The organism is Bacteroides caecigallinarum (assembly GCF_016902295.1).
In the GTDB taxonomy this organism is placed as follows: domain Bacteria; phylum Bacteroidota; class Bacteroidia; order Bacteroidales; family Bacteroidaceae; genus Phocaeicola; species Phocaeicola caecigallinarum_A.
This window is the reverse complement of the sequence record NZ_JACJLQ010000004.1, coordinates 1-57671: the sequence shown is the minus strand read 5'-3', so window position 1 is coordinate 57671 and position 57671 is coordinate 1. Positions and strand designations below refer to the sequence as shown.

Genomic DNA, 57671 nt, shown 5'->3' with positions numbered 1-57671 from the left:
TTCCGTCATGACATTAATAACGGAACTACAATACTAATACCGTATTTTACCGGAAATTCAATAAAATCTCTGAGTTACGATTCCGAAAAGAACCTGCTGATAGGTACCGACAACGGACTGTACGTATATTCTTCCGATGGACAGACACAAAAGCACTATATCCACGACTCAAGGAACAGCCAGTCTATATCAAACAACATTATATGGTGCATAACTACAGACAAAGCACAAAATATCTGGCTCGGTACAGATAACGGTATATCATATACAGACAATAGCAATAAATATACATTCATTCCGGTTTGGGAATTAAGCAATACCAATGACGGTAATATGTTTTATACCATTCTTAAGGATAGTAAGGGAAGATACTGGTTTGGAGGTACTGACGGATTATTACAGACGGAAGGAACAAACAATATAGAGAAAAGCAGATGGTTTAAAGTTGGAGAGAAAAACTCGGAACTGTCGCACAACAGAATACGGCATATATTCGAGGATAAATCAAATGACCTGTGGATTGCTACTGACGGCAGTATAGAACGGTATGACGACAAATTCGGCAAGTTTATACACTATTCCATAATGGATTCCACATACACACACAACTCAAACTGGGCTTATTACATTTCAGAAGACAACGACAACAATCTATGGATTAGCAGTTGTCTTGGAGGTATATTTGTAGTGAATAAAAACAAATTGCGTAAATGCAGTTCCGGAATATGTATAGCTGACAAGAACTATACAACAGCCAACGGCCTGAAAAGTATGTTCGTGAAACAAACCGTAACAGACAAGAAAGGTAATGCATGGGTGGTAATGTATAACACAAAAGAAGTACAGAAAATAGACTCCGAAAACGGAAAAATTTATAATTATTCTGTATGTACAGAGAATGACGAATACCCGGAATTCCTTATATGCGACTCGAAAGGGATGATATGGATTAGCACAAACAAAAGTATTTCCAGAATTGACCCTAATTCCGGAATCATATCAAAAACAGGAACAGAGTGGAAGGAAAACAATGTACTTCATCTTGCAGAAATAGACGGTAACATATGGATTTCATCCGCTAAAGGGCTGTTTTATGTAAACAAGGAAACGCTTGATGTGAAAAAGATAAATATCAACGGAAAAATATTCAGCAGCTTGTATTATGATAAAGATAACAGAAAAGTCTATATGGGCAGTTATGACGGTATAGGATACTGCGAGCCAGAAATAATAAACGACACAGGAAATGCCGGCAGGATATACCTCACAGCATTGTCGGTAAACAATGACCATATATCAAAAGGCATTACAGCCAGTCAACATTTTACTTTCAACTATAAGGAGAATAACCTTAAATTTGAGTTCTCGGACTTTCAGTACAACACTTCACAAAGAAACGGTTTCATGTACATGATGTCTGGAATTGACTCGGAATGGCATTACGTAAACAACAATTCAAACATAATTGTATATAACAATATGCCTTACGGAAATTTTGAATTGTATGTAAAGCATATGGAAAACAGCGATATCAAATACAAAATAGCCAATATAAAAATATTGCCTCCTATATATCTGTCAATAGAGGCTAAAGTATTGTATATATTGCTTGCAATAGGACTGGTATGCTGGATAATAAATTTCTTCGTGGTAAAAAACAGGCTTCACATTGAAAAACTTGAGAAAAAGAAAATTCTGGAACAGACACGACAAAAGATAAGATTTATGTCGAACCTTTCGCATGACCTGAAAAATCCGGTAGGAATGATTGTTACACCTGTCAGCAAACTGCTGCTGGAAACAAAAGATCCGAAACAGAAAGAAATGCTGAACTTAGTTTATAAGAATGCAGTAAACCTAAACGCCAAAATCCACAAACTGATAGAAATGAACAGGGTGGAAGATAATGAGCATATACTTATAACCTCAAGAATAGAGCTTATATCTTCAATACATGAGATATATGAAAAACAGAAAGACGCAGAAACGGAAGGAAATCATATATGGAATTTTTCCGCGAATGTGGATAAACTGTTTGTTGACATGGATGTAATAAAACTAGAATCGATAATAGGGAACTTGTTGTCGAATGCCATGAAATATACTCCAACAGGAGGAGAAATATCTGTAGGAATAATCTATAATGACGAAAAAGGAGAAGTTAATATAAAGGTTTCAGACAACGGAATAGGTATTCCTGAAAGCGAACAGGCATACATTTTCCAGAGATTCTTCCAGTCGTCGGCTACAAAGAAACACTATGAAGGAACAGGCATAGGACTATATCTCGTAAAAACATATACGGAACTGCACAATGGAACGGTAAATGTATTCTCCAACAAAGAGAAAACGGTTTTCTCGCTGACATTCCCGATTGACAAGGCATTAAATACGGACAATGAAACAATATGCGAAGAAAACGATGCAACAGACAAACAAGATTTGCCAACAATCCTGATAGTGGATGACAACAAAGATGTTTACAATCTGATTAAAAATATATTATCCGACAAATATAAATGTATATATGCACAAAACGGAAAGCAGGCATTGGAAATACTGAACACAAACAAACCAGACCTTATTATAACCGATTATATGATGCCGGTAATGAACGGGCTGGAGATGTGTAAAATATTGAAGAAAAACATGCCAACAGCCACCATACCTATAATCATGCTCTCAGCAAAAGACGACTCGGAGACTATAAGAAACAGTATAAAGCTACAAATAGACGCATTCATACAAAAGCCTTTCGACGCTGAAATACTGACCGGAAAAGTTGAGTTGCTAATACATAAGAAAGAGACATTTGAGGCACAGGCCAGAATAGAAAAAATAGGCTCACCAAAACAGGTAGAAAACAGTGCCTCGGCCGATGAAAAGTTCCTTATCAACATAACAAAAATAATAGAAGACCACATAGCCGACAGCGATCTTAACGTAAACGCCCTCTCCGAACTGTCAGGAACAGGAAGCAAACAAATATACAGGAAAATAAAGCAACTGACAGGCTTTTCACCAGTGGAATATATAAAATCCATAAGGATGAAAAAAGCGGCAATGCTATTACAGCAAAAGAAGTTCTCTGTGGCCGAAGTTATGTACATGGTAGGATATTCAAATCCTTCGTACTTCTCGAAAAGTTTCCAAAGTATATTCGGCAAAACGCCAAAACAATACTCAGCCGGTAACGGACAGACAGAATAAACAACATAAGCAATAAAAAGGACAAGAAATAGGACATTTGTGCTTTTTGTCCTATTTCTGTCTTCATATGTCCAATATTTTTCCCTTAACTAATAACATGTTCCTTACTTTTGCGATAACAAAAAATTAATACGTAATATGAAAGGCAACATTAAAATTCTTCTGAAAGTATTGTTACTCTCGGTAATATGGACCGGAAATACTTTCGCAGTCCTCGCGCAACAAGCAGGAAACGTAATTATCACAGGTACAGTTTTAGACGAAAACAACGAACCGCTTATAGGGGCAAGTGTCCTTGCGGTAGGCACAACAATCGGTACAATTACAGACTTCGACGGAAAATTCACACTTGAAGTTCCCAAAGGAAGCAATATCCAGTTTTCATATATTGGATATAATACACAGGTTATGGACTCCAACCAGAATACCATAAACATAAAACTTGTACCGGACACACAAATGCTTAGCGATGTAGTTGTTATCGGATATGGAACTCAAAGGAAGAGCGACCTTACAGGTTCGGTAACAAACGTTTCAAGCGAAGACTTCAACACAGGTCTGGTAAGTTCTCCAGAACAGCTTATCAACGGTAAGATTTCCGGTGTACAGATTATGTCAAACAGTGGTTCGCCAACTGCAGGTAGCACAATACGTGTACGTGGAGGTGCTTCACTTAATGCCAGCAACGACCCGCTTATCGTACTCGATGGTGTACCTTTGGAACAGGGAGGTATCAGCGGTAACGACGGTAATTTCCTAAGCCTCATCAATCCAAACGACATCGAGAGCATGACAATCCTTAAGGATGCTTCTTCTACGGCAATCTACGGTTCTCGTGCATCAAACGGTGTTATCATTATAACGACCAAGAAAGGTGCTTCGGACAAATTGAAAGTAACATTCAGTACAACTAACTCAATACAGACACGCACGCGCATGGCTGATATGCTTAGCTACGATGAATTTGTGAATGTAGTAAAGACCCAGGGCTCGGCAGCACAACAGGCATTGTTAGGTACTGAAAGAACTGACTGGAACGACTATATTTATCACAATGCCTTTGGCACTGATAATAACCTTAGCCTATCAGGTAAGGTGCTTCCTAATCTTCCAATACGTGTTTCTGTAGGATATTACAATCAGGACGGTCTGCTCAAGACCGACAACGCAAACAGGGTAACAGGCAGCTTGTCATTGTCACCGTCATTCTTTGACGACCATCTGAAATTCAACATCAACGCAAAGGCTTCAATGAATAAAAACCAGTTTGCAAATACAAGTGCAATATGGGGAGCCTCTACAATGAATCCTACCATACCGGTTTATTCAGGAAATGACGCATTCGGAGGATATACCGAAGGACTTGCAAGCGATGGAAAACCTGTAACAGGTGGCGTATTGAATCCTCTAGGCTTATTGGAACAGCGCGATGCGCACAGTAAGGTTATACGTTTCATCGGTAACTTCGATGTTGACTATCGTATGCATTTCCTTCCGGAATTGAAACTCCATGCTACATTAGGTTACGACTATGCACAAGGCGAAGGTTCAGACTATGTAAATCCTGAAGCTGCCCAATATTATACTACAGGCGGTTACTACTATCCATACGGCCCTCAAAAAAATGAGAACAGACTTCTTACAATCTATGCCAACTACAACAAGATGGTAGAGTCACTGAACAGCAGTTTCGATGCGACAATAGGTTATGACTATCAGTACTGGAAATCCGTAAATCCGGCTTCGGCAAGCATGAACGCGGCAGGTGAAATACAGACATCATATAAAGCTACAGACGAGAGACACGTACTTCTGTCATACTATGGACGTTTGAATTATTCATTCGGCTCAAAATACATGCTCACAGCTACTGTGCGCCGTGATGCCACTTCACGTTTTGCCAAAGAACAGAGATGGGGTACATTCCCTTCTGTAGCTTTGGGATGGAGAATTTCTGAAGAAGAATTCATGAAAAACCAGAATGTACTCAGTACATTGAAACTGCGTGCCAGCTATGGTGTAACAGGACAGCAGGACGGTATAGGAAACTACAATTATCTGCCTATATATACACAGAGCCAGGATGGTGCTCAAGCCATCATGGGTAATGAATACATCTATACCTATCGTCCTGAAGCATATGTGTCAGACTTGAAATGGGAAACTACAACTTCATGGAACTATGGTTTCGATTTCGGATTCCTTGAAGACCGTATCACAGGTAGTTTCGATTATTATACCCGTCAGACAAAAGACCTTATTGCCACTGTTCCGGCAGCTGCTGGTTCTACATTCGACAAGACTATCACTACAAACGTAGGTAATGTTGACAGCCAGGGTATTGAATTCTCACTGAATGCCACTCCTATAAAGACAAAGGATCTCAGCTGGGATATCAGTTTCAATATGACATGGCAGAAAATGAAGGTTAAAAATCTTTCTATCGTAGAAGGAGGAGAAGTGACAAATACTCCTGTAGGTCCTTCAATAGACGGTTACCAGTTCCAGACACTTACTGAAGGATATGAACCTTACATGTTCTACGTCTACAAGCAGCTTTACGATGAAAAGACCGGAAAGCCTATCGAAGGTGCATATGCCGACCTTAACAAGGACGGTGTGATAAACTCAGACGACTTATACCGTTATCACTCTCCTGCCCCTGACTATATTATGGGATTAAGTACATCGCTCAATTGGAAAAACTGGAGCCTAGGTATGAGTTTTAGAGCAAACATAGGCAACTATGTATATAACGGAATGGCAATGAACACAGGAGCTATGGAAACTATGAGCTACAACGCAGCACAGCTCAACAACCTGTCGGCAAGTTATCTTGAAACAGGTTTCCAGACACGCCAGCATTTGTCAGATTATTATGTAGAGAATGCATCATTCCTGAAAATGGACAACCTTACTTTGGGATACAATTTCGGAAAGATATTCAATACATGCAATCTGAATGTAAGCGCAATGATACAGAACGTATTCTGCATAACAAAATACAGCGGAGTAGATCCGGAAGTTCCAAACGGAATGGACAATACGTTCTATCCTCGTCCAAGAACATTCTCTTTAAACATCGGTCTTAATTTCTAATTATAAAAATACAGAATCATGAAAAAATATATCTACATATTGTCAGTGTGTACAGCCGCAATGTTTGCGACATCTTGTATAGGCGACCTTGACCAGTATCCACATGAAGATATTACATCGGAAAGTGTATATACCAACCTGCAAAACTATAAAAGCGTATTGGGAAAAATATATGTATCAATGGTAACAACCGGACAAGGTAAAGATGGAAATCTGGACCTCTCCAGCAATTACGGACAAGACTACATACGTTGCTATTTCAATCTTCAGGAAGTAGGAACAGATGAAGTGGCATATACTTGGCTCAGTGGTGATAATCTGACTGATATAAGCAACCTTTCATGGGACGCCAACAATCCTTGGGTCGCCGACATGTATTACCGTATATATTATAATATCGCGTTATGTAACGAATTTCTGCGTAATGCGACAGACGAGAAAATAAGTGGTTTTTCAGAAAGCGAACGCAGCGAAATAGTTCATTATCGTGCAGAAGCACGTTTTATGCGTGCCCTTTTCTATTATCACGCAATGGATTTGTTCAGAAATATTCCTTTCGTAACAGAAAACGATCCTGTCGGAAGCTATATTCCTCCACGCTATATGGCAAAGGATATGTTCGGATACATCGAGTCTGAACTTAAAGCGATAGAAAATGACCTTCTGAGCAAAGACGAATGTCCTTACGGACGTGCTTCAAAAGGTGCTGCATATACACTGCTTGCGAAGCTATATCTAAATGCTCAAACTTATATTGGAGATACAAGATACGACGAATGTGTAGCTGCATGCCAAAGCGCAATAGGACAGGGATATTCACTTGAATCTGACTACAAAAAACTTTTCAATGCAGACAACCATCTGCGTACAAACGAAATAATTTTTACTCTTCCTGTTGATGCAAATACCACCATTTCTTGGGGTTCATCAACATATATGGTATGCGGGGCTATAAGCCAAACATCAGCTACACAGAAACCTGCTGATTATGGAGTGACTAAAGGATGGGGGTCAATGAGAATATGTCAGGCTGTTTCAGACCTATTTGAAGAGGGTGACAGCAGAGGATGTTTCTACACAGACGGACAGACACAAGAAGTAACCTCTCTGGAAGATGCTTCAACCGGATGGCTTGTTGAAAAATGGACAAATCTGAACGACAATGGAGAAGCAGCCTCAAATACAGATATAGGAGGGGTAAATACAGACTATCCATTATTCAGATTAGCAGATGTGTATCTGATGTATGCTGAAGCAACTGCACGTGGAGGAAATGGAAATATAGCTATTGCAGTGGGATATGTAAACGAATTGAGAGGACGCGCTTTCGGCAATAACAGTCAGGACGTAACAGAAACAGACCTTAAAGAAAATAATTTCCAGTTCTTCCTTGATGAACGTGCCCGTGAGCTTTACTGGGAATGCAGCAGACGTACAGACCTTATACGTTTCAACCGCTTTACTACTGCAGAATATATGTGGGAGTTCAAAGGAGGATCAAGTAACGGCACTTCTGTTGACAGTAAATACAATTACTATCCTATTCCATCGGCAGAACTGACAGCCAATCCAAATCTGAAAAATGAAGAGTATTAGTATTAGTTTATAAGTAGGTAAGTTTATCAGTTTATAGATACTTAACCCAATAAACTTAAAAACTCAAAAACTTAAAAACTCAATTACATGAAAACTTTAAATAAAATATTTATAACCCTCGCATCAATCTTTGCATTAATATCTTGCGAGAAGGATGGAGACAAAATTTATCTCCAAAGTTTAGGTTCAGGTGAACTCATAGCTACTACAGACAATGTCGTTCTAACATCTGAAATGTCACAAAAAATTGTTCTATCGTTTGCGTGGAAAGGACAGGATGTACAGATAAGCGACACAACTGTAGGAACAGCTGCAAAAGCAAAAAACTATATGGAGATTTCACTGTCAGAGGATTTCTCCGGACAGGTTTACAAAAATGAAACTACATCTAACTCTATAGCTTACAATGGTGGTGAACTTAACTCTATTGTAAACGAACTTGGAGCAAAGGTCGGTGAAGCGAATAATGTATTCTTCCGCCTCGGAAGCACAACAGGCGAAAACATACCTTATGCCTATAGTAATGTGGTAAGAGTTGCTATTACACCGTATGTTATAGATATGAACACGGGAATAGTTGTTGAGTCTAACAATGACAATGCTAACCTGGGAGAAACAGGTGTAATCTTATATTCTCCAGAGGCTAATGGAATATACAGTGGTTTCATGTTTACTCCATACGGATGGTATCATTACTTCCTTAAGGAAGGAAACGGATTGATGTGGGGAACAGCTGGTGATGAAGGAGCTTTCCACATAACAAGTGACGCAGGAAACAACAGACAAAATATGTGGTTCCCGGGAAGTACTGGTTGCTACTACGTAAATGTCAATACAAAGGAAGCTACTTGGGATGCACTTTATATATCTTCTCTAGCTATATCAGGACTAGGTGAAAACCCTATCAACCTGACTTTGGACAAGGAAAACAATTTATGGATAGCATCATTCACCGCTACTGAGGCAGGAGAAAAGACCATTACAATCTCCGGAAACGGTGATCAATGGAATGTAGAGACCGGAACAAACGACGGCGCAGGCATTCCTGTAAACGTTGCATTTGCAAATGAAAACAATAATCTTGTACTTGCTGACAACGCAGGAAATATTTCTGTAACAATACCAGAGGCTGGAGAATGTACTATAAAACTGGATTTAATAAATCCAAACGACAGAAAAGTATATGTTGAAGCTGGAGGAACAGACATACCGTCATCGTATTCTCAGACTCTTGATGTAGTACATTACAATGATGATGGCAGTGAAGTAGCTCTAACGACATTAAATCTGGTAAATAAAGACAAAGGTATCTATACTGGTACATATTCAGGTGATAAACTTGATTTCCAGATTATTGATAGAACAAACTCCGTATGGTATGGTTGTGCCCCCAACGACAACACTAAACTCTCATCATCTGAAGATAAATGGGATATGTGGTTTAATGGCGGTAATACGGTAAACGTAACCATTACAGTAAATTTAAGTGAAGGAACATGGAGCTATACAGATAATCAAGAAGATTTTCCAGAAGAAATAACCATGTACAAGTATGATAAGACAAACTCTACCATCACTGAAAAAATAATAACATTATCCAAAGAGTCAGTAGGAGTTTATAAAGGTATATTCAATGGATTATATAATTTCGATTTCATATTCGTAGATGAAAGCACATATTCCTTATACGGAAGTACATGGAGTGAAAGCAACCCTAACGGACAAGAATTATCTATAGGTGCCGGTGCCCTTTGGATTTATGGTTATGATTGGAATGTTACACTGAATATTTCAATAACAGTAGATTTAAATACAATGACATGGAGTTATAAAGAAATAACCGAATAAACTGAATAAAATCATGAAAAAACTTAAATACTTATTCATGGCGTTTGCAATAGTATGCGGAGCCATGACAACATCATGTAACAATGATGAAAAACCTACATTCCCTGAAACAGAAGGAACAGATGATCCTACAGATGGGTATGACATGACCGGATTTGCAAGAGGAGCAGACGTAAGCTGGCTTACAGAAATGGAGGCATCAGGCAGAAAATTCTACGATTCAAAAGGTAGAGAACGTGAATGTATGGAACTGCTTCGTGAACTCGGAATGAATGCCATAAGACTGCGTGTCTGGGTTGACCCTGAAGAAGGATGGTGCTCAAAAGAAGATGTAATCATCAAAGCATGGAGAGCTCATAATCTAGGATACAGACTGATGATTGACTTCCACTATAGTGATACGTGGGCTGATCCGGGAAATCAGACAAAGCCGGCAGCATGGCAAAATTATAGTTTTGACGAACTTAAAAATGCGGTATCAGAACATACAAAAGACGTATTATCTGCACTTAAAGATAAAGGAATTGATGTAGAATGGGTACAAGTTGGAAATGAAACACGTACTGGTATGCTTTGGAACGATGGAAAAGCATCAAACGGAAATACAGCAAACTTTGCAGAACTTGTAAAAAGCGGATATAATGCTGTAAAAGAAATATATCCAGACGCACAAGTTATTATACATATTGATGAAGGTAATAATCCCAACAGATATAACTGGATTTTCGATGGATTAAAAGAAAATGGCGCTAAGTGGGATATTATTGGAATGTCACTTTATCCGGAACCGGATGGAGATAATGAGGCTAAAAAAGATTGGAAAAAGATGAATGATGACTGCATAGCCAATATGCAAGCACTAATAAGCAAATACAACACTAAAGTAATGATGTGTGAAATAGGTATTCCATGGAACTACGAAGAAGCAGAAGCATTCTATACAGATTTTATCACGAAAGCTAAAGCAGTTGAAGGATGCATGGGAGTGTTCGCATGGGAACCACAATGCTATGCCGGATGGGAAGGATACCAAAAAGGTATGTTCAATGATGAAGGCTATCCTACGAACTCACTCAACGCTTTCAAGAGATAATGCAATAGGTATCAGATTCAAATACAAATTTAAACAGCGTTTAAACAGTGTTTAAGCGCTGTTTAAATCTTCATTACTAACGGAAAAGAAACTTATTCCGCACGCACATATTCTATAAATACAGACTGTATATATATAAACACAACTTATGTTTTTATAAATACAAGTTATATATATAAAAACACAGCTTATATTTATAGAAAACGACAAGGCATTTATCATCTATTTCTTTTTTATTTACACCTTATTGAATATAATAAACTTTTTACTTAATGAAACTGACTAAATTAATAACAGCATTACTTTTTCTTGTACCTGTATTCTCAGGCAACGCAAATGCCCAAAGAAACATTCAAACCCTTGAAAAGGGATGGAAATTCTTTAAAGGTGAGGCTTCCGGAGCTGAGGAATCTGACTATAATGACAGCAAATGGGAAAATGTAACAGTTCCTCATGACTGGGCTATATTCGGTCCGTTCGACAGAAACAATGACTTGCAGAATGTGGCTATCACTCAGAACTTTGAGACACAGGCTTCTGTAAAAACCGGACGTACAGGAGGACTGCCATATGTAGGTGTGGGATGGTATAGGACCACATTCAATGTTGACAATGACAAACAGACTACACTCGTATTCGATGGAGCAATGAGTGAGGCTCGTGTATATGTCAACGGACAGGAAGCATGTTTCTGGCCTTTGGGATATAACTCATTCCACTGCGACGTTACAAGCCTTATTAACAAGGATGGTAAAAACAACATCCTTGCCGTACGCCTTGAAAACAGGCCTCAGTCTTCAAGATGGTATCCGGGTGCCGGACTTTACAGAAATGTGCATGTAATAACTACAGAAAAGATACATGTTCCGGTATGGGGTACACAGATTACTACCCCTCATGTAGGAAAGGATTACGCTTCTGTAAATCTTCGCACAGAGATTAAAAATGCTGATAAAAAGAAACTGACAGTAATCACCAGAATATATTCCCCTGAAGGCAAGGTTGTTGCCATCAAGAACAACCAGGGATTTATAAATCACGGACAGCCGTTCACACAGAATTTTGTTGTGAACAATCCATTGTTATGGTCACCTGAAGAACCTAATCTTTACAAAGCTGTTTCAGAGATTTACGCAGACGGAACTCTGCAGGACACATACTCCACAACATTTGGAATACGAACAATAGAGTATATAGCCGACAAGGGTTTCTTCCTTAACGGAAAACACCGTAAGTTTCAGGGAGTATGCAATCACCATGACTTAGGTCCGCTTGGAGCAGCTGTAAATGTATCTGCTCTACGTCATCAGTTGAAGTTGCTGAAAGACATGGGATGCGATGCTATCAGAACTGCGCACAATATGCCTGCTCCGGAACTTGTAAAGCTATGCGATGAAATGGGCTTTATGATGATGATTGAGCCTTTTGATGAATGGGATATAGCAAAATGCGACAACGGCTATCATCGTTTCTTCAACGAATGGGCTGAAAAAGATATGGTAAACATGCTCAGACAGTATCGTAACAATGCATGTGTCGTGATGTGGAGTATCGGTAATGAAGTGCCTACACAGTGTAGTCCTGAGGGTTATAAAGTAGCAAAATTCCTGCAGGATATTTGTCATAGGGAAGACCCTACACGCCCTGTTACATGCGGTATGGACCAGGTGAGCTGTGTACTGAACAATGGATTTGCAGCTATGCTTGATATCCCGGGATTCAACTATCGTGCACACCGCTACGAAGAAGCTTATGAAAGACTGCCTCAAAACATAGTTTTAGGCTCTGAGACATCTTCAACCGTAAGCTCACGTGGAGTGTATAAGTTCCCAGTTGAAAGTAAAGCAGACGCCAAATACGATGACCACCAGTCTTCTTCATACGACCTGGAATACTGTTCATGGTCAAACATTCCTGATATAGATTTCGCACTTGCAGAAGACCATGAATGGACTATAGGACAGTTCGTATGGACCGGATTCGACTATCTTGGCGAACCAAGCCCATATGACACCGATGCATGGCCTAACCATAGCTCAATGTTCGGTATAATAGACCTTGCATCTATACCTAAAGACAGATACTATCTTTACAGAAGTGTATGGAACAAAGACGTTGAAACTCTCCATATATTGCCACATTGGAACTGGGAAGGATATGAAGGAAAGGATATACCTGTGTTTGTATATACCAACTATCCTTCGGCTGAACTGTTCGTAAACGGAGTAAGCCAGGGAATAAGAACAAAGAACGACTCTACAGTAGTGAACCGTTATCGTCTGATGTGGCATAATGTGAAATATCAGCCGGGAGAACTAAAAGTAATAGCTTACAACAGCGACGGTAGTAAAGCCGCTGAAAAATCCATACATACCGCAGGAAAACCTTACCGTATAAAACTTGTTTCAGACTACACAAGTCTTAAAGCCGATGGTAAAGATTTGGCTTATGTAACTCTTCGCATTGAAGACAAGGGCGGCAATCTCTGTCCTACAGACGGACGTCTGGTTAACTTACGTGTTGATGGTGCCGGAAAGTACAGAGCCTCAGCCAATGGTGACCCTACATGCCTTGACTTGTTCCACAAACCGGAGATGCATGCATTCAACGGAATGCTGACAGTGATACTACAAGCAGGAGAGAAACCTGGAAAGATTCGTCTTCGCGCGTCGGCCAAGGGATTGAAGACAGGAGAGTTTGAAATACCTGTAACGGAATATTCGACAGAAAAAGAAGATTATGAGCCTTTCTATAAGGGTGCAGACATCAGCTGGGTCACAGAAATGGAATCGCAAGGACACAAGTTCTATAATAAAAAAGGAGAAAAAAAGGAATGTACCTCACTGATGAAAGAACTTGGTCTTAATGCTATCCGTCTTCGTGTATGGGTTAATCCTAAAGAAGGTTGGAGCAGCAAGGAAGATATGCTTAAACTGGCACGCCGTGCCAAAGCAAACGGAATGGAACTGATGGTAGATTTCCATTACAGTGATTGGTGGGCAGACCCGGGACAACAGCATAAGCCTGCAGCATGGAAAAATCTCAGCTTTAACAAACTGAAGACAGCAATGGCAGACCATACTAAAGAAGTTCTTGAAGCATTGAAAGCAGAAGGAATCACTCCTAAATGGATACAGGTTGGCAATGAGATACGTCCGGGTATGCTTTGGGATGAGAATCCGAAAACAAGCGGTGCTTCATATGATATCCGCGAATGTGATGTAAAAGAGTCTGGAAGCAAATCAACTGCTGTAAAATTCAGAATGAACTGGAAAAACCTGGCAGAGCTTATTAACTCTGGATATGACGCAGTAAAATCAGTTTTTCCGGGTTCTACAGTTATTGTGCATCTTGACAATGGATACGACAAAGAACTGTATCGCTGGTTCTTCGATGAACTGAAGGCAAACGGTGGCAAATGGGATATGATAGGAATGTCTATCTATCCTTACTGGACAATGATGGAAAAACCGGAATATACTCCGGAAAAGACCATAAACGATTGTATTGAGAATATAAGACTCGTAAACGAGAGATATAATTGTGATGTGATGATAGTAGAAACCGGAATGGAATGTGCGGACGATAATGGCAACTTAGCCAACAAGGAAACACTGAATAAAGGTTACAAACTGCTGAGACTGTTAATCACAAAATGTATTGAAAGCACTGATGGCATTTGCAAAGGTGTATTCTATTGGGAACCTGAATGCAAACCTAACAAATACCGTCTCGGCGCATTTACAGAGGATGGCAAACCAACAGAAATAATGGATGCATTTATGCCATAACATATACAGAACAGAAAATAATGAAACGGACAGGATTGCGTAAAAACAATTCTGTCCGTTATTTTTAACTCTTCATATAAGCCTTTGGAGACATACCTGTTTTCCTCTTAAAATACTTTCCAAAGAAAGACTGATTGGCAAAATTAAGCATATCACACACCTCCTGTACCGTATATTTATTACTTTTCAGCAATGCTTTTGCTTCAAGTATTACATAATCGGAAATCCACTCACCGGCAAGTCTTCCCGTAACATTCTTTATTACCTGCGAAAGATATTTTGGCGAAATACATAACAAATCCGCATAATACGTTATACTTCGTTCTTGGACGTAATTCTTCTGAACAGCCTGAATAAAACGGGAATAGATTCCCTGGTTCCTGTTATATTCAGAAGAGCTATTCACATTATTCTTCATTTTGGTAAAATAATTGTAGGCATTGAACATCAAAACCTGAGTATAACCCTGAAGAGCTCCTTCGCGAAATATATTATCAACTTCGGACAATTTTGATTTCATTTTTTTATATATGTCAAGCGAATCTTCAAAGAATCCCTTTTCAATGTGCGACACCGGGTTTGTATAAATCTGCTGCTGTATGGAAATGGCAGTACCAATATGCTTCATCACATTGAAAAATTCATCAGAAAAGGCAATAACTGCAATACGAGTATTTGGCAACAGGCTGCAGAATTCACCTATATTCCCTTTGAATACGGTAATGGCATCACCCGCACCCGCCTCAAAATCTTCCAGATTAATCTTGACTTTTATTCCTCCTGAAACAATAAGTATAACTATTGTAAAAGATAATTTCATAGGATAATTGGCAAACGACAATCCTTTAGTGTTCTCATCATTTTCCGTATCATCAAAATTATCAATAAGTATGAACTTATTGTCAATGTGAATGGCATCAGGCAATGCAGACAAATCACTGAGATTCAAGTTCAAAAAAATATTATCGTTTTTCATAACAAATCATATTATACCTTTTGAAGAACAAATATATACAAATTAAATGATTATGCACCATTTATCAATCCTTTTGACCAATTTGCCATCCTTTTTGATAACATGAGGGAATAAATAAATCGGCAATTTTGCACAATAAAAAGAGTATATTATAAACATAAAAACATATTAAGTATGAAAAAAAAGAATTTAGTATGTACATCTACATTATTAATATGTATATTATGCTCATGCGGCAAAACGCAAAAGAGCTCTTTACCTGTTCATAGTGTTGAAGTAACATGTCCCTCACCATCGTGTAAAACTGTTACAAAAAGTTATTCAGGAATAGTCCGTGAAGCACACGAAATCAGCTTAGGATTTAAAACTGCCGGACAGATAAAATACATACACGTAAAGGAAGGGGATCATGTAAGGAAAGGTGAGCTTCTTGCAGAGCTTGACGATGCAGATTATAAATTAGGCGTTGATGCTCTACAAATCCAATACGACCAGTTGAAAGATGAAGTGGCAAGAACAAGAAAGCTGTTTGAACAGAAAAGCGTATCGGCAAATGATTACGAAAAAGCTAATGCCGGGCTGAAACAACTTGGAATTCAACTTCAAGTAAACAAAAACAAGCTTGAATATACAAAGCTATACTCACCAACCGACGGATACATACAGTCAGTAAACTTCTCACCGGCAGAAATGGTTGATGCTGGAACGCCATTGTTTACATTCCTTGACGTCTCGCACCTGGAAGTCAATACCGATTTACCTTCAAGCACATTAAAAGTCATCAATAACGTGATAAGTTATGACTGCAGAGTTTCGTCAGAAAAAGAATCACAAACATATCCTATGGATTTCATAAGCATATCACCAAAAGCAGACGGGAACCAGTTATACCAACTATGTCTGAAATTTAAAGAAGACCCGAAAAAACGAATTACACCGGGCATGAACATAGAGGTATGTTTGACTGTAAATGAGAATACTGATAGTACCGGAAACTTTAATATACCGCTATGTTCAGTATTCAAGAGCGATGGCAACTCTTGCGTATGGGTCCTGAAAGAAGATTCAACGATAGAAAAAAGAATCATAACCATTGACAGCAACTTCTCAGGAGAGAAAGTAACTGTCAGCAACGGTCTGGACGGCTCAGAAAGGATTGTACGTGCAGGAGTGAACTCATTGCTGGAGGGAGAAAAGGTAACAGTAATAGAAGAACCGGAAAAGAGTAATGTCGGAGGACTGATATGACAAGAATTACAGAATACTTTATGAAACGACCAATGCTATTCTGGTCGTTCGTAACAGCTATAATAATTGCCGGAATACTGTCATTCATACAGATGCCAAAACTTGAGGACCCTGCGGTCTCTGCCAAGCAGGCAATGGTGATAGTGCCATATCCGGGAGCAAGTGCACACGAGGTTGAACTCAAAGTGGCACTCATGATGGAAGAAGAATTACGAGCTCTTCCAAACGTAAACAAGATAAAGACAGAATGCCGGAACGGAATGGCTATGTTTACCGTAGAATTCCAGATGACAGTCCTTACAAAAGACCTTGAACAGCACTTCGACCTGATGCGCCGCAAGGTAAACGATGCTTCTTCCAGACTCCCTCAAGGATGTTATGACCCGATAGTTATAGACGACATGATGGACGTCTATGGCATTTTTTACGCATTTACTGCCGACGGATATGATTATCCTGAAATGTACAAATACGCCAAACTGATAAAACGTGAGCTGTCAAGTGTAAAAGGAGTAAAAAGAATAAACATTGCAGGTAACCGTGATGAGGTTATAAACATAACTTTGTCAAAAGAACAGATTTCCAGGAACGGGGTAATACCTACACAGATAATGTCCACTCTGCAAGGTGCTTTCAAGACAGTAAATGCCGGGAAATATAAAGGCGGAAACGAACTTATTCCTATTTATGTGGACTCCGAAAGCAAGGATGAAAACGACATAAAGAATCTTCTGATACAGACTATAGACGGCAAGACGATAAGATTGGGAGACATAGCAAAAATTGAAAAGACATACTCTGAGCCTCAAAGGAACGGTTTCTTCGTCAACGGCAAGCCAGCGCTTGCAATCTGTATCGCGATGGAATCGTCAGCCATAGTGCCCGATGTAGGTAAGGCAGTGGATAAACGTCTCAGTGAAATTATGAGAAGCATTCCTGCCGGAATGAATACAGAGAAGATATTTTTCCAGCCTGACAAGGTAGAAGATGCCATATCATCATTCATGTGGAATCTTGTAGAATCAGTAGCCATAGTAATATTGGTACTGATATTCACCATGGGATTCCGTAGCGGTCTGATTATAGGTTTTGGTCTTATACTTACTGTTGCAGTATCTTTCCCTATATTATTAGTATGCGGAACCACACTACAACGAATATCATTGGGAGCATTCATAGTAGCTATGGGTATGCTTGTGGACAATGCTGTAGTGATAATGGACGGTATCCTTATAGACAAGAAGCGCGGACTGTCACCAAAGAACTACCTGTACAGGATAGGGAACAACACAGCCATGCCGCTACTTGGAGCTACTGTCATAGCTGCTTCCACATTCTTGTGTGTTTACCTTTCGCCGGACTCTGCGGGAGAATATGCAGGCGACTTGTTCCTTGTATTATGTGTCAGCCTTCTGGCAAGTTGGATTTTGGCCCTCGTACAGGTTCCGGTATGTGCCAAGACGTGGCTTCCCGTCAGGGAACATACAGTTGGTGATACCACAAATACTGTAATGAATTCACCGATACATAAGTTTGTACGTAACGCCATATCACAACTGATAGGACATAAGAAAACAACTATAGGTATAGCAGTCACAATACTGGTTGTATGTGTTTTAGGAATGGGGAAAGTAAAAAACATGTTCTTCCCTGATTTCGATTATAAACAATATGTAGTAGAATGCTTTTTCCCTTCTGCCACCAGTCCGAATGTTGTACGCGACAAACTTCTGGACATGAGTAATCTGTTATCAGAACGTCCAGACATAGAAAGAATAGCTGTCAGCCAGGGAAGCGCACCGGCACATTACTGCCTTGTAAGACCTATGACGTCCGGCGGTGATTGTTACGGTGAACTGATTATAGACTGCAAGGACTATAATACCGTAATGAAACAAATACCGGAAGTAAGACGTATTTTGAGGGAGAAATATCCTGACGCATACATACGCTGCAGGAAATATAATTTCTCTATATCTACATCGCATACGGTTGAGGTGGAATTCGCCGGTCCGGATCCGGCTGTCTTGAAAAAATTGAGCAGCAAGGCGGAAGATATAATGAGGAAATGCGAATATGTTGATCCTTATTCAGTACAAAACAACTGGAAACCTTACGGAAAATCTTACGTCACGAAATATTTACAACAGGACGCACTGCGTTCAGGTGTGGGAAGGAGCGACATAGCCAACGCCCTTATGGCTGCTACAGACGGAATGCCTGTAGGAGTAATAAACGAACAGGACAGGACTATAATTGTAAACATGCTGGTCAGAAACGAAGACGGAAGCCGCATAAGCGACCTGAACGATATTCCTGTATGGAGCATGATGAACCTGCATCTTTCAAATGATGAACTCAACTCAGCCATTGCCGGAGGAAAAGGCATGAGCGAACTTCAAGACAAGATTTTCCGTTCAACACCTCTTAGCAGGGTAGCGGAAAGCATCACTATGGAATGGGACGAAGATGTGGTTATGCGTCTGAACGGTCAAAGAGTCATTGAAGCGGAATGTGATCCGAATACAGAAATTAATGAAGCGACTCCGGCAAAAGTGGTGGAATCGATAAAAAAAGACATAGAAGCGATCGAATTGCCGGCAGGATATACCATGAGATGGGTAGGCGAAGGAGAGTTGCAAGGCGATGCCATAGCAAACCTTTTGAAGTATGTACCTCTTACCATTTTTATAATTCTTGCAATACTTCTGTTGCTATTCAACAACTGGAAAAAGGTTATACTCATTCTGATATGCTTCCCGTTCGTATTCTGCGGCATAGTGCCATCGCTGTTGGCAACAAACCAGCCAATGACATTTATGGCAATCATAGGAATGTTGGGATTGATAGGTATGATGGTGAAAAACGCAATCGTACTGGTGGACGAGATAAACAGACTGCAGACGGAAGAAAAGAAGCTTCCATATACGGCTGTAGTTGAAGCTACCGTTTCCAGGGTACGACCTGTACTTATGGCATCGCTCACCACTATTGTGGGTATGATACCTCTCGTCACGGACCCGATGTACAGTTCAATGGCTATAACCATAATGGGAGGACTGGCTGTTGGAACTATTATCACATTGATATTATTGCCTGTCTTATATACGGTACTTTTCAATATCAAGAAAGCTTAATTACATACATCAATCTTTATAAAAATGAGATACAGATTTTTTCAAATATTATTTACAACAACGGCTTTTATATTTATCCAGGATATAAGCATAAAAGCACAGGAGAGTATAAAGCTAAGTCTGGCTTCGTGTCGTGATATGGCTTTAACACAAAGCGAATCACTAAAGCAGGCAGAACATAAATACGAGCAGTCTCGCCTGGACAGAAAAATAGCAAATACAGCTTTCCTTCCAAAGTTTGATGCTTCAGCTACTGGAACATACGTCTTCCCGGATATTGACATGATGGGTATGGACCTCAGAATACGAGGAATGTATATGGCAGGAATAACCCTGACACAACCACTGTATGCGGGAGGTAAGATACTTACAGGAAAGAAACTGTCAAAACTGGGAGAGTCTATTGCCGCGGAACAGAAAAGAATGACAATGATGGATGTCCTGGTAGAAGCTGACAATGCTTACTGGACATTAATAGCCGTAAGACAGAAAGTGAAAATGCTGGACAGTTATAAAGAACAGATGGACTCACTTTACACTCAAGTAAAAACAGCGGTAGATGCCGGCCTTGCCACAGAGAATGAATTACTCAGGATTGAGGCAAGCAGGAGCGACATACTGTACCAGATGCAAAAGGCGAGGAACGGAGAAGATCTATGCCGCATGTCACTATGCAGGATAACAGGTGTTGACGCGCAGACAAAGCTTGAGCTTACAGACACAACAATATGCGTTAAAGAACCGGGGCTGCTTGCTGCCGATATTAACGGACGTCCGGAACTCAATCTGCTCAAACATCAAATGGATGCTACACAAAAGCAAATACAAATGTCAAGGGCAGACATGCTGCCAACAGTAGGACTGGTTGCCGGATATGCCTACTATGGCAATATTAAACTGAACAGTATGGTTGACGCAGGCAACGGAACAATGGTACCATATTCACAGGAATTCCGCGATGGGATAGGAGCTGTGATGCTATCTGTAAAGATTCCTATATTCCAATGGGGTGCAAATCTGAAGAAAGTGAAAAAAGCAAAACTTGATTTCAAGAATGCTGAACTGGAATTCAATAAAAATTCACGACTGATGAATCTGGAAGCGCAAAGCGCGTTGAAAAATGTTTACGATGGCTACCAGCTCATCAAGACTGCAGAGACCGGACTGAAACAGGCAGAAGAGAATTTGAGAGTAACCAATAACAAATATAATGTTTCGATGGCACTACTTACTGACCTGCTCGACGCCCAGTCTCAATGGAAGCAGGCGAAAAGTAATCTTATAGAAGCTCAAACGCAGTATAAAATTTATGAGACCGAATATTTAAGGGCAACTGGAAGGCTAAATCAGGAGCTTTCTCCAGATTTATAATTAAATACTCACAGCAGATAATATCAAAAAGAAAGCCACACACAAACATATATTACACTTATGTAACATCAAGCGCTTTATTACAACGCTTTTAATAGCATAATGTAATAAAAACAAATACTTCAGCGCTATTAACAGGCTTGCGAGAATTAAAAAATCACGAACGTCACGGTGGGAGACACGTATTTTTTAATTCTCAGCAGGCCTTTTTTACGCCTTCTTCCGATAGGGATAGCAAAAGCCCAATTACCTCGGCATAATTTTTCTGTCCGGACGAAATTCTGTTTCCCTTCAGATAAAGTTCATACATAGCCGACTGAATTTCGCCAAGCATCGGACTGTAAATAGAAGACCAATGCTTACGTTTTTCCTGATACTGGTTTATAACTTCCGGACGGACACTGGAAATCCAGTTTTTATAATCTTCTTCATTCAACAGACCTCGCGCATTCATCAGCACGTATGGAAAGAGTCCGAAATAACCACTGTATTTAATCTCTGCATCAGAAGAAATGAGACAAGTCTGATATGCCCAGAAATTTGCTTCAGCCTCACTACTTATTCCGAAAAGATGTGAAAGTTCATGTGCGTATGTGAAAGGATACTCCAACGGAGTAATCTGCATATTGATATGCGACTCGGCAAAGAATGGTCCCATAAACCCGAGGACTCCCGAACCTGAGTAAATGGAATTGAAGAGCAATTTCTTTGGATGCTGAAACGAACGGGGTGTGGTGAGGCCGTAAACATCCGATACTTTTCTATAAGACGATTTTATTTCATCATGAACATGCCCGGCAATGATTGTATCAATATCACAATAGTAATTGTTCAGACTGTCGGTATATGAATTCAGAAAGTCTTTAAAACGCTGTTCATCGTATTTGGCAGGCGTAACACCGGCTCTTGTGAAAAAACTCTCACGATAATAGTTTATTCCCCAACCGATATAAAACCACACGTATATCCACAAAAGGATTTCTACCTCACGAAATAGAATAGTTCTCCATTTCTGTTTCCTGCGTATCCGCCATACGAACGGAAATACTACAACTGACAATATCATCAGAAATATACCTATTTCATCAAGCGAAAACGGCACAACGGATGATATTGCTGAAAGCACGTATGACAATGACGGATAAATACTCCGTGAATAAAACTCTGCGACACCGACATTCAGCGACGAAAGAATTACAAACAGAAATAACAGCAGAAGTATAGTCCAACGGAAATATTTAAATTTGAACATGAGTTTGAGAGTTTTGAGTTTGTAAGTTACAAGTTGACGAGGTTTGCCGTCTGGATGGGAGCCTTGTTCCCTTGTAACTGAAGCCTTGTCAACTAATATGTAACTGCAAAATTATCTTTTTCTGATTAAAATACTTATTTTTGTAAAAGATTTTTCTAACTGATTTATAACCAAAAAACGATAGACTATTTATGGTATTGAACTACATCTGGATAGCGTTTTTCCTTATCGCATTCATCGTGGCAACAATAAGGCTTGTGTTTCTTGGCGATACAAGCGTTTTTCCGACTATCATCAATTCAACTTTCGACTCGGCTAAGACAGCGTTCGATATTTCACTTGGACTTACAGGAGTGCTGTCATTGTGGCTCGGAATTATGAAAATAGGGGAACTTGGAGGAGTAATCAATATGTTCTCAAGAGTTCTGAGCCCCTTGTTCTCGAAACTGTTTCCCGATATTCCAAAGGGACATCCTGTGACAGGAAGTATATTCATGAACCTTGCAGCCAATATGCTGGGACTGGACAATGCCGCAACTCCGTTAGGACTGAAAGCCATGGAAGGACTTCAGGAACTGAATACAAAGAAGGACACTGCCAGCAATCCGATGATAATGTTTCTGGTGCTGAACACATCGGGACTTACAATCATTCCGATAAGCATAATGGTTTACAGAGCGCAACTGGGAGCCGCACAGCCTACAGATGTATTCGTCCCGATACTGCTTGCTACGTTCTTTTCAACATTGGCAGGAATTATCGCCGTAAGCGTTTATCAGAAAATCAATCTTCTGAACAGAACTATCCTTCTGTTTTTAGGCGGTGCCAGCCTGTTCATTGCAGGAATAATATATTTCTTTACAACTCTCTCAAAAGAAATGATAGATATATATTCCACTACAACCGCCAATGTATTCCTGTTTCTGATTATTATCGGCTTTATACTTGCAGGAATACGTAAGAAAGTAAATGTTTACGATGCGTTTGTTGACGGTGCAAAAGAAGGATTTACCACAGCCGTAAGGATAATACCATATCTGGTCGCGATACTTGTAGCGATAGGAGTATTCCGCGCTTCGGGAAGTATGGACTATATAATCAACGGAGTGGCAGCCGCGGTGGGATGGTGCGGAATAGACAGCGAGTTTGTAGCGGCACTGCCTACAGCCATAATGAAACCGTTGAGCGGAAGCGGGGCACGCGGACTGATGGTTGATGCAATGACAACATACGGAGCCGATTCTTTCGTAGGACGTATGGCATGTATCTTTCAGGGATCGACCGACACTACATTCTATATCCTCGCCGTTTACTTCGGAAGTGTAGGAATAAGCAAGACAAGACATGCCGTTCCTTGCGGACTATTGGCTGACCTGGCAGGTATAATATCAGCCATATTTATCTGTTATCTTTTCTTCGGATAGTATTAAGATCTTAAGTTCTTTAGTTTTTAAGTTGGTTGATGCTTAAAAACTAACAACCAAAGGTCAAAGAAATTAAACTTAAAAACTGACAAACTTAAAAACTAACATATGATTACTTATCAGACAGACGGGGTTGAAATGCCCGACATAAAAAAGAGAGAAACCACAGAATGGATAAAAGCGGTAGCCGCTTCATACGGTCTGCGCGTGGGAGAAATCGCCTACATATTCTGTTCGGACGAAAAGATTCTTGAGGTGAACAGACAGTATCTGCAACATGACTATTATACAGATATCATCACCTTCGACTACTGTGAAGGCAAACGTATCTCAGGCGATTTGTTCATAAGCCTTGACACCGTAAGGACAAATGCCGAACAGTTCGGGGCGGAATACGATACGGAACTGCACCGAGTGATTATCCACGGAATCCTGCACCTGTGCGGAATAAACGACAAGGGACCGGGAGAAAGAGAGATAATGGAAGCGGCAGAAAACAAGGCACTGGATATGCTTAAGGAAATGAAATAATTAGACTGAAAAGTGGTAGGGCGAGAAATTCTCGCCCTACTTTGTTAAATGATATTTGCAAGGGGGAAAAACAACGATTATTTTCACTAATTTTGCACCCGATAATAAACATCATTATTCAATGGAATTTAAGTACGACGTTATTGTAATCGGTGCCGGTCATGCAGGATGTGAAGCAGCTGCTGCGGCAGCCAATCTTGGTTCGAAAACATGTCTGATAACAATGGACATGAACAAGATTGCACAGATGAGTTGCAACCCTGCAGTAGGTGGTATTGCAAAAGGACAGATAGTAAGAGAAATTGACGCATTGGGCGGATACATGGGACTGGTGACTGACAAGACCGCCATACAGTTCCGTATGCTGAACCGCTCCAAAGGTCCTGCCATGTGGAGCCCTCGCGCTCAGTGCGACAGAGGCAAATTCATTTGGGCCTGGAGAGAAATTCTCGAGAACATTCCTAACCTGCATATATGGCAGGACACTGTGGAAGAACTTATAATCGAGAACGGGGAAGTAAAAGGTCTGACAACTTGCTGGGGTGTGACATTCTATGCCAAATGTATTGTTCTCACAGCAGGAACTTTCCTCAACGGACTTATGCATATAGGACGCAAAATGCTTGCCGGAGGACGTTGCGCTGAACCAGCTTCTTATCATCTTACAGAGTCTATAACAAGACATGGCATAACATCCGGAAGAATGAAAACGGGTACACCGGTGAGAATAGACGCAAGAAGCGTACATTTCGATTTGATGGAGCCACAGGACGGCGAGAATGATTTCCACAGATTCTCTTTTATCAGCGAGCCAAGACAGCTTAAACAGCTCCAGTGCTGGACATGTTTTACCAACGAAGAAGTACATGCCACACTGAGGAGTGGACTGGCGGACTCCCCTCTTTACAACGGACAAATCCAAAGTATCGGTCCGCGCTACTGCCCGAGTATAGAAACGAAAATCGTAACATTCCCGGACAAACCACAGCATCAGCTTTTCCTGGAGCCGGAAGGAGAGACAACACAAGAACTTTACCTCAACGGGTTCTCCTCTTCCCTACCTATGGACATCCAGCTTGAGGCTCTTAAGAAGATTCCTTGTTTCAAGGATGTAGTGCTTTACCGCTCCGGATATGCAATAGAATACGACTACTTCGACCCTACCCAGCTCAAGCACACTCTTGAATCTAAAATAGTCAAGAACCTGTTCTTTGCAGGTCAGGTGAACGGTACTACAGGTTATGAAGAAGCCGGAGGTCAGGGTATCATCGCTGGTATAAACGCTCATATCAACTGTCATGGCGGAGAGCCTTTCGTATTGGGAAGAGACGAAGCTTATATCGGCGTACTGATAGACGACCTTGTGACAAAAGGTGTGGATGAGCCTTACCGTATGTTTACCTCAAGAGCCGAATACAGAATTCTGCTGAGACAGGATGATGCCGACTTCAGACTTACAGAAAGGGCATACAAACTCGGACTTGCAAAACATGACAGATACGACATCCTCTGCAAAAAGCGCGAAGAGATAGAGAAGATAGTGGAATTCACGAAGACCTACTCTATCAAGGCAGACAAGATTAACGATGGTCTGGAAGCATTAGGCACAGCAAGACTGGCGCACGGATGCAAGCTTATCGACCTGATAAGCCGTCCGCAGATTACGATAGAAAATATCGCTCCTCTTGTGCCTGCATTCAAAGCTGTACTTGACAGAATAGAAGACCGCAAGGAAGAGATTATAGAGGCTGCCGAAGTTCAAATCAAGTATAAGGGATACATAGACCGTGAGAGAATGATAGCTGATAAGATACACCGCCTGGAGTCTATCAAGATAAAAGGCAAGTTCGACTACGACACTCTCCAGTCACTGTCAACGGAAGCAAGACAGAAGCTAAAGAAGATAGACCCTGAGACTCTGGCACAGGCAAGCCGAATACCGGGTATATCCCCAAGCGACATCAACGTATTGCTGGTGCTAATGGGACGATAAAAGCTATGTTTCACGTGAAACAATTTGTTTAAGGAACGCCCATAAGATATTGAAAATAAAGGAATAGGCCCTAAAGTAAGCATATAACTTAACGTAAAACTTTAAGGAAAGAATAAATAAAAGAACTAATATATGAACAAAGAAATCTTAAGAAAGAATCTCCGCGAGATACCAGACTTCCCAAAGCCGGGAATCCTGTTCTACGACGTAACTACCCTATTTAAAAACAGCGAATGCCTAAGCGGCCTGATAGACGAGCTATACGAACTTTATAAAGACAAAGGTATCACAAAGGTGGTAGGCATCGAATCAAGAGGATTCATATTAGGCGGTGCGCTCGCAGAAAGATTAGGCGCAGGCTTCATCATGGCACGCAAGCCTGGAAAACTTCCTGCAGAGGTAATAGAAGAAACTTACGCTAAGGAATATGGTACCGACACTATCCAACTTCATAAAGATGCAATAAGCGAAGACGACGTGGTACTGCTTCACGATGACCTTCTTGCTACAGGTGGAACTATGGCTGCCACACACAGACTGGTCAAGAAGGCTGGAGCAAAACAGACATATATCAACTTCGTTATCGAACTGAAGGGACTAAACGGAAGGCAAGCATTCCCTGCAGATGTAGAGGTGAAGACCATACTCGAATTATAAATACACTCACGGCAATAATGGATTCGAAAGAAGAACTTAAAACAAGCGATTATCTGAGAGGCATCGTTCTGAACCTGCCGGACAGTCCGGGGATATATCAGTATCTGAATTCGGAAGGTACAATCATATATGTTGGCAAAGCCAAGAATCTGAAAAGACGAGTTTATTCATATTTTGCAAAAGAACATCAATCAGCAAAAACAAGAATACTCGTGACAAAGATTGCCGACATCAGATACATCGTAGTCAATACCGAAGAAGACGCATTATTGCTGGAAAATAATCTGATTAAGAAATACAAACCAAGATACAATGTCCTGCTTAAGGACGACAAGAGCTATCCTTCTATCTGCATCAGCAACGAATATTTTCCACGTGTATTCAAGACAAGAAAGATAGACAGGAAAGAAGGTACTTACTTCGGACCATACAGTCATGTTCCGTCAATGATGGCTGTTCTGGAACTCATAAAGAAACTCTATAATCTGAGGACGTGTCATCTTGCGCTTACTCCGGAAAACATATCACAAGGAAAGTTCAAGGTCTGTCTGGAATATCACATCAAGAACTGCAAAGGTCCATGTATCGGACTACAGAGTCATGAGGAATACATGAATCAGATAGCGGAAATAAAGGAAATCTTGAAAGGCAATACACGCGTAATAAGCGATATGCTGATGGATGAAATGCAGAAATTGGCAAGTGAACTTAAATTCGAGGAGGCACAAAAAATAAAGCTCAAATATGACCTGGTGGAAAGCTACAGGTCGAAGAGCGAGGTAGTAAGTTCGGTGTTGCATAATATTGATGTATTCTCAATAGAAACGGACGAAGGCGTAGCATACATAAACTATCTGCATATCACGAACGGATGCATAAACCAGGCTTTCACGTTCGAATATAAAGTACGAATGAACGAAACTAAAGAGGAGTTGCTCCAACTTGGTATTGTAGAAATGAGAGAAAGATATCATAGCGAATCGAAGGAGATAATAGTACCTTTTGAGCTCGACATGGAGATGAACGGAGTAACATTTACCATACCTCAAAGAGGAGACAAAAAGCATCTTCTTGAACTGTCTATACTGAATGTAAAACAGTACAAAGTGGATCGCCTGAAACAGGCTGAAAAACTCAATCCTGAACAGAGGAGTGTGAGACTGATGAAAGAAATACAGGAACAACTTCACCTCGACAAGATGCCTGTCCACATAGAATGTTTCGACAACTCGAACATTCAGGGCTCGGATGCCGTAGCGGCGTGTGTTGTCTTCAAAAAGGCAAAACCGAGCAAGAAGGACTACAGGAAATACATCATAAAAACCGTAGAAGGCCCGGACGATTATGCCTCAATGCAGGAGGTTGTAAGAAGAAGATATACGCGTATCATTGACGAACAGGGTGAACTTCCTGACGTAATACTGACTGATGGCGGTAAGGGGCAGATGGAGGTAGTAAGGCAGGTTATAGAAGATGAACTTCACCTCAGCATTCCAATCGTAGGACTGGCTAAAGACAACCGCCACAGAACATCGGAAGTGCTTGCAGGATTTCCGCCACAAACGATAGGAATAAAACAGGGAACTCCCCTATTCCATCTGCTTGAGAACATACAGGATGAAGTCCACAGGTTTGCAATTACCTTCCACCGCGACAAGAGAAGCAAGAGTCAGATTGCATCAGCGCTGGATAATATAAAAGGAATCGGAGAGAAAAAGAAAACAGCGCTTCTGAAAGCATTCAAGAGCGTGAAACGGATAAAAGAAGCAAGCATTGAAGAACTGTCCAACGTCGTTGGAGAAGCCTCTGCAAAGGCTGTAAAAGAAGAATTAAACAAGGAATAATTTATCATAATATGAGATTAGTTATACAGAGGGTTAGCCACGCATCTGTAACCATAAACGGAGTATGCAAATCGGCAATCAAAGAGGGTTTCATGATATTGGTCGGAATTGAGGAAGCCGACACAAAAGAGGATGCCGACTGGCTGTGCAAAAAGGTTATCGGGCTGAGAGTGTTCGACGATGAGAACGGAGTGATGAACAAATCCATAATGGATGTGAACGGCGAGATTCTCATCGTTAGCCAGTTCACATTGATGGCTTCTACAAAGAAAGGAAACAGACCGTCATACATAAGAGCCGCCGGACATGAAACCGCTATCCCACTCTACGAATACTTCTGCAACGAAGTGAGTAAAGCACTTGGAAAGGAAGTCGGAACAGGCGAATTCGGCGCGGATATGAAAGTAGAGTTGCTTAACAACGGACCTGTAACAATATTGATAGATTCAAAGAATAAGGAATAAGTTATGACACTTGATGAAGCCCAGAAAACAGTTGATAACTGGATAAAAGAATACGGTGTAAGATACTTCAGCGAACTGACAAACATGGCAGTCCTGACTGAAGAAGTGGGAGAACTGGCAAGAGTAATGTCAAGAAAATACGGCGACCAATCGTTCAAGGAAGGAGAGAACCAGGACCCGGCAGACGAGATGGCGGATGTACTCTGGGTACTGCTCTGCCTGGCTAACCAGACAGGCGTGAACCTTACGGAAGCATTCAGAAAGAACATCGAAAAGAAAACTTCAAGAGATAAAGACAGACATAAAAACAATCCAAAACTATAATGCTTATGAGTTACAACGAAGAAAACATCTACGATTTTGAACAGGAACATGACCACGAGCATGAGCATGAAATGCCTACAAGTGATAAATACACAGAGGCATTGAGCAAGTACAATACAGCCCTGAAGGACGATGAAATCAGTTACGCCACTGAGAACATCCTGAATAAGCACTTACACGAGAATAATACAAAAGATGTAAAGAAATTTTTATTCGGCAGCATCGACCTTACAAGCCTTAAATGTACAGACAGTGAGGAAAGCATACTTAAGCTAACAGAAAAGGTGAATGAGTTTGCCGATAAATATCCGGACATGAAAAACGTAGCTGCTATCTGTGTTTATCCTAACATGGCAGAGATTGTTAACGACGGACTTGAGGCAGACGATGTAAAGATTGCATGCGTATCCGGAGGATTCCCTTCATCACAGACTTTCACCGAAGTTAAAGTTGCGGAAACAGCCATGGCAATACATGCAGGAGCCGATGAAATAGATATCGTATTACCGGTTGGTAAATTCCTGAACGGAGACTATGAAAGCCTGAGCGACGAGATTGAAGAGCTTAAGGCTGTCTGCGGCGACAAAACTCTGAAAGTAATTCTTGAGACAGGCGTATTGGGAAGTGCTTCAAATATAAAGAAAGCAGCCATTTTGGCTATGTATGCCGGAGCAGATTTCATCAAGACATCTACAGGAAAGGAAAACATCGGAGCGACACCGGAAGCCGCGTTTGTAATGTGTAAGGCTATTAAGGAATACTTCCTTGAAACAGGAATAAAGATTGGTTTTAAAGCTGCTGGCGGAATCAATACTGTGGAAGATGCCTTGAAATATTATACAATAGCAAAAGAGGTTCTTGGCGAAGAATGGTTTAAAGAAGGACTCTTCCGTATCGGGACAAGTCGTCTGGCAAACCTAATTTTATCAGACATCCTGGGAGAAGAAATAAAGCTATTCTAATCAACTTAAAAGGGAATATTTTGTTAAAAAAAATCCTTTTATTTAGTCCAAATAAAACACGGGCAAATTCAAACTTAAACACGGGCAAGTTTTGACTTAAATTTGGGCAAGTTTTTTTCAATCTCAAAATACCATAAAAAATATAGGACGAATGTTAGTTTTCGTCCTATATTTTTTATGGTATAATTATCATTATATTATTTATTTCGGTCTATCACATAATCAATATAAGCTGTAAGTGACGACCGTATATCCTGAGAAATATATTCAGGTAAAATGGCAAGTGCCTTATTTCGATAATCATGCATTATCTTTTCAGCATACTCTATCCCACCCTCTTTTTTTACAGTCTCAACAAATGAATTTATCTCATCTTTTGTTGCCTCCATAGCTCTAATACGCAACGCAAGTTCATTCAGTGATTTATCATTCATTTTGTTCAGTACATATATTGCAGGAAGCGTCAGTTTACCCTCAACCATATCATTGCCTGTAGGCTTCCCTATTGTATTATCATCAAAGTAATCAAAAATATCATCCTTTATCTGAAAAGCAATACCCAGCATCTCACCAAAAGTGGCAGCACTCTTCACGTCCTTTTCCGAAGCTCCTACAGCAACAGCGCCACACTCTGCAGCCGCAGTAAATAAAGCCGCAGTCTTCCTGCGAATGACATTGAAATAATCATCTTCAGAGAATTGTTTATTAGACAGATTGGCCAACTGTATAACTTCGCCTAATGAAAGATCCTGGCCAAGATTAGAGACAAGTTCCACCAGTTTGATATTTCCTGTCATCGACGCATGCTTAAGACATGTAGCCAGGATATAGTCGCCAACCAATACAGATAACTTATTATTATAAACAGCATTGACAGATTGCTGGCCCCTTCGCTCAGTACTTTCATCCACCACGTCATCGTGAACCAAACTTGCTGTATGGAGCAGTTCAAGCGATAGAGCTACATGTCTCACTGAATCATCTATTGTACCATACGCTTTGGCTATGAGCATGACCAAAATAGGTCTCATCATCTTGCCGCTTCTTTTCTTGATATATGACAAAACATTGTCGAGAAGTGGATTATCACTCTTCAATGACGAGACGAACAGCTCTCTGAAAGCTTCTAATTCATGTATAATAGGTTGTTTTATAATATCTACTGTGTCCATCGGGAATAAATTAGCGTACAAAAGTAATAATAAAAAGGGGAATATGGTATTTTTTTGTACTTTTACATGAAATTTCATTATTAATTCACACTAAATGGATAAACTTTTTCTACTCGATGCTTACGCATTAATCTACCGTGCATACTACGCATTAATCAAAAGCCCGAGAATTAACTCAAAAGGCTTTAACACATCTGCTATACTCGGTTTTGTAAACACTCTCGAGGATGTATTGAAAAAAGAAGCTCCTACCCACATTGGCGTAGCCTTCGATCCTTCAGGCCCTACTTTCAGACACGAGGCTTACAAAGAATATAAAGCTCAGCGAGAAGAGACTCCTGAAGCGATAAAACTGTCTGTGCCTATCATCAAGGATATTATCAGAGCATATAGAATACCTATCCTTGAAGTTCCGGGATTCGAGGCAGACGACGTGATAGGAACGCTCGCAACAGAAGCCGGGAAAAGAGGAATCAAGACTTACATGATGACTCCCGACAAGGACTATGGTCAGCTCGTTAGCGAAAACGTGTTTATGTACAGGCCTAAATACGGCGACAAGGAATTCGACGTAATGGGAGTAAATGAAGTTAAGGCCAAATTCAATATAGAATCTCCAGCTCAGGTAATAGACATGCTCGGACTCATGGGCGACTCGTCGGACAATATCCCGGGCTGTCCTGGTGTGGGAGAAAAAACTGCACAGAAACTTATATCACAATTTGGAAGTATTGAGAATCTTCTCGAAAACACCAGCCAACTTACTGGGGCTGTAAAAACAAAAGTGGAATCAAACATCGAGAAAATAAGATTCTCCAAATTCCTTGCAACCATTAAGACGGACGTTCCAATCGAACTTGACATGGAGCAGTTGAAGAGAGAAACTCCCGACGAAGAAAAACTAAGAAGCATTTTCGAAGAACTGGAGTTCCGGACTTTGCTTGACAGGGTATTCAAGAACGAAAAGAAAGCTCCGGTAAAAACAGTTCCGGCAAATGATGCCTTTCAAGGCGATCTCTTTGGATTTTTTGCCGACGACAATACGGAAGAACAGAAAAATTCAAGTCTCAGAAGGCTTGAAGACCTATCCTACGACTATCAACTTCTTGATAATGAGGACAAAATCAACGATTTTTTAAGAATAATCCTTACAAAGGATATTTTCAGTCTGGACACAGAGACTACCGGAACTGAGCCAATGGCAGCTGAATTGGTAGGAATGAGCTTCAGTTACGAAGAAAACAAGGCTTTTTACGTTCCAGTACCACCAAACAGAGAAGAAGCACAAAAAATTGTTAATATGTTCAAACCGCTGTTTGAGGATGAAAAAGCCATCAAGGTAGGTCAGAACATCAAATACGACATGATTGTTCTTGCAAATTATGGTGTGACTATAAAAGGAAAATTATTCGATACCATGATTGCACATTATGTACTTCAACCGGAACTCCATCATGGAATGGACTATCTTGCCGAAGTCTATCTGAAATATGATACAATCAAGATAGAAGAACTGATTGGCGCGAAAGGTAAGAACCAGCGTAACATGCGCGACCTCTCTCCTACCGATATATATAAATATGCATGCGAAGACGCCGACGTCACCCTCAAACTGAAAAATATCCTTGAAAAGGAACTCGAGACAAACAACGTAAAGGAACTGTTTGAAGAAATAGAAATGCCTTTGGTTCCTGTTCTTGCATATATGGAAAGAAACGGAGTGAGAATAGACACCGATGCCTTGAAAGAAACCTCTAAGCATTTTACTGTAAGAATGCGCGAAATCGAAGAAGAGATTTACCAACTTGCAGGAATGGAATTCAACGTTTCGTCGCCAAAACAGGTGGGCGAAATATTGTTCGATAGATTGAAGATTGTAGAAAAAGCCAAAAAGACAAAGACAGGACAGTACGTCACTTCCGAAGAAGTACTGGAGAGTCTGAAAGGAAAACATCAGATTGTAGAAAAGATACTCGACTATCGCGGTCTTAAGAAACTGCTAAGTACTTATATTGATTCCTTGCCAGAACTTATCAATCCAAAGACAGGAAGAATACATACATCTTTCAATCAGACAGTAACTGCCACAGGAAGACTAAGCTCGAGCAATCCTAATCTACAGAACATTCCTATAAGGAACGAAGACGGGAAAGAGATAAGAAAAGCTTTTATACCTGACGATGGCTGCGAATTTTTCTCTGCCGACTATTCCCAGATAGAACTTAGAATAATGGCGCACCTCAGCGGGGACGAGAATATGATAGAAGCTTTCAGGGAAGAGCAGGATATTCATGCGGCTACAGCAGCAAAAATATATAAGACAGACATCAGCCAGGTGACAAGAGAGCAAAGAAGTAAGGCCAAGACCGCAAACTTCGGTATTATATACGGTATATCTGTGTTCGGACTTGCAGAAAGGCTAAATGTAGATAGAAAAGAAGCCAAAGAGCTTATTGACGGATATTTTGAAAATTATCCTAAAGTAAAGGCATATATGGACGAAAGCATAAAGGTCGCAAGAGACAAAGGATACATTGAAACAATATTCAAGCGCAAAAGATATCTTCCTGACATAAACTCAAGAAATGCGGTAGTACGAGGTTATGCCGAACGAAACGCGATAAATGCTCCTATTCAGGGTAGTGCGGCCGACATAATAAAGGTAGCTATGGCCAGAATATACAAACGTTTCATGGAAGAAGGTCTAAAGTCGAAAATGATATTACAGGTACACGACGAACTGAATTTCAGCGTCCTGAGAGAAGAAAAAGAGAAAGTGCAACAAATTGTGATATCCGAAATGGAAGCCGCTTACAAAATGAAAGTTCCTTTGCTCGCAGACTGCGGTTGGGGTAAAAATTGGCTTGAGGCGCACTAAGGAAGGACAATCGCAAACAAAAGTTAAATAACTAACATTTTGCTAAGATATAGTGATTTTTTAGGCTGAAAACATACAACATATAGAAATAATATCTATATTTGCACCGTAATCAAAAACAAAGTGTAAGTTAAACCTAAAACATTAAATATATGAAAGCTATGAATCTTATCAAAACCTTGTTAGTAATTGTAACAATTTTTATTGCAAATGCCACACTTTCTGCAGCTAAACTGAATAACAACTTGATTTACAACGCAGAAGAAGTTGACGGATTGAAAGTAGCGGAAACTGTCTATAAGATGGATAATAATCTGCTGACTAAATATATGAAATACAACTATAAGTATGATGCAAACAACCAGATGACTGAAAATTTGTCACAAAAATGGGATTCAGTTGATAATTGCTGGGTAAACGACTTGAAAATCTGTTATATTTATGACAGCAAGAGTATTACTACAGAATACTATAAATGGAACAGCAAAAAAGGCGCATTCATTTTAATTCCTGACATGACAGTTACAATGGATAAGTAATTTAATAGATTAGCTGACAAAAAAAATAAATAAAATCTCTCTATTAAGAGGCGACTCGTTTGAGTTGCCTCTTTTTTTATTATGTCTGTATTAATGTGGAAGTTGAAGAAATGAAGCAAATATATCATTACTTTGCATTTATATAATAAAATAAGTACCTTTGCAAAGTTTTAGGTCTAAAAATAAAAAACTTATATATATTTATGGCTTTACAATGTGGTATTGTCGGTCTGCCAAACGTTGGTAAATCGACACTTTTCAATTGCTTATCTAACGCAAAGGCTCAGGCAGCCAATTTCCCATTCTGTACTATCGAACCTAACGTAGGTGTAATTACTGTTCCCGATGAACGTCTGAACAAGCTGGCCGAACTTATCAATCCTAACCGTATCGTCCCGACAACTGTAGAAATTGTCGATATCGCCGGACTCGTGAAAGGTGCAAGCAAAGGCGAAGGTTTAGGAAACAAGTTCCTTGCAAACATTCGCGAAACTGATGCCATTATCCACGTTTTGCGTTGCTTCGATGATGACAATGTTACACACGTTGACGGAAGTGTTGACCCTGTGCGCGACAAGGAAATCATCGACACAGAACTTCAGTTGAAGGACCTCGAGACTATTGAAAGCCGCATACAGAAAGTGCAGAAACAGGCACAGACAGGTGGCGACAAGGTAGCAAAACAGACTTACGAAGTACTTGTTCAATACAAGGAAGCCCTCGAACAGGGTAAATCGGCACGTACAGTTCAGTTCGAGACAAAAGACGAACAGAAAATTGCAAGAGAACTGTTCCTCATCACAAGCAAACCTGTACTTTATGTATGTAATGTGGATGAAGCAAGCGCAGTGAACGGCAACAAATACGTTGAACAGGTTCGTGAAGCCGTAAAAGACGAAAATGCCGAAATTCTTATAGTAGCAGCTAAAACAGAAGCTGATATTGCTGAACTTGAGACATACGAAGACCGCCAGATGTTCCTTCAGGAAGTAGGACTGGAAGAATCGGGCGTTACACGACTCATAAAGGCTGCATATAAATTGCTCGACCTCGAGACATTCCTCACAGCCGGAGTCCAGGAAGTAAGAGCATGGACTTACCGCAAGGGATGGAAGGCTCCACAATGTGCAGGAGTAATACACACCGACTTTGAAAAAGGCTTTATCCGCGCCGAAGTAATCAAATACGACGATTACATCAAATACGGTTCTGAAGCAGCTGTAAAAGAAGCAGGCAAGATGAATGTTGAGGGTAAGGACTATATAGTTCAGGACGGCGACATCATGCACTTCAGATTCAATGTATAATCTCAATTATATATGCAAAAGAAATATCTAATCATAGGAACCGGCGGCGTTGGAGGTAGCATCGCCGGTTTTTTGGCATTAAACGGTGAGGATGTCACCTGCATAGCACGTGGCGCCCACCTCGAAGCAATCCGCAGCAAAGGACTGCACTTGAAATCCGATCTTAAGGGAGAACACTTTCTTAACGTAAAGGCCTTTACATCCGAAGAATACAACGATAAGGCCGATGTTATTTTCGTATGCGTAAAAGGATATTCCATCGACTCCATAAAAAATGTCCTCGAACGCGCTTCCACTCCCGACACTCTCGTTATTCCGATACTTAATGTATATGGCACAGGTCCGCGCATTGGCCGTCTCGCTCCGTCTGTTAAAGTACTCGACGGTTGCATCTACATAGTAGGTTTCGTATCGGGCGAAGGCGAAATAACACAGATGGGAACAATTTTCCGCCTCGTGTTCGGAGCGCGTCCGGAGCAGGATGTAGCACGCGAGCGCCTTGAAGAAATAGCCGATACGCTGCGCAAATGCGGTATAAAAGTCGATGTATCCGATGATATCAACCGCGACACATTCATCAAATGGGCATTCATTTCTGCCATGGCATGTACAGGCGCATACCACGATGTTCCGATGGGCGAAGTACAGCATGAAGGCGAAGTACGCAACACATTCAAGGGACTGTCTGCCGAAAGTGCGGAAATAGGCCGTCGTCTTGGTGTGATTTTTCCAGAAGACCCTATAGAATATAACCTGAAGGTAATCGATAAGCTTGACCCTCACAGTACAGCCTCTATGCAGAAAGACCTGGCAAAAGGCCATCAGTCCGAGATACAGGGAATGCTGTTCGATATGATAGACTTGGGCAAGAAATTGGGAGTAAACCTCGACACATATCATAAGGTTGCCAAAAAGTTCATAAAATAAGTGATTGCAAACGCCGGACTATGAACATCACAGTCACACCTGCTGTTATTAATACAAAACTACACGAATCATGAATGACAGAGAAAAAAGAGTGCTTGTAGGTATGAGCGGCGGTATAGACAGTTCCGCCACATGCATCATGCTTCAGGAACAAGGATATGAAGTAGTGGGCGTAACCATGCGTACATGGGATATAGCGTCACAGTTCTCCACCCCCGGACAGGAAGAGCCGAACTTTGTACTCGAGGCAAGGGAACTCGCAGCCAGATTAGGAATAGAACACCATGTGGCCGACGTACGCGAAGAGTTCAAGCAGGTGATAGTGAAGTATTTCATAGACGAATATATGCGTGGACGTACTCCCAACCCATGTGTAATGTGTAATCCGTTGTTCAAGGAAAGGATACTGTGTGAATGGGCGGACAAGACCAACTGTGCGCACATCGCTACAGGGCACTACTGCCGCATGGAAGACAGGAACGGCAACAGATATATCCTCACAGGTGACGACAGTACCAAAGATCAGTCTTACTTCCTGTGGAAGCTACCTCAGGAGATACTTAAACGGATGATGTTTCCGTTAGGCGGAATGACCAAAGTAGAAGTAAGGGAATATCTCGCTTCGAAAGGATTCGAGGCAAAAGCCAAAGGCGGCGAGAGCATGGAAATATGCTTTATCGACAAAGATTACAGAGATTTCCTGAAAGAACATTGTCCGGACATTGACGAAAAGATAGGTCCGGGATGGTTTGTTGACAGCAAAGGGCTTAAACTCGGTCAGCACAAGGGCTTTGCCTATTATACCATAGGTCAGCGCAAAGGCCTTGAAATAGCACTGGGAAAACCTGCGTACGTACTGAAAATAAATCCTCTGAAAAATACAGTAATGTTGGGTGACGCCGAACAGCTTAAGACAGAATATATGCTCGTAGAGGACATCAATACAGCCGATATCAACGAGATACTCTCCTGCCCTGAGCTTTCAGTAAGAATACGCTACAGAAGCAAGCCGATTCCATGCACCGCTACCCTACTGGACGACGGACGCATGATTGTACATTTCGGTACAGAAGCATCGGCTATCACCCCAGGACAGTCTGCCGTATTCTACGATGGGAACCGCGTTTTGGGAGGCGGATTCATAGCCTTCCAAAACGAAGTGAAGAAGATTGTCAGCGGTATGACGCAGCAAACTCTTTAGACACCGAATTATGTACACTGCGGCACACTTCCGCGCTGAAGTCAATACCGCAGCGTATCACTTTGTCCCAATCTGCTTCTGAAAGAGTGGACAAATCGTCTTTCCCTATATTATTCTTTATAAGCCCATATACGACGCCGGCGTTAAAATTATCTCCGGCGCCTATGGTGCTTACCGTTTCTACAGGTTCCACGCCGTATGTCTTCTTTAATTTACCGTAATAGAGATGTATATCCTTGTCGGCATCCGTACAAATGAAGTTCTTGCAGTAGAAACCCACATTATTCTTATAAACCTTATCCGGATCGCCTGTATTGAACAGATTCTGGAAATCCTCAGTCGAACCGCGCAGAATATCGGCATACTCGAAGTTCTCAAGCACAGTAGGCATCAGCTTGATGGCCTCCGACAGATGGTTACTCCTGAAATTCACGTCATAATATATAATGGCTTCATTACTCTTGGCCTTGTCCAGTATCTCCTTAATCTTATCGCGAAGCAAAGGAGATATTGCGTAATACGATCCTATCATCAGGATGTCGTCCTTCTGTATATCAGGCATTTTCACGTCAAGCCTCAACTTAGGATAATCCTTGTAGAAAATGTATTCAGCATCGTTCCTTTCATTCAGAAAAGCCAATGATACCGGTGATTTCCCGTCAGGAAACACATTCACGCTGTCTGTCCTCACACCATTCTCGCGCATATTGTCAAGAATAATCTGACCTACCTTGTCATTACCTGTCTCGCTGATGAACGTTACGTCCATCCCCATTCTTCCCAATGATACCACTCCGTTATACACCGAACCTCCCGGCACAGCAGCCTGTGGCTGTCCATCTCTGAAAAGTATATCGAGTATGGTCTCTCCTATTCCTATAATCTTTCGCATTTTACAGTTGTTGGTTTTTAGTTGTTAGTTGTTGGACCCTTATTTAATCAATTCCACAAGTTCTTCAAGCGAATCGGCTACCTTAAAGAAGTTTTTAAGCGGCGAATGGGCGAAATGTTGTTTTTCCAATCCGTCCAAAAAAGCTATCACGCCGTCCCAAAAGCCATTTATATTGTAGAATATCACCTGTTTACGGTGATAACCTATTGTAGCAGAAGCCATGACGCTGAACACCTCGTCAAGTGTCCCAACGCCTCCTGGCAGCGCTATTGCCACTTCCGATTCACGTAACATCACGTCCTTTCTGTCGCTCAGATTGTCCGTACGGAAAATCACGTCGCAAAGGTCGCTCGTCTTTCCTCGTTCTTCCACTATGGTAGGCACTACCCCCATCACCATAGCTCCATGCGCCTTAGCCTCGGCGGCTATCACTTCCATCAGTCCGGAATTTGTCCCGCCATAAACTAAAGTTTTCCTGTTATCCCCCATCCAGGCACCTAACTCGCGTGCCTTTTCGGCATAAATATTATCAATGTCCTGCGATGCAGAACAGAAAACAGCTATACGTTCCATATATATGAATTTTACTTACAAATATGAACATAAATATTGATACTTTTATATGCCTAAGACGTTTTTTTAAAACGCCTTGACATTTTACTTAAAACGACAGCACGTTTTACCTAAAACGACAGCTCATTTTTTTATACCGAAAACCTTTCTTAAATTTGCAGCCTCAAAAAACTTCAGAATGAATACAATATCCACACATACATTAGCTAACGGACTGAGGATAATTCACAGCCCCAGCCCTACAGACGTAGTCTATTGCGGATACGCCATAAACGCAGGGACACGCGATGAAAAGGACAACGAACAGGGTATAGCCCACTTTGTAGAGCATCTTCTGTTCAAAGGAACCACCCACCGCCGGGCATGGCACATCTTGAACCGCATGGAGAACGTTGGCGGCGACCTTAACGCATACACCAACAAAGAAGAGACCGTAGTTTACAGCACTTTTCTGAAACAGCATTTCATGCGTGCGGCCGAGCTGCTGACAGACATAGTGTTCCACAGCACATTCCCCGAAAATCAGATTGAAAAAGAGGTAGAAGTAATCATCGACGAAATTCAAAGCTACGAGGACAGTCCTGCCGAACTTATATTCGACGATTTCGAAGAATTGATATTTCCGGAACATCCTTTGGGAAGAAATATCCTTGGAAAACCTGAACTGCTCAGGGGATTCGATTCCGAAGATGCCCTCCGCTTTACTCATGACAGATACAAAACCGGTAATATGGTATTCTTTGTTTTGGGAAATATTCCGTTCAGGAAAGTAGTCAGTACAATAGAAAAGCTTACACACGACATACCGGCATATCTCACACCAATAGAAGGACGTACCACTCCCCTGCCATACACGCCGCATAGCCTTACACTGAACAAGGACACTCACCAGTCGCACGTCATGATAGGTACACGGGCATACGATGCCCATAACAGCCGACGCACAGGATTATATCTACTAAATAACATACTTGGTGGTCCAGGTATGAACAGCCGATTGAATGTAGTCCTAAGAGAGAAAAACGCCCTCGTATATAACGTCGAATCCAATCTTACATCATATACAGACACAGGAGTGTTCAGCATATATTTCGGTTGTGACCAAGAGGACAAGGACCGCTGTATAGAACTTACAATGAAAGAACTCAAAAAACTGAGAGACAACATGATGAAAGAGAGCCAGCTATCTGCAGCCAAAAAACAGATAATCGGACAGCTTGGAGTGGCATCAGACAATTTTGAGAACTGTGCCCTCGATATGGGAAAATGTTTTCTCCATTACAACCGCTACGAAGAAAAGGAAGAAGTCTATAAACGCATAGAAAGTATCACGGCACAAGAACTTCTTGAAATATCCAACGAAATATTAAACGAAGACAGACTGTCAACACTGATATATTACTAACCAGTTTCATTCATACAAAGGAAAATCTCACTTCAAGCCACTGTTTGAGGTGAGATTTTCTTTTTATAAAACATCATTAAAAAACAAATAACAAAAAAATATTTACCACATAGTAGTGATTTTTTACATAATAGTACACGATAATGACCGAATGGTAACAAAAGTCAAAAACATCATTTGTAAAAGCGTAAATATAAGGATATTTTTGAGTGAAAAACAGAACAAGCTTTTATATAACTCTATTAACAGGAAACCACTATCTATGAGCAAGTTAAATATCCATAGAAAAGCCAAGGACTCATTAAAGATTAAATTATTAGTAAACGAATGGGTAGAAAAAAAAGAATATCTCCAACACGATATTGGAATAGAAAAACTTGGGGCCGAACTTGGAATAAACCGTACTTATATCTCGAATTTTATCAACGACACTTACAATTCGAATTTTAATACATGGATTCACAAAATGAGAGTTGATGAAGCCAAAAAAATAATGACTGACAATCCGAACATTACAATGGGACAAATTGCGGTAATGACAGGATACAACGACCAGGCTCATTTCAGCAAGCAATTTAAGATAATAACCGGCATATCACCGATGAAATGGAGGAAAGAACAAACAAACAGAAATTAAATGTCTATTAAAAACTTAAAGTATTAATCTAAAAAACATTATCTTTGTGGCAGTATTTATCTTGACAAACAATAAACCACATTATAATGAAAATAGAAGACAAGCTGACAGCTGCCGTAATTGAAGGTATCAAACAGTTGTACGGACAGGATGTGCCTGAAAAAATGGTGCAGTTACAGAAGACCAAGAAAGAGTTCGAAGGTCATTTGACACTGGTTGTGTTCCCTTTCCTGAAAATGTCAAAGAAAGGTCCTGAACAGACTGCACAGGAAATAGGTGAATATCTGAAAAAGAATGAACCTGCAATTGCAGATTTCAATGTCATAAAGGGATTCTTGAATCTTACTATAGCATCCGGTGTGTGGGTAGAACTGCTCAACACTATCAACAAAGACGAAAAGTGGGGTATCAAAGAAGCTAAAGAAGATTCTCCACTGGTAATGATTGAATATTCATCGCCTAATACCAACAAGCCTCTGCACTTAGGACATGTGCGTAACAATCTGCTTGGTAACGCATTAGCTAACGTTATGGCTGCTAACGGTAACAAAGTGGTAAAGACCAATATCGTAAACGACCGTGGTATCCATATCTGCAAATCTATGCTGGCGTGGCTAAAATACGGCAACGGCGAGACACCGGAGTCTTCAGGCAAGAAGGGCGACCACCTGATAGGTGATTACTACGTGGCTTTCGACAAGCACTATAAAGCTGAAGTCAAAGAACTTACCGCAAAATTCATGGCTGAAGGAATGAACGAGGAAGAAGCCAAGGCTAAAGCTGAGGCTGAATCGCCTTTGATGCTCGAAGCACGCGAAATGCTCCGCAAATGGGAAGCTAACGATCCGGAAGTACGCGGTCTGTGGAAGATGATGAACGACTGGGTTTATGCCGGTTTCGACGAGACATACAAGATGATGGGCGTAAGCTTCGACAAGATATACTACGAATCCGAAACTTATCTGGAAGGTAAGGAAAAGGTCATGGAAGGACTTGAGAAAGGTTTCTTCTTCCGCAAGGAAGACGGTTCTGTATGGGCCGACCTTACTGCCGAAGGTCTTGACCACAAGCTTCTGCTCCGTGGTGACGGTACATCGGTATATATGACACAGGACATAGGTACCGCCAAACTGCGATTCCAGGACTACCCTATCAACAAGATGATTTACGTGGTTGGTAACGAACAGAACTATCATTTCCAGGTTCTTTCTATACTGCTCGACAAGCTTGGTTTCGAATGGGGTAAAGACCTTGTACACTTCTCATACGGTATGGTGGAACTCCCTGAAGGTAAGATGAAGAGCCGCGAAGGTACCGTAGTCGATGCAGACGACCTGATGGAGGCAATGATTGAAACAGCGAAGGAAACAAGTGCCGAACTTGGCAAACTTGACGGTCTGTCTAAAGAAGAAGCTGACGATATAGCACGTATAGTAGGTCTCGGAGCATTGAAATATTTCATTCTGAAGGTGGACGCAAGAAAGAACATGACCTTCAATCCTAAGGAATCCATCGATTTCAACGGTAACACAGGACCATTCATACAATATACTTACGCACGTATCCAGTCTATTTTGAGAAAAGCTGCCGAAGCCGGTATCACAATACCTGAAACTCTTAATGCTGACATCGAACTCAGCACTAAGGAAGAAGGTCTGATACAGATGCTTGCCGACTTCAGAAATGTTGTAGCACAGGCAGGAAGCGACTACAATCCTTCTATCATTGCCAACTATGCTTACGACTTAGTTAAGGAATACAATCAGTTCTATCACGATTTCAGCATACTGCGCGAAGAGAACGAGGCTCTCAAGGTGTTCCGTCTTGAACTGAGCAAGAATGTAGGTAAGATTGTGAAATTAGCTATGGGACTGCTTGGTATCGAAGTACCTGAAAGAATGTAATAATGGCTGAAAAAAAATACTATACAGTCTGGAAAGGTGTCAATCCTGGTGTATATGACTCATGGACCGACTGCCAGCTCCAGATAAAAGGTTTCAAAGGCGCGCTCTACAAATCCTTCAGTACAAGGGAGGAAGCAGAGCACGCCTTTGCTTCGCCTGCATACGAGTTTCTTAATCCTTCTGGAAGAAAAAAAAGTGGAAGCATCGAGAAGAAACAGGAGTGTAATCTGCCGGAAGACTTCAATTTCGAATGTATAGCAGTTGATGCCGCATGTAGCGGTAATCCGGGAATGATGGAATACCGTGGCGTATATCTACGTACGGGAGAACAGATTTTCCACTACGGACCGGTTTATGGAACAAACAATATAGGTGAGTTTCTTGCCATAGTACACGGACTGGCATTGCTGAAACAGAAAGGACTGGACATGCCTATATATTCCGACAGCAGAAACGCTCAACTGTGGGTAAAACGGAAAAAATGCAAGACCAATCTCGTGAGAAACGCCAAGACGGAAGAGCTGTTCAAGTATATTGAAAGGGCCGAGAACTGGCTTAAGAACAACTCCTACTCCACTCCTATCCTGAAATGGCAGACTGACCAGTGGGGAGAGATTCCTGCCGATTTCGGACGAAAATAGACAAAATTATAACGCTGTTTAAACAGTATTCAAATACTATTCAAATACCGTTTAAACAGCGTTTAATCATATTACGGCTGTATTATTATTCCCAGTTATCAGTACGGAACGGATACATAGGAAGTTCACGAAGATTTGCAACATTGCCCGGCTTGAAATCGCGGAAACAATAGCGTACAGCTACAGGATTCTTAACCTTGTCCGATTTAACCTTTATCTGAAGATTGTTATACACCTCTGCCTCTGCAGGATAAAATACTTTATCTTCTCCAGCAATTTCAAATCCTTCCATACCTTTCAAACGGTTGAAACCATCTTTTGCATAATCAAACGAAAGAATTGCAGCACCGTCTTTTATCTCCATAGATTTATACACAGGTCCCATATCTTCCATACCCTTGAATCCGTATGTACGGCTCAATGCCATATACGCCAGACGTTTACCCACATCTGTTTTGTTCTTTGGATGTATATTGCCTTTTTCGTATTCTTCCACAAGGTCGTTAGTAGAAATCATTCCACTGTTTGAGATTATTGACTGTGCCTTGAACTGTGCCTCGCGAAGCAATGCACTGCCGTTAGTCTCACGCGAACCAAAAGGAGCAATCTCAACATAATAGAATGGAAGTTCACCAAGTCCCCATTCCTTTCTCCAAAGTTCAACCATCGTTTTCAGACGTTCAGGATATGTCTTGTGTTTTCCGACGTTAGATTCTCCCTGATACCACAGAAAACCTTTTATAGTGTAGTTCTGTAGCGGCTTAAGCATACCGTTGTACATCAGTGTAGGGCTCATGTAATGCCACCAGTCATGTCCGTCTTCCTTACGGATGTCTTTCTTCAAATTGATATCCTTATACTGTGATACTATGTCACGTGGAAGCCAACCCTCTACAGTACTTCCACCCCAACTACAGTTAATTATTCCCACAGGAATATCCAGCACGCGGTTCATCATCATGGCAAAGTTGAATGCTGTAGCACTAAACGCACCCGCATTTGCCGGATTACTTACTTTCCAGCTTCCCTTACATCTATCTACAGGTTCTAACTGACCGTTTTTTTCAACTGTGGCAACACGTATCCCCTTCCATTGTGAAGCAGTTGCTATAGTCTCGTTTGCACCTTCTATCGGACAATTCCAGAAACCAGCCAGAGGCATTTCCATATTAGACTGTCCAGAACAGAACCACACCTCTCCTATCAATATATTATTCAAAGTTGTCACCTCTTCGTCTGAAAGTGTTATGGTATATGGTGTATAGCTTGCCGATGGTGTCTGTATCTCTGCTATCCACTTTCCATCATTATCCGTTTTCACGGTATAAACATTGTTTGTCCATGACGGACTTATACTTACTTCAGCATTTGCCTTAGCTGTTCCCCAAAGTTTAACTTCGGTTTGTTGCTGCAATACCATATTATCACTCAAAATCTCCGGCAAATCAACTTTTGCCCATGCGCCCATCTGCATCAGCATGAGTGCTGCTAACAATGTTTTTCTCATATCTTTAAAGTTTTCCACAAAAATAATACATCGCAGACAATTAATATGATATTATTATATCTAAAATTGTAACAATTTTGAAAAGGGAAATATACATAATCTTTACACCAGCGTTTCGACAATGTAATACACCAAAGATACTTTTGCACCCAGAAAACATTGTTTAACAACCAAAGAAATGAAAACAAAACTTTATCAAACTATTTTGATCTTTATAGTTCTGTTCAATTGCACAGGACTATTGTTGGCACAAGACAACAAAGCTATTATTTCAGGTATTGTCACCGATGAAACAAAAATGGGAGTAATTGGTGCTGCAGTACAAATTAAAAATGAGTCAACAGGTTTCAGCACCGGATCAATCACTAACGAAAACGGTGAATACACCATCAAGCAGCTGCCTCTTGGCGGTCCTTACAGCATCACTGTTTCATACGTCGGTTACGGTGACCAGAAAAGAACAGGATATACACTAAACCAGGGAGATGTAGTCCGCATAGACTTCCAGATGAAAGAAGAAAGCGTTACTCTTGAAACTGTTGAGGTTGTGGCAAACTCTCTAAAAAACACAATCTCCACTACTGGTTCGGCAACCTCTGTAACAGAAAGAGACCTGGCCAAACTTCCGGTCAACGGACGTAACTTTACTTCACTTGTCGATCTTTCTCCTCTCAGTACAGGTTCGAGCCTTTCAGGACAGCTTGCTTCGTCAACCAACTATACTATTGACGGTATGACAGCAAAGAATCCTACTTCGGGTGGTAGTACAACAAGCCGTAACGGTGTTCCTTACGCTATTTCAATGGAAGCTATCCGCGAATTCAAGGTAGTAACAAACCAATATGACGTAACTAACGGACGTGCCGGAGGTGGTACAGTAAGTACTGTAACAAAGTCGGGAACAAACACTTTCAAAGGTAGCGCATTTACATTTGCACGCGCAAACTGGCTGTCAAGCCCCTATGACATACGTGGAAACAAGAGAAACAACGACTTCTCAACTTATCAGTTTGGTGCATCGTTAAGCGGTGCCATTGTAAAGGATAGGGCACATTTCTTCATCGCTTGGGACCACCAGGCAGACTCACGTCCGCTATACATCGCTGATATTCAAAGCGCTGCAGACGAAAAGCGTTATAATCTAAGTACCGAGACTCGCGACAGATACTTACAGATTGCACGCGACAAATATGGAGTTTCACAAAATCCACAATTCGGAGCTTTCGACAAGAAACAAAGTACTGACGCCGTATTTGCACGTATCGACTGGCAGATAAACGCCACAAACCTGTTGACTTTCACAGACAACTTTGTGAACGACATGAACAACATGGGACTTGGCGACAATACCGCAATCAACATTTATGAATCATACGGAGACGTTCATTCGTTAAACAATAGTGCCATGGCCACATTGCGTTCTGTAGTAGGTCCTAAGGGTACTAACGAACTGAAAATACAACACTTATATACTCTGGAAGAGTCTATGCCGGGAAAAGAGCTTCCATCGGAAAACATTCCACGTGCTATTGTAAGCAATGTAGAATCACAGATTGACGGTAAGACTGCAGTTACAAGCATACAGCTTGGAGGACAACGTTACAGCCCTGAAAACTTCTACAACCACGTTCTTCAACTTGTAGATAACTTCTATTACAGTACAAACAAAATAAACTACACATACGGTATCGACATGATGTACACATACATGAACTCAAGATACGGTAGTGAGGCTAACGGACGTTTCTATTTCAACGGACTTGATGCTTTCGACAATCTTGAACCATACCGCTATGTACGTGAGGTTTACCTGACAGACGATGAACGTGTAAAACAGAATATCCTTAATGCCGGCGCATACGCTCAGTTGCAGACTAAACTGTTCAAAGGATTTGAGCTGGTTGCAGGATTGCGTCTGGACAATGCCACTTACTTCAATCATGGAGCTTTCAATCAGACTGTTTACGATGAACTGGGACTTCGCACAGACAACGGAATGTCAACATTCCAGGTACAGCCTCGTTTGCAGATTACATGGGATATAAACGACAAACACAAAGACATCATACGTGCAGGTGCAGGTATATTCGCTTCGGATATCAACAACTATGCAATGATTAACAATATGGTGTTCGACGGTACAAAGACAGCATCAATAGACATCACTCTTGACAAAAACAGTTCAAACTATAATGAGATGCTGAATCTGATAAGACCGAATTTCCCTTCATATCGTGAAGATCCTTCCACAGCACCGGGAAAAGAGCTGTTCGAGAATCCTAACGTAGAGAAGACTTCTACAATCAACATGAATGGGGCAGACTGCAGGGTTCCGGTAATCTACAAAGCCAACCTTTCTTACACACACTTCTTCAACGACCGATTGAAAATGAGCGTAGCCGGATATATGACTTTAGGACGCAACAACTATATGTATATTGACAGAAACATGGTGGACGATCCTTATTTCCGCATTGAAGCTGAAGGAAACCGCGGAGTATATGTACCTGCAAATACTATCGACGCCAAAGGTGTAGCAAACTGGAAGCAGGGTAGAAAGACCACTGAAGTGGGCCGCGTCCTTGAAATGGTAAGCGAAGGTAAGGTTAATCAATTCGCATTCGTAATTGACGGTACATGGAGATATTTCAAGGACGGAGAACTTTCATTCAGCTATACTTGGAATGATACTAAAGATAATACTTCATACAACGGTAACGTAGCCAACTCAGCAACTCGGTCACAGATGGTTGTTGACGATCCTCGCGACTTGAGCAAGATGTCTTACTCAAACAACCAGTTCCGCCACAAAGTGGTAGTTTACGGTTCGGCTCCTACATTCTGGGGTATCAGCGTAGGCGCACGCTTCTCTGGTATTGGAGGTACACGCTATTCACTTATAGTAGACGGTAATGTAAACGGTGACTTCGTTGACTCTAACGACCTGGCTTATATCTACGACCCGAACGATCCTAAGACTCCTGAATATCTGCGTAACGGCATCAACGATATCCTGAACAACCCTGATGTGGAAGAAAGTACAAAAGACTATATCAGAAAAAGCTTCGGCAAAGTGGCAGAACGTAATGGCGGTGTAAACGGTTTCTATGGCACACTTGATTTAAGACTTGCCAAAAAATTCAAGATTTACAAACAGCAGAATCTCGAACTGTCAGTTGATATCTTCAACGTAGCAAACCTCCTGAACAAGAACTGGGGAGCGGGACATAACCTTGGAGCACAGAAAATATATAGCATAAAAGGTTTTGATCAGGATAAAAAAGAATATATTTACAACGTAAATGCTAATACAGGCGTATCAAGCCTTAACGGTACTCCATACCAGTTCCAGATTGGTTTAAGATATGCTTTCTAATAAAAACTGATATATTAAACAATAAATATTATGGAACTTAAAAACATTCTTTTGGGATGCACACTGGCATTCATGACTTACACTGCACAGGCACAGACACAGATAATAGCTCATCGCGGATACTGGAAAACAGAGAATTCTGCCCAAAACTCAATTACCGGACTGAAGAAAGCAGCAGAAGCAAAAGTTTACGGTTCGGAATTTGATGTTCAGCTCACAGGTGATGGAGTAATTGTAGTGAACCACGATGACAACGTAAACGGAATAACAATTGCCGAAGTTCCTTACAGCAAACTTAACGGAATAAAGCTGAAGAACGGAGAAAAAATCCCGACACTGAAAGAATATCTTGCAGAAGGAAAGAAATTAAAGGATATACAGATGATACTGGAAATCAAGCCTCACAAGACAAAAGAACAGGAAAAGGAAATTTCAGAGAAAGCCGTTAAAATGGTAAAGGAAGCAGGAATGGAAAAACAAGTGGAATACATTTCATTCAGCAAATACATTTGTGAGACCCTAGCACAACTAACTCCAGAATCCGAGATAGCATATCTGAAGGGGGATATCTCGCCTAAAGAGCTTAAGGAAAAGGGAATAAATGGTATAGACTATCATTACAAAGTATTCGAGAAAAAACCTGAATGGGTAAAAGAGGCACACGATTTAGGCATGAAAGTGAATGTATGGACAGTCAACAATACAGAAGACATTAAAAACATGCTCAAACTGAATGTTGATTATATCACTACAGACCATCCTGTAGAGGCTGCCGGACTTGCAAGTAACAAGAATTAAACAAAAACATAACACTTAGGAAATAGGGATGTAATATTGCATCCCTATTTTTGTATCGTGAAATTAAAACATGAAAGAGATGAAAACAACAATTTTCAAAGGTATTATTTTTGGATTATCTGTATTGGGACTCTCACTATCTGCAAATGCAGAAGACTATGTAAACGAAAACAGCAATGTTTCTACCAAGAAGGTACTTGTCATCGGTCTGGATAACGTAAACTCAAACTACTTTCCACAAAGTATGATTACAGAAGAAACAGGGATACCAACCGACAGTATCAGCTACACTTATAACAAGATTATCACAAACAACATTATCCAGTCAAACAAAGACAAGGATTATACGTTTGTTTCCCCGGTTGTTTCATCCGAGATAAACGAAATCATAGACGACATTCAGCTGAAAGGGGAGGAGGAAGAAAGATATATCGACCTCAGCAGTATCGACAATAATGAATATCATCGACTTATTGATGCCTCAAACGCCGACTATGTACTGTTCTTGAATCAGCACTATTTGAAATGGCAGGAAAAGCCTCTAAGAACACTTTTCCACTTTGTAAGTTACTCTCTGTATGACAAAAACCAGAAAGAAATCACAAAGGGAAATAACTATTTCACTTGCATGAACCTCGAAAAGGCAGACAAATTGAGCAAGGCTAGCCGTAAGAGTTCATCAAAAATAGCTTCTACTGTGATAAAAAGCATTAAGAAATAAATATCAACTACGGAAACTTCTAATAAATACCATATCACATCCATGATACGATCATGCCAGGCCCATTCATGTATCGTATCATTTTTTTATTTCACACGCCTGTTTAACTGATTGTTGGCCTTTTCCGGTTTTGACTTTCCTACACGTTTACCGCTACTTTTCTTTTTTGCATTCTGCTTGGCTTTAAAAGCAAAGGGATTGTTATTCTTCTTTATCGGCATAATTGTTAATGTATTAATCTGATACAAAAATACAGCATTTCAGAATGCTACAATGCACGAAACACCCAGTTTAACCTAATTATGATATAATTTAGAGAGCTTTTGGGTTATTTTATATACCTTTATACCCCGTTAGAAAAGACGATGTCATAAATTATGGGAAAAATAATACTTGTAACCGGCGGCCAGCGCTCTGGTAAAAGCTCATATGCCGAACGACTTGCACTATCACTGTCAGAAAATCCGGTTTATGTAGCTACGGCACACATATGGGATGACGAATTCAGGGAAAGAGTGAAACGGCATCAGCAAGGCAGAGGCAGGAACTGGACAAATATAGAAGAAGAAAAATATCTGGGAAATATTGATATTACGGACAGGGTAGCGGTAGTGGACTGCATAACACTGTGGTGTACTAATTTCTATTTTGAGACACAGGATATAGAGAAATCCCTGGAAATGGTAAAAACTGAATTTGACAAGTTCACATCACAAGACGCAACTTTCATATTCGTAACAAACGAGATTGGAATGGGAGGGACATCGGAAAACAAAGTACAGCGTATGTTTACCGACCTTTTGGGATGGGCAAACCAGTATATTGCGTCGAAAGCCGATGAAGTAATTCTTATGGTAAGTGGAATACCTATGAAAATTAAATGATATGATAAACTTTAACATCAAACTTACGGCAAACAAGAGTCTGGAAGAAAAAGCCGTAAACAAAATAAACAACCTTACAAAGCCTAAAGGCTCTCTAGGAAGACTTGAAGAACTGGCACTGCAAATTTGCATGATTCAGGAAACAACCGAACCTCAACTTAAAAATCCTCATAACATACTTTTTGCTGCCGACCACGGTATAGTGGAAGAGGGGGTGAGCCTGTCTCCAAAGGAAATAACATGGCAACAGATAAGCAATTTCCTGCACGGAGGAGCAGGTATCAACTTCCTGTGCAGACAACATGGATTCAAGTTCGTTATCGTTGATTCAGGTGTTGACTATGATTTACCCAAAGATAAAGGAATAATAGACAGGAAAATAAACCGTGGTACAAGAAATTTCCTGCACGGAGATGCAATGACCGTGGAAGAAATGGAAAAATGTCTGACATACGGAGCTGAATGTGTTACAAATGCCTATAACGACGGATGCAACATTGTAAGTTTCGGCGAAATGGGAATAGGAAACACCTCGGCTTCATCACTCTGGATGACATGCTTCACTAATATTCCGTTAAAACAATGTGTAGGCGCAGGAAGCGGGCTTGACAATGCAGGAATAAACCACAAATACAATGTCTTGAAACAGGCTCTCGACAACTTCAAAGACGAATATACTGTAGAAAACGTTATGAAACGTTTTGGAGGATACGAAATGGTAATGGCAGTAGGAGGTATGCTCCGTGCCGCTGAACTAAGGATGATTATACTTGTGGACGGTTTTATAATGACAAACTGTATCCTTGCAGCTTCCATGATAAACCTAAACGTTAAAGATTATGCTATTTTCGGACATGTAGGCGACGAAAGCGGACACAAGCTAATTCTGGATTATATGAACGCAAAACCTATACTAAGTCTTTCTCTGAGGCTGGGAGAGGGTTCCGGAGCAGTATGTGCATATCCTATAATCGACTCGGCAGTGAGAATGATTAACGAGATGGATAATTTCAGCAATGCGTCTATAACAAAATATTTTTGACAAGCAGACATGAACAACATACTTGCAGCACTAATGTTCTTTACACGGCTTCCATTTTGGAAAATAAAGACAGTTCCGGAAGAAAGTTTCAAGCACGTTGTAAGCTACTGGAGTTTCAGCGGATGGATAATAGGCGGAGCAATGGCACTCGTGTTTTGGGGTGCCTCTCATTTATTCAACATAGAGATATCCGTAATACTTGCCCTGATATCAAGAATCATGATAACCGGAGCCTTGCATGAAGACGGATTTGCAGATTTTTTCGATGGTATGGGAGGGGGAAGAGACAAGACAGGAATACTCAGAATAATGAAAGACTCACACATTGGCAGCTACGGAGTGCTTGCTTTGATTTTATATTATCTGACTGTTTACTCTGTATTGTCATCATTACCAAAGGAAGTAATACCTGCAACACTACTATGCGGCGATACTTTCTGCAAGTTTGTTTGCGGACATATAATAAATCTGCTTCCTTATGCTCGCAATGAAGCAGAAAGTAAAGCCAAAGTTGTTTATTCGGGAATGAGCATAAAAGAAAAACTCATATCATTGGCCGGAGGAATTATTCCACTGTATTTCTTCCCGCTGGAATACGTATGGGCACTGATAACTCCCGTTGCAATATTCATGTTCCTGATACTATATCTGAAAAAGAAAATAGGCGGATATACCGGCGACTGTTGCGGAGCTGTTTTCTTACTGTCCGAACTTGGTTTTCTTCTTACAATGGCAGCACTAACTTAACAATATATACAGATGAAACTATACATAGCAAGACATACATCGGTTGATGTACCACAAGGTACATGCTACGGACATACAGACATACCTTTGCGAAACACATTCAATGAAGAAGCCGAGGCTGTAAAACAGAAACTGGACGGTCTGCATTTCGATAAAGTCTATACCAGTCCCTTATCTCGATGTACCAGACTGGCTTCTTTCTGCGGTTTTGAAAATGCCATAAAGGAAAAAAGAATAATGGAAATAAACTTTGGCGAATGGGAGATGAAACCTTTCGACAGCATTATAGACCCACGGTTGCAAGACTGGTTCAACGATTTCATACACGTACGTCCTACAGGTGGAGAGTCATTCATTGACCTTTATGGCAGAGTGACACAGTTTCTGGAAGAACTTAAAAAGGAAGAAACAGGAAATGTACTGCTTTTTGCACACGGAGGAATATTGGTATGCACACAAGTATATACAGGAATGACCGAAATGAGCAAAGCATTCGAATTTGTCCCTCCATACGGCAGTGTAGCCGAGTTTGAACTATAATGATATTCTCAAATAATAAAACAACCAAAAATGATAAACGGACACGGAGACGATTTATATAACTATAGCAATATAAAAATAAACTTCAGCTCGAATGTTTATTCACATGTTGACCACAGCGGATTGTATGCCCATCTTTCAGGAGTAATGCAAAATATAATGACATATCCGGAACCTCAACCTTATTCTCTTGAAAAAGCCATAGCTGAGACACATGGCATCGACAAAGAAATGGTATGCGCAACAAATGGGGCAACAGAAGCGATATACCTTTTGGCACAGGCGTATAGGGACAGCAGTTCTGCCATACTTGTACCAACATTCAGCGAATATGCCGATGCATGTATTCTGAATTCGCACCGCCTTATCAAGTTCTACACACTGGAAACAATGCCTGATGAGGCTTCAATAATATGGATATGTAACCCTAATAACCCAACGGGCGAAGCATACGACAAAGAAAGAATTACAATACTTGCAGATAGATATCCGGGCAAACTGTTCATAATAGACCAGTCATATGAGGCATTTACACCTAAGAGACTTTTCAATCCTAACGACTCACTGGAACATCATAATATCGTACTCCTGCATTCTCTTACCAAACAATTTGCGGTTCCCGGACTGAGAATAGGATACATAACAGCCCATCCGACAATAATAAGCCGGATAAGGTCGTTCGTCAAACCATGGTCAGTAAATTCACTAGCCATATCGGCAGGAATTTACTTACTGAAACATAAACCGGAATATGAACTAAACCTCAATGCTCTGTTGGAAGAGCGTGAACGTGTAGCGTCCGAACTTGAAAAACTTGGAGTGCTTGAACCGTGGACATCCGACACACACTATATGCTCATCAGACTGCGTTTCGGAAATGCCAGAGCATTAAAAGAATATCTTGCATGCAATCACGGAATACTTATCCGTGACGCATCAAACTTCGACGGACTTGACAACAGTTATTTCCGTATAGCCATACAGACACCCGATGAAAACAACAAACTGATAAACGCTATAAAAGAATGGATATACAACTTCTAGTATTTGTCATTCCGTTTATTGCCGGTATTATATTAGACAAAATCTTAGGCGATCCGATGTGGCTGCCACATCCCGTAGTAGGCTTCGGAAAGACAATACATTTCTTTGAAAAAAGACTCAATAAAGGCGAACACAAGAAACTTAAAGGAGCACTAACGGCACTGTTTCTGGTCATAGCCGTATTCTGTATCTCATGGCTGGCTATTGACGTACTGTATTCGTTTCATAATACAATAGGAGTAACAGTGTCGAGCATTGCCGTATTTTTCTGTCTGGCAGGAAAAACACTTATCAATGAAGTCAGAATGGTATTTGCAGCCATTGACAGATCACTGGAAAAGGGACGTACACAAGTATCACGTATCGTTGGCCGCGACACATCCCAACTGACTGCCCAGGAAGTTCGTACCGCCGCACTGGAAACACTGGCGGAAAATCTTAGCGACGGAGTTATAGCTCCTCTTTTCTGGTTCTGTCTGTTGGGGGTACCTGGTATTATGACCTACAAGATGATAAATACCCTCGACTCAATGATAGGATACAAAAACGAGAGATACAAAGACTTCGGCTGTTGGGCTGCACATATCGACGATGTAGCAAACTACATTCCTGCAAGGCTTACTGCATTACTCATGGTAATGGCGTCCGGGAAACCAAGTCTGATAAAATTCGTAACAAAATACGGAAAATGTCATGCCAGTCCCAACTCCGGTTATCCTGAAGCGGCATTGGCAGGAATACTGGATTGCCGTTTCGGAGGGCCACATTCCTATTTTGGCGAAATGGTTTACAAACCGTTTATAGGTACCACAGAACGTATATTCACCCTGGGTGACGCAACAAAAGCAATAAGAATAAACATATTGTCGGAATACATGATGACAGGCATAATACTTGTTGTCCATTTGTTGCCTGTTATCCTTTAGGAAAAACAAATAACAATTATTTCATTCAAAAAAAGTTCATTTTATTATCAAAATAAGAAAATATAGTTTACTTTTGCCTGTATTACAATAGATATTAAGACAATATGACTTTATTCGATTATTCGCACATACTTACAGACACTGTTGACAAACTGTCGGACAACAACTCTTACCGCGGACTTTTCCACCAACATAAGGACGGAGAGCCTTTACCTTCGGGAAAAGCCCTGGAAGAAATCATCGACCTGTCGAGGGCAATATTGTTTCCTGGATATTTCGGAAAGTCGAATATCAACAGCCAGAACATAAACTATCATATCGGAGTCAATCTGGAAAGACTGTTCGAGTTGCTTACCGAACAGATACAGGCTGGTCTGTGCTTCGGAGTAGAAAACAACGGAATGGAAACCAAAGACGAACCATGCCGCGACACTGCCGCACGCTTAGCGTCAGAGTTTATCAGTCGTATGCCTGAGATAAGAAGCATACTTTCCACCGATGTGGAAGCAGCCTACTACGGCGACCCTGCCGCAACATGTTTCGGCGAGATAATCTGTTGTTATCCTATAATAAGGGCTATCACAAACTATAGAATAGCACACGAGCTATACACACTGAATGTTCCCCTCATTCCAAGAATAATGACAGAAATGGCTCATTCTGAAACCGGTATAGACATACACCCGGGAGCTACCATAGGACATCATTTTACTATCGACCACGGAACAGGTGTAGTGATAGGGGCTACATGCATTATAGGCAATAACGTGAAACTCTATCAGGGAGTCACACTCGGCGCCAAGAGTTTCCCGTTGGACGAAAACGGCAATCCTATCAAGGGAATACCAAGACATCCTATACTTGAAGATGATGTGGTGGTATATTCCAATGCCACCATACTTGGACGTATCACGATAGGAAAGGGGGCTACCATAGGGGGAAACATCTGGGTAACGGAAAGTGTACCTGCCGGAGCACGCATCGTACAGAGAAAAAACTGATTCAATATTCTATACAGTAAAAATACTCCGATACTGCCATTACGGCGGTACCGGAGTATTTTTCTATATATAAAAGTTATCTTAACCCAAGTTTGATAGCCAAAAAAAATTTTTAGTTATTTTTTAGCTGTATAATTTCACTAATCCATTGATTATCAGCTTTAGCATTTCTCAAAATTAAAATGTAGT

At 40.8% G+C, this 57671-nt stretch carries 42 protein-coding genes and 1 pseudogene (1 of these 43 running past the window's edge); 37 read left to right on the top strand and 6 right to left on the bottom strand.

Annotated elements, in window-relative coordinates:
- From H6A27_RS02220 to H6A27_RS15095, 7 genes and pseudogenes are all read left to right on the top strand, one after another.
- On the top strand, window positions 1-3210 hold the 3' portion of the coding sequence (locus tag H6A27_RS02220) for a hybrid sensor histidine kinase/response regulator transcription factor (protein ID WP_204507513.1). The gene continues 675 nt to the left of window position 1, outside the view; 3210 of the gene's 3885 nt are visible here — the last part of the coding sequence; the start codon falls outside the window, past its left edge; it ends in the stop codon at window positions 3208-3210.
- Between the two features lie 138 nt (window positions 3211-3348).
- The gene (locus H6A27_RS02215) at window positions 3349-6309 is read left to right on the top strand and encodes a SusC/RagA family TonB-linked outer membrane protein (protein ID WP_204403175.1); all 2961 of its coding nucleotides are present in this window, start codon (window positions 3349-3351) and stop codon (window positions 6307-6309) included.
- A gap of 18 nt (window positions 6310-6327) precedes the next feature.
- Window positions 6328-7905 (top strand): RagB/SusD family nutrient uptake outer membrane protein, encoded by a 1578-nt coding sequence (locus H6A27_RS02210; RefSeq protein ID WP_204403173.1) that lies wholly within the window; start codon window positions 6328-6330, stop codon window positions 7903-7905.
- 87 nt (window positions 7906-7992) lie between these two features.
- Window positions 7993-9753 (top strand): DUF5114 domain-containing protein, encoded by a 1761-nt coding sequence (locus tag H6A27_RS02205; protein ID WP_204507512.1) that lies wholly within the window; start codon window positions 7993-7995, stop codon window positions 9751-9753.
- A gap of 13 nt (window positions 9754-9766) precedes the next feature.
- Entirely contained in the window at window positions 9767-10846 is a 1080-nt protein-coding gene (locus H6A27_RS02200; RefSeq protein WP_204507511.1) for a glycoside hydrolase family 53 protein, read from the top strand.
- Window positions 10847-11118: 272 nt separating this feature from the next.
- Window positions 11119-13551, top strand: a pseudogene (locus H6A27_RS02195) (glycoside hydrolase family 2 TIM barrel-domain containing protein); the annotation flags it as partial.
- Window positions 13528-14637, top strand: coding sequence for a glycoside hydrolase family 53 protein (locus H6A27_RS15095; protein ID WP_262897117.1), 1110 nt, complete (start codon window positions 13528-13530; stop codon window positions 14635-14637). The pseudogene H6A27_RS02195 and the gene H6A27_RS15095, both read left to right, overlap by 24 nt.
- A 64-nt stretch (window positions 14638-14701) precedes the next feature.
- Here H6A27_RS15095 and H6A27_RS02190 read toward each other — a convergent pair whose 3' ends face one another.
- Complete coding sequence (locus H6A27_RS02190) at window positions 14702-15613, bottom strand: helix-turn-helix domain-containing protein (protein ID WP_204507509.1); 912 nt, start codon at window positions 15611-15613, stop codon at window positions 14702-14704.
- Between the two features lie 174 nt (window positions 15614-15787).
- On the opposite strand from H6A27_RS02190, the gene H6A27_RS02185 reads away from it, so the two are divergent.
- The 3 genes from H6A27_RS02185 to H6A27_RS02175 are packed head-to-tail and all read left to right on the top strand — an operon-like array spanning window position 15788 to window position 21369.
- Window positions 15788-16861 carry an efflux RND transporter periplasmic adaptor subunit gene (locus tag H6A27_RS02185; RefSeq protein ID WP_204507508.1) on the top strand — a complete coding sequence of 358 codons (1074 nt, stop codon included), beginning with the start codon at window positions 15788-15790 and terminating at the stop codon, window positions 16859-16861.
- 20 nt (window positions 16862-16881) lie between these two features.
- Window positions 16882-19998 (top strand): efflux RND transporter permease subunit, encoded by a 3117-nt coding sequence (locus H6A27_RS02180; protein ID WP_239469535.1) that lies wholly within the window; start codon window positions 16882-16884, stop codon window positions 19996-19998.
- 24 nt (window positions 19999-20022) lie between these two features.
- Window positions 20023-21369, top strand: a complete 1347-nt coding sequence (locus tag H6A27_RS02175) for a TolC family protein (RefSeq protein ID WP_204507506.1) — start codon at window positions 20023-20025, stop codon at window positions 21367-21369.
- A gap of 196 nt (window positions 21370-21565) precedes the next feature.
- On the opposite strand, the gene H6A27_RS02170 is transcribed toward H6A27_RS02175, so the two are convergent.
- On the bottom strand, window positions 21566-22621 hold the full coding sequence (locus H6A27_RS02170; protein WP_204507505.1) for a DUF3810 domain-containing protein: 1056 nt from the start codon (window positions 22619-22621) through the stop codon (window positions 21566-21568).
- 191 nt (window positions 22622-22812) lie between these two features.
- Between H6A27_RS02170 and H6A27_RS02165 the strand changes: the two genes are divergently transcribed.
- The 8 genes from H6A27_RS02165 (at window position 22813) to deoC (ending at window position 30820) form a co-directional block, all read left to right on the top strand.
- A complete protein-coding gene (locus H6A27_RS02165; RefSeq protein WP_204507504.1) occupies window positions 22813-24045 on the top strand; it encodes a nucleoside recognition domain-containing protein in 1233 nt (410 codons plus the stop codon).
- A 108-nt stretch (window positions 24046-24153) separates the two neighbouring features.
- On the top strand, window positions 24154-24576 hold the full coding sequence (gene ybeY / locus H6A27_RS02160) for an rRNA maturation RNase YbeY (protein ID WP_154044731.1): 423 nt from the start codon (window positions 24154-24156) through the stop codon (window positions 24574-24576).
- A 121-nt stretch (window positions 24577-24697) separates the two neighbouring features.
- A complete protein-coding gene (gene mnmG / locus H6A27_RS02155) occupies window positions 24698-26569 on the top strand; it encodes a tRNA uridine-5-carboxymethylaminomethyl(34) synthesis enzyme MnmG (protein ID WP_204507503.1) in 1872 nt (623 codons plus the stop codon).
- A gap of 132 nt (window positions 26570-26701) precedes the next feature.
- On the top strand, window positions 26702-27226 hold the full coding sequence (locus H6A27_RS02150) for an adenine phosphoribosyltransferase (protein ID WP_204507502.1): 525 nt from the start codon (window positions 26702-26704) through the stop codon (window positions 27224-27226).
- A gap of 17 nt (window positions 27227-27243) precedes the next feature.
- The gene (gene uvrC, locus H6A27_RS02145) at window positions 27244-29070 is read left to right on the top strand and encodes an excinuclease ABC subunit UvrC (RefSeq protein WP_204507501.1); all 1827 of its coding nucleotides are present in this window, start codon (window positions 27244-27246) and stop codon (window positions 29068-29070) included.
- An 11-nt stretch (window positions 29071-29081) separates the two neighbouring features.
- Complete coding sequence (gene dtd / locus H6A27_RS02140) at window positions 29082-29534, top strand: D-aminoacyl-tRNA deacylase (RefSeq protein ID WP_204403149.1); 453 nt, start codon at window positions 29082-29084, stop codon at window positions 29532-29534.
- Window positions 29535-29537: 3 nt separating this feature from the next.
- Complete coding sequence (locus H6A27_RS02135; RefSeq protein WP_204507500.1) at window positions 29538-29858, top strand: nucleotide pyrophosphohydrolase; 321 nt, start codon at window positions 29538-29540, stop codon at window positions 29856-29858.
- Window positions 29859-29929: 71 nt separating this feature from the next.
- Window positions 29930-30820 carry a deoxyribose-phosphate aldolase gene (deoC, locus tag H6A27_RS02130; protein WP_239469537.1) on the top strand — a complete coding sequence of 297 codons (891 nt, stop codon included), beginning with the start codon at window positions 29930-29932 and terminating at the stop codon, window positions 30818-30820.
- 197 nt (window positions 30821-31017) lie between these two features.
- On the opposite strand, the gene H6A27_RS02125 is transcribed toward deoC, so the two are convergent.
- A complete protein-coding gene (locus H6A27_RS02125) occupies window positions 31018-31992 on the bottom strand; it encodes a polyprenyl synthetase family protein (RefSeq protein ID WP_204507498.1) in 975 nt (324 codons plus the stop codon).
- A gap of 94 nt (window positions 31993-32086) precedes the next feature.
- Between H6A27_RS02125 and polA the strand changes: the two genes are divergently transcribed.
- The 5 genes from polA (at window position 32087) to mnmA (ending at window position 38844) form a co-directional block, all read left to right on the top strand.
- Window positions 32087-34870: a DNA polymerase I gene (gene polA, locus H6A27_RS02120; protein WP_204507497.1), complete on the top strand. Its 2784-nt coding sequence runs from the start codon at window positions 32087-32089 to the stop codon at window positions 34868-34870.
- A gap of 152 nt (window positions 34871-35022) precedes the next feature.
- The gene (locus H6A27_RS02115) at window positions 35023-35409 is read left to right on the top strand and encodes a DUF3836 domain-containing protein (RefSeq protein WP_204403142.1); all 387 of its coding nucleotides are present in this window, start codon (window positions 35023-35025) and stop codon (window positions 35407-35409) included.
- A gap of 203 nt (window positions 35410-35612) precedes the next feature.
- Entirely contained in the window at window positions 35613-36716 is a 1104-nt protein-coding gene (gene ychF, locus H6A27_RS02110) for a redox-regulated ATPase YchF (RefSeq protein WP_204392884.1), read from the top strand.
- Window positions 36717-36728: 12 nt separating this feature from the next.
- Window positions 36729-37643 (top strand): ketopantoate reductase family protein, encoded by a 915-nt coding sequence (locus tag H6A27_RS02105; protein ID WP_204507496.1) that lies wholly within the window; start codon window positions 36729-36731, stop codon window positions 37641-37643.
- Between the two features lie 70 nt (window positions 37644-37713).
- Window positions 37714-38844, top strand: a complete 1131-nt coding sequence (gene mnmA / locus H6A27_RS02100) for a tRNA 2-thiouridine(34) synthase MnmA (RefSeq protein WP_204403137.1) — start codon at window positions 37714-37716, stop codon at window positions 38842-38844.
- On the opposite strand, the gene H6A27_RS02095 is transcribed toward mnmA, so the two are convergent.
- Entirely contained in the window at window positions 38816-39736 is a 921-nt protein-coding gene (locus tag H6A27_RS02095; protein ID WP_204507495.1) for a carbohydrate kinase family protein, read from the bottom strand. The genes mnmA and H6A27_RS02095 overlap by 29 nt on opposite strands.
- Before the next feature lie 39 nt (window positions 39737-39775).
- Window positions 39776-40309: an LOG family protein gene (locus H6A27_RS02090; RefSeq protein WP_204507494.1), complete on the bottom strand. Its 534-nt coding sequence runs from the start codon at window positions 40307-40309 to the stop codon at window positions 39776-39778.
- A gap of 178 nt (window positions 40310-40487) precedes the next feature.
- Here H6A27_RS02090 and H6A27_RS02085 point away from each other — a divergent pair, with 178 nt between their 5' ends.
- The 4 genes from H6A27_RS02085 to H6A27_RS02070 all read left to right on the top strand — a co-directional run bounded on the left by H6A27_RS02085 (window position 40488) and on the right by H6A27_RS02070 (window position 44896).
- Window positions 40488-41714, top strand: coding sequence for a M16 family metallopeptidase (locus tag H6A27_RS02085; protein WP_204507493.1), 1227 nt, complete (start codon window positions 40488-40490; stop codon window positions 41712-41714).
- Window positions 41715-41976: 262 nt separating this feature from the next.
- Window positions 41977-42351 (top strand): helix-turn-helix domain-containing protein, encoded by a 375-nt coding sequence (locus tag H6A27_RS02080; protein WP_235353492.1) that lies wholly within the window; start codon window positions 41977-41979, stop codon window positions 42349-42351.
- Window positions 42352-42437: 86 nt separating this feature from the next.
- Window positions 42438-44255, top strand: a complete 1818-nt coding sequence (argS, locus tag H6A27_RS02075; RefSeq protein ID WP_204507492.1) for an arginine--tRNA ligase — start codon at window positions 42438-42440, stop codon at window positions 44253-44255.
- 2 nt (window positions 44256-44257) lie between these two features.
- Window positions 44258-44896 carry a ribonuclease H1 domain-containing protein gene (locus H6A27_RS02070; protein WP_204507491.1) on the top strand — a complete coding sequence of 213 codons (639 nt, stop codon included), beginning with the start codon at window positions 44258-44260 and terminating at the stop codon, window positions 44894-44896.
- An 85-nt stretch (window positions 44897-44981) separates the two neighbouring features.
- On the opposite strand, the gene H6A27_RS02065 is transcribed toward H6A27_RS02070, so the two are convergent.
- Window positions 44982-46403: a sialate O-acetylesterase gene (locus H6A27_RS02065; RefSeq protein WP_204507490.1), complete on the bottom strand. Its 1422-nt coding sequence runs from the start codon at window positions 46401-46403 to the stop codon at window positions 44982-44984.
- 178 nt (window positions 46404-46581) lie between these two features.
- Between H6A27_RS02065 and H6A27_RS02060 the strand changes: the two genes are divergently transcribed.
- The 10 genes from H6A27_RS02060 (at window position 46582) to H6A27_RS02015 (ending at window position 57482) form a co-directional block, all read left to right on the top strand.
- Window positions 46582-49779, top strand: coding sequence for a TonB-dependent receptor (locus tag H6A27_RS02060; protein WP_204507489.1), 3198 nt, complete (start codon window positions 46582-46584; stop codon window positions 49777-49779).
- 30 nt (window positions 49780-49809) lie between these two features.
- Window positions 49810-50577: a glycerophosphodiester phosphodiesterase gene (locus H6A27_RS02055; protein WP_204507488.1), complete on the top strand. Its 768-nt coding sequence runs from the start codon at window positions 49810-49812 to the stop codon at window positions 50575-50577.
- Between the two features lie 79 nt (window positions 50578-50656).
- Window positions 50657-51298 (top strand): hypothetical protein, encoded by a 642-nt coding sequence (locus H6A27_RS02050; protein ID WP_235327389.1) that lies wholly within the window; start codon window positions 50657-50659, stop codon window positions 51296-51298.
- Window positions 51299-51675: 377 nt separating this feature from the next.
- Window positions 51676-52182, top strand: a complete 507-nt coding sequence (gene cobU / locus H6A27_RS02045; protein ID WP_204403120.1) for a bifunctional adenosylcobinamide kinase/adenosylcobinamide-phosphate guanylyltransferase — start codon at window positions 51676-51678, stop codon at window positions 52180-52182.
- A gap of 1 nt (window position 52183) precedes the next feature.
- A complete protein-coding gene (cobT, locus tag H6A27_RS02040; RefSeq protein ID WP_204403118.1) occupies window positions 52184-53224 on the top strand; it encodes a nicotinate-nucleotide--dimethylbenzimidazole phosphoribosyltransferase in 1041 nt (346 codons plus the stop codon).
- Window positions 53225-53233: 9 nt separating this feature from the next.
- The gene (gene cobS, locus H6A27_RS02035; protein ID WP_204403116.1) at window positions 53234-53971 is read left to right on the top strand and encodes an adenosylcobinamide-GDP ribazoletransferase; all 738 of its coding nucleotides are present in this window, start codon (window positions 53234-53236) and stop codon (window positions 53969-53971) included.
- A gap of 12 nt (window positions 53972-53983) precedes the next feature.
- Complete coding sequence (gene cobC / locus H6A27_RS02030) at window positions 53984-54511, top strand: alpha-ribazole phosphatase (RefSeq protein ID WP_204403114.1); 528 nt, start codon at window positions 53984-53986, stop codon at window positions 54509-54511.
- Between the two features lie 30 nt (window positions 54512-54541).
- Complete coding sequence (locus tag H6A27_RS02025; protein ID WP_204507487.1) at window positions 54542-55555, top strand: threonine-phosphate decarboxylase; 1014 nt, start codon at window positions 54542-54544, stop codon at window positions 55553-55555.
- Window positions 55537-56481 carry an adenosylcobinamide-phosphate synthase CbiB gene (gene cbiB / locus H6A27_RS02020; RefSeq protein ID WP_204507486.1) on the top strand — a complete coding sequence of 315 codons (945 nt, stop codon included), beginning with the start codon at window positions 55537-55539 and terminating at the stop codon, window positions 56479-56481. Before H6A27_RS02025 ends, cbiB begins: the two co-directional genes overlap by 19 nt.
- A gap of 104 nt (window positions 56482-56585) precedes the next feature.
- The gene (locus H6A27_RS02015) at window positions 56586-57482 is read left to right on the top strand and encodes a serine O-acetyltransferase (protein ID WP_204507485.1); all 897 of its coding nucleotides are present in this window, start codon (window positions 56586-56588) and stop codon (window positions 57480-57482) included.
- The last annotated feature ends 189 nt before the right edge of the window (window positions 57483-57671 follow it).

Bases quoted from the DNA above. Each gene is read 5' to 3' on its own strand.
- H6A27_RS02215 (WP_204403175.1), top strand. From the start codon at position 3,349: ATGAAAGGCAACATTAAAATTCTTCTGAAAGTATTGTTACTCTCGGTA.
- H6A27_RS02210 (WP_204403173.1), top strand. From the start codon at position 6,328: ATGAAAAAATATATCTACATATTGTCAGTGTGTACAGCCGCAATGTTT.
- H6A27_RS02205 (WP_204507512.1), top strand. From the start codon at position 7,993: ATGAAAACTTTAAATAAAATATTTATAACCCTCGCATCAATCTTTGCA.
- H6A27_RS02200 (WP_204507511.1), top strand. From the start codon at position 9,767: ATGAAAAAACTTAAATACTTATTCATGGCGTTTGCAATAGTATGCGGA.
- H6A27_RS02190 (WP_204507509.1), bottom strand. From the start codon at position 15,613: ATGAAAAACGATAATATTTTTTTGAACTTGAATCTCAGTGATTTGTCT.
- H6A27_RS02185 (WP_204507508.1), top strand. From the start codon at position 15,788: ATGAAAAAAAAGAATTTAGTATGTACATCTACATTATTAATATGTATA.
- H6A27_RS02180 (WP_239469535.1), top strand. From the start codon at position 16,882: ATGAAACGACCAATGCTATTCTGGTCGTTCGTAACAGCTATAATAATT.
- H6A27_RS02175 (WP_204507506.1), top strand. From the start codon at position 20,023: ATGAGATACAGATTTTTTCAAATATTATTTACAACAACGGCTTTTATA.
- H6A27_RS02170 (WP_204507505.1), bottom strand. From the start codon at position 22,621: ATGTTCAAATTTAAATATTTCCGTTGGACTATACTTCTGCTGTTATTT.
- H6A27_RS02165 (WP_204507504.1), top strand. From the start codon at position 22,813: ATGGTATTGAACTACATCTGGATAGCGTTTTTCCTTATCGCATTCATC.
- ybeY (WP_154044731.1), top strand. From the start codon at position 24,154: ATGATTACTTATCAGACAGACGGGGTTGAAATGCCCGACATAAAAAAG.
- mnmG (WP_204507503.1), top strand. From the start codon at position 24,698: ATGGAATTTAAGTACGACGTTATTGTAATCGGTGCCGGTCATGCAGGA.
- H6A27_RS02150 (WP_204507502.1), top strand. From the start codon at position 26,702: ATGAACAAAGAAATCTTAAGAAAGAATCTCCGCGAGATACCAGACTTC.
- uvrC (WP_204507501.1), top strand. From the start codon at position 27,244: ATGGATTCGAAAGAAGAACTTAAAACAAGCGATTATCTGAGAGGCATC.
- dtd (WP_204403149.1), top strand. From the start codon at position 29,082: ATGAGATTAGTTATACAGAGGGTTAGCCACGCATCTGTAACCATAAAC.
- H6A27_RS02135 (WP_204507500.1), top strand. From the start codon at position 29,538: ATGACACTTGATGAAGCCCAGAAAACAGTTGATAACTGGATAAAAGAA.
- deoC (WP_239469537.1), top strand. From the start codon at position 29,930: ATGCCTACAAGTGATAAATACACAGAGGCATTGAGCAAGTACAATACA.
- H6A27_RS02125 (WP_204507498.1), bottom strand. From the start codon at position 31,992: ATGGACACAGTAGATATTATAAAACAACCTATTATACATGAATTAGAA.
- polA (WP_204507497.1), top strand. From the start codon at position 32,087: ATGGATAAACTTTTTCTACTCGATGCTTACGCATTAATCTACCGTGCA.
- H6A27_RS02115 (WP_204403142.1), top strand. From the start codon at position 35,023: ATGAAAGCTATGAATCTTATCAAAACCTTGTTAGTAATTGTAACAATT.
- ychF (WP_204392884.1), top strand. From the start codon at position 35,613: ATGGCTTTACAATGTGGTATTGTCGGTCTGCCAAACGTTGGTAAATCG.
- H6A27_RS02105 (WP_204507496.1), top strand. From the start codon at position 36,729: ATGCAAAAGAAATATCTAATCATAGGAACCGGCGGCGTTGGAGGTAGC.
- mnmA (WP_204403137.1), top strand. From the start codon at position 37,714: ATGAATGACAGAGAAAAAAGAGTGCTTGTAGGTATGAGCGGCGGTATA.
- H6A27_RS02095 (WP_204507495.1), bottom strand. From the start codon at position 39,736: ATGCGAAAGATTATAGGAATAGGAGAGACCATACTCGATATACTTTTC.
- H6A27_RS02090 (WP_204507494.1), bottom strand. From the start codon at position 40,309: ATGGAACGTATAGCTGTTTTCTGTTCTGCATCGCAGGACATTGATAAT.
- H6A27_RS02085 (WP_204507493.1), top strand. From the start codon at position 40,488: ATGAATACAATATCCACACATACATTAGCTAACGGACTGAGGATAATT.
- H6A27_RS02080 (WP_235353492.1), top strand. From the start codon at position 41,977: ATGAGCAAGTTAAATATCCATAGAAAAGCCAAGGACTCATTAAAGATT.
- argS (WP_204507492.1), top strand. From the start codon at position 42,438: ATGAAAATAGAAGACAAGCTGACAGCTGCCGTAATTGAAGGTATCAAA.
- H6A27_RS02070 (WP_204507491.1), top strand. From the start codon at position 44,258: ATGGCTGAAAAAAAATACTATACAGTCTGGAAAGGTGTCAATCCTGGT.
- H6A27_RS02065 (WP_204507490.1), bottom strand. From the start codon at position 46,403: ATGAGAAAAACATTGTTAGCAGCACTCATGCTGATGCAGATGGGCGCA.
- H6A27_RS02060 (WP_204507489.1), top strand. From the start codon at position 46,582: ATGAAAACAAAACTTTATCAAACTATTTTGATCTTTATAGTTCTGTTC.
- H6A27_RS02055 (WP_204507488.1), top strand. From the start codon at position 49,810: ATGGAACTTAAAAACATTCTTTTGGGATGCACACTGGCATTCATGACT.
- H6A27_RS02050 (WP_235327389.1), top strand. From the start codon at position 50,657: ATGAAAACAACAATTTTCAAAGGTATTATTTTTGGATTATCTGTATTG.
- cobU (WP_204403120.1), top strand. From the start codon at position 51,676: ATGGGAAAAATAATACTTGTAACCGGCGGCCAGCGCTCTGGTAAAAGC.
- cobT (WP_204403118.1), top strand. From the start codon at position 52,184: ATGATAAACTTTAACATCAAACTTACGGCAAACAAGAGTCTGGAAGAA.
- cobS (WP_204403116.1), top strand. From the start codon at position 53,234: ATGAACAACATACTTGCAGCACTAATGTTCTTTACACGGCTTCCATTT.
- cobC (WP_204403114.1), top strand. From the start codon at position 53,984: ATGAAACTATACATAGCAAGACATACATCGGTTGATGTACCACAAGGT.
- H6A27_RS02025 (WP_204507487.1), top strand. From the start codon at position 54,542: ATGATAAACGGACACGGAGACGATTTATATAACTATAGCAATATAAAA.
- cbiB (WP_204507486.1), top strand. From the start codon at position 55,537: ATGGATATACAACTTCTAGTATTTGTCATTCCGTTTATTGCCGGTATT.
- H6A27_RS02015 (WP_204507485.1), top strand. From the start codon at position 56,586: ATGACTTTATTCGATTATTCGCACATACTTACAGACACTGTTGACAAA.